Origin of the sequence: Halorussus sp. MSC15.2, from assembly GCF_010747475.1 — an archaeon.
Classification (GTDB): domain Archaea; phylum Halobacteriota; class Halobacteria; order Halobacteriales; family Haladaptataceae; genus Halorussus.
Map to the genome: position 1 here is coordinate 668,035 of NZ_VSLZ01000003.1, position 55,754 is coordinate 723,788.

Genomic DNA, 55,754 nt, shown 5'->3' on the forward strand with positions numbered 1-55,754 from the left:
TGACCTCCTCGCGTCGCGAAACTCTGATGGACTCGCTGGGACTGAGCGAACGGGGGTTGTTCGCGAAGTCAGCGAGTCCGCTGACTGGAACGAACGAAGTGAACGAAAGAAAGTGGACTCGCTGGGATTTGAACCCAGGGCCTCTTCCTTGCGAAGGAAGCGATCTACCGCTGATCTACGAGCCCTCGAACGCAGTAGTTCGTAACGCGCCCACTTATTAGAACCTTATGTTTCGGGGCGGGCGCGGCGGACCGATTTCCGCGACGAGTAACGTCCGCGCGTCACACTCGGAGAAGTCTGACCCGGCCGGCAACGAGACCGAGCGCGAAGCCGGTGAAGTGAGCGACCAGCGCCACGCCCGGCGCGGCGGTGAGCAGCGTCGCGCCCGCGGCCACCGCGAACAGGAGCGCGACGCGCGCCCGAGGACTCAGCGGAAGTCGTCCTAACACCGCGTCGGTGACGGGGTTGCCCGCGAGCAAGTAACCGAGCAGACCGAAGACCGCACCGCTCGCACCGAGAACCGGAGTCGGCCGACCGAGTAGTCCCGTGACCGCCACCTGAGAGAGACCCGCGAGCATCCCGACGCCGGCGAAGAAAACGTGGAAGCGCCACGTGGACGTCACGCGCTCGACGGCGAAGCCGACCAGCACGAGGACCACGGCGTTCGAGAGGAGATGTGTGGGATTCGCGTGAGCGTAGACGCTGGCGAGCAGAGTCCACGGCCGGACCGACACCGGCGGCGCGAGGACGAACAACCCGACCGCGAGTCGTCTGGAGACGACCCCGACGACGGTCTGGACGGCGAAGACCAGCAGGAACACCGCGAGCGTCTGGACCGTCGGGCTGGCGGCGAGTCCTCCCGACCGTTCGCGCTCGGCACCCTCGGGTTCGTCGTACCGGTAGCTCACGACGGACGCCTCCCGCGAGCGAGAGACCGGTTGGTCGTCGGTGCGAAACGTCGTCGAACCGCTCGTCTCGGCCGCTGCACGCACGCCGATTCGTCCGGCGCGGTCAAAAAGACCGGGGAGCGTTTGCGTCGCGCGTGCGCGGCTGGTCGAAGCGAAGAAATTGAGAAGGGCCGCCGGTCGAACGGCGGGTGCGAACTTCCTCGAACTGACAGCAACGAGGCGAACGCCTCGTCGCTCAGTCCTCGAGGACGATTTCGATGCTCACGTCGTTCGGAACCTGAATCCGCATGAGCTGACGGAGCGCGCGTTCGTCGGCGTCGATGTCGATGAGACGCTTGTGGACGCGCATCTCCCAGTGTTCCCACGTCGCGGTCCCCTCACCGTCGGGGGACTTGCGGGTGGGTACCTCCAGCGTCTTGGTCGGTAGCGGGATGGGACCCGACAGCGAGACACCCGTCTTGTTCGCGATTTCGCGAACGTCGTCACAGATGTCGTCGAGGTCTTCGGGACTGGTTCCCGCCAGTCGGACGCGTGCTTGCTGCATGCGTTATGGCTCGTTGACGCTGAGGACCTGACCGGCCGCGATGGTCTGGCCCATGTCGCGGATAGCGAAACTACCGAGTTCCGGAATCTCCGAGGCCGGCTCGATGCTGAGCGGCTTTTGCGGTCGGACGGTAACCTTCGCGGCGTCACCGGACTGGATGAAGTCGGGGTTCTCCTCGGCGACTTCGCCGGACGAGGGGTCAATCTTCGCGTCGATGGACTCGATGGTACACGCGACCTGCGCCGTGTGGGCGTGGAAGACCGGCGTGTAGCCGTCGGTGATGACGCTCGGGTGCTGCATCACGACAATCTGGGCCGTGAACGTCTCGGCGACCGACGGCGGGTCGTCGGCGGGACCACAGACGTCGCCACGGCGGATGTCGTCCTTCCCGATGCCGCGGACGTTGAATCCGACGTTGTCACCGGGTTCCGCGCTGGGCACCTCTTCGTGGTGCATCTCGATGGTCTTGACCTCGCCGCCCACGTCGGAAGGCTGGAACGACACGTTGTCGCCCGTGTTCAGCATGCCCGTCTCGACGCGTCCGACCGGGACCGTACCGATGCCCGAAATCGTGTAGACGTCCTGAATCGGGAGTCGGAGGTCGGCTTCCGTCGGCGGTTCGGGGGCTTCGAGGTTGTTGAGGGCCTCGAGCAGAATCTCGCCGTCGTACCAGTCGGTGTTGTCCGACCGCTCGGCGATGTTGTCGCCCTCGAACGCCGAAATCGGGATGAACTCGGCGTCGTCGGTGTTGAACTGCACCTGCTTGAGCAGGTCCTTGACTTCGGAGACGACCTCTTTGTAGGTGGACTCCTTGTAGTCGACGACGTCCATCTTGTTGACGCCGACGATGAGTTCGTTGATACCGAGGGTGCGGGCCAGGAAGACGTGTTCCTGGGTCTGGGGCGCGACACCGTCGTCGGCGGCGACGACGAGGACGGCGTTGTCGGCCTGCGACGCGCCCGTAATCATGTTCTTCACGAAGTCGCGGTGGCCCGGACAGTCGACGATAGTGAAGTAGTATTCGTCGGTGTCGAACTCTTGGTGGGCGATGTCGATGGTGACACCGCGCTCTCGCTCTTCGGCGAGGTTGTCCATGACGTAGGCGAACTCGAAGCCGCCCTTGCCCTTCTCCTCGGCCTCTTCCTTGTGCTGTTCGATGACGTGCTCGGGTACGCTCCCCGTCTCGTAGAGGAGTCGCCCGACCAGCGTACTCTTTCCGTGGTCAACGTGGCCGATGATGGCCAAGTTCTGGTGCGGTTTGTCTTCGCTCATTTGTATCTCACGCGCAGACGCGCTCTGTCGGAATCTTTTGGCAGAAGCGGTTAAAACCATTTCGATACGGTATGCTACCCACCCCGGCGCCGTACCGCGGTTATTGGTAGACCATCGCACGATTTTGGGGGAACGCCGGGAAATCAATCGTGAGTAGCGACCGAAACGAACCGGCGTCGGAGTCGCCGAACGACTCAGTCCCGAAGTCGATTCACGTCTGCGAGGACGGCGGTCGCCGTCTCCGGACCGCCCGCCCCGCGACCGCTCAGGTTGAGTCGGCCCGCGTGGTCGGTCTCCAGTTGGACGATGTTGCGCGTGCCCGAGACGGCCAAGGTTCCGTTCTCGGGCAGAGTCGCGGTCCGACCCGGACGCCCCGGGGCGTGGCCTCGCCGATGAGTCGAATCGTCCGCCCGTCTTCGGCCGCGAGTTCGAGGGCGTTGCCCGGCAGTTCCGCGATTCCCTCGACGTCGGCGTCGTCCAGCGAGTACGCGCCGCCGCGCGACGAGTCGCCCGAGCGGTCGCCGAGGACGTTCGCCAGAATCACGCACTTGAGCGCCGCGTCGGTGCCGTTCACGTCGAAGGAGGGGTCGGCCTCCGCGACGCCGAGGTCCTGAGCCTCCGCGAGGACGTGTTCGTAGCCCAGTCCCTCGGCGGCCATCCGCGTGAGGACGAAGTTCGCGGTCCCGTTGAGGACGCCGCGCGCCGCCGAGATGGTGTCCGGACCGTAGTTCTCGATTGTCGAGAGGACCGGAATCGCGCCGCCGACCGTCGCCTCGAATCGGACCTTCCCCTCGCTGTCGCGTTCGAGTTCGCGGAGGTCGGCGTACCGCTCGGCGACGGGTCCCTTGTTGGCCAACACGACGTGGCTATCGCGTTCGAGCGCCGCGCGCACGTGACCGAATCCGGGTTCGGCGTCGCCGAGGGTCGTCGGCGTCGCTTCGACCAGCACGTCGTACTCGGCGTCGAGCGCGTCCTCGGGGGCGTATCGACCGACGCTCCCGCTCTCGTCTTTCTCGGCGAGCGCCGCGGCAACGTCGATGCCGTCGTCGTCCACCGCCGCGCCGGTCGAGTCGGCGAACGCCGTGACGCGATGACCGTACTCGCCCGCGAGGTCGGCGACCGACCGGCCGACTGCACCTGCACCGAGGATTGCCAGTTTCACGCCGACCCCTCCAGTTCAGCGAGAGGTTCGACCACGCGAAGGTCCTTCCTGTCGGCCACCTCGCGCACCGCGGTGACCACCTCGCCGGTCGCGCCGGTCTCGGTCGCGAGTCGGAGGCGAGCGCTGGCCACTTCGCTCGTTCCGCCGGGCGCGGACAGCGACACGTCGGAGACCGAGGCGTCGGCTTTCGACTCGATGGACGAGAGCGTCTCGGAGAAGTCGGTCTCGATGACGTTGCCGACGAGCAGTATCGACACCTCTTCGCCGTAGCGTTCGGCGCCCGCCTGAATCACGTTGACGCCCGCCTCGCGGAGGTCGGCGACGAGGGCGTCGAACCGGTCGGGCGGACATTCGAGGTCCACCTCGACCGGGATGTGTCCTCGCGGTGTGAGCGACCCGCGCTCGTGGAACACCGAGAGCAGGTTGCCGCCGTTGGCCGCGATGGGTTCGAGCGCGCCCAACAGTTCACCGGGTTCGTCTACGAGTTCGAGGCGGACGGTGTACGCCCGCAGGTCGGTGGCGCTCGCGTCGTCACTCATCTTGGTCCTCTCTCACGCGCGGGTGAGCATAAGGCTTCAGGCGGTCGCAATACTCACCAGTGTTTCGAGGCAGGGCCGTCCTGCGCCGAACGCAATCAGAGACGCGACTCGGACCGGTCGTCGGCCGAGGCGAACGACGGAGCGACTACTCGTTGGTAGGCGTCCTCGAAACCTCGGGCGGGGAGTCGCTGCTCGCCGACACGAGTGCCCAGATGCCAGCGACGACGCCGACCCAGAGGAAGATGACGAGACCGACCCACACCAGTGTGACGACCGAGAGCATATCCGGGAACGAGACGTGCGTTACCAAATGGCTTGATTATACACCGCCTACGCGAGTTACGGCGAGCGGCGTCGTGACTCAGGGTCGGCCTGAACGCGGTGAGAAACAGACGCAGAGCGAAGAAAAGAGGCGCGAGAGACGCGGAGCGTTAGAAGTAGCCGATAGCTTCGGGCAGTTCGAGCTTCATGCCCTTGCGCTCTCGAATCTCCATGATGGTCTCGCGCTGGAGGTTGTCGGCCATGACCTCGAAGCCGGCGTTCTCGGTGTTCCACGAGGCGCGGCCCTCGGTGGCGCTCCGGATGTCCGAGGAGAAGCCAATCATCTCGTCGACCGGCGCGATGCCTTCGACGACCATCAGGTCGCCCTCTTGGTACATGTCGTCGACGCGGCCACGGCGACCCTGAATCTCGCCGGAGGCGGCGCCCATGTACTCGTTGGGCACGTCGATGCGGACGTCCTGCATCGGTTCGAGCAGTCGGACCTCGCCCTGAACGAGGGCGTTGTGGACCGCGTTACGGACCGCAGGGATGACCTGCGCCGGACCGCGGTGGATGGTGTCCTCGTGGAGCTTCGCGTCCTCCAGACGGAGCAGCGTCCCCTGTACGGGTTCGGCGGCCAGCGGACCGTCGTCGAGCGCCTCTTCGAGACCCTCGATGACGAGTTCCATCGTCTCGTTGAGGTGCTGGATACCCTTCGTGTCGTCGATGAGGATGTTGGTCCCGTGGATGTGCTCGACGTTCTGGGACATGTCCTTGCCCATGCCCGCTTCCTGAAGCGCCTCGCGGCGTTCCTGCTCGGGCATGTCCATCGACACGTCGCCGCGCTGGATCTTCTCGATAATCTCGTCGGTGAGCGGCTGGGCCTGAATGTAGAACCGGTTGTGACGGTTCGGCGAGATGCCCTCGATGACGTCGGTCGGCTCCTGAATCGCCTCGCGGAAGACGACGATGGGTTCGCCCGTGTTGACCGGGATACCTTGGTTGCGCTCGATGCGCTGGGTGATGACTTCGAGGTGAAGCTCACCCTGCCCGGAGATGAGGTGTTCGCCGGTGTCCTCGTTGATGGTGACCTGGATGGTCGGGTCCTCCTTGGAGACCTGCCGGAGCGTCTCGATGAGCTTCGGCAGGTCGTCCATGTTCTTCGCCTCGACGGACTTCGTGATGACCGGTTCCGAGATGTGTTCGATGGACTCGAACGGCGTCATCTCGACGCTGGAGACGGTGGAACCCGCGATGGCGTCCTTGAGACCGGTGACCGCCGCGATGTTCCCGGCGGGGACGCGGTCCACTTCCTCGCGCTCGCCACCCATGTAGATGCCGACGCTCTGGACGCGGTTCTTTCCGGCCGTCCCGGAGACGTAGAGGTCTTGGCCCTTCTCCAGCGTGCCGGAGAAGACGCGACCCGCGGCGATTTCGCCGGCGTGGGGGTCCACACCGATGTCGGTGACCATCAGCACGACTTCGCCTTCCTCGTCGACGAGACGCATCCCCTCGGCGAGTTCCGAGGAGTCGTCGCCGCGCCAGATGCGCGGGATACGACGGGGCTGGGCGTCGATGGGGTTCGGGAAGTGCTCACAGACCATGTCGAGCACGACGTCCGAGAGCGGGGTGCGCTCGTGGAGTTCCTGACGCTTGTCGGCGCGCTCCAGTTCCATGATATCGCCGAAGTCCATCCCGGTGCGCTGCATCGACGGCATCGAGACGCCCCACTTGTAGAGCGCGGACCCGAAGCCGACGGTGCCCTCCTCGACGGAGACCGTCCAGTCCTCGATGTCGTCCATCTCCTCGGTCATGCCGCGAATCAGCTCGTTCACGTCGTCGATGACGCTGAGCAGGCGGCGCTGCATCTCCTCGGGACCCTCTTGGAGTTCCGAGATGAGGCGGTCTACCTTGTTGATGAACAGGGTGGGCTTGACGCCCTCGCGGAGCGCCTGTCGGAGGACCGTCTCGGTCTGGGGCATCGCGCCCTCGACCGCGTCCACCACCACGAGCGCGCCGTCGACGGCGCGCATCGCTCGGGTCACGTCGCCACCGAAGTCCACGTGGCCCGGCGTGTCGATGAGGTTGATGAGGTGGTCGGTGTCCTCGTACTCGTGAGTCATGGACACGTTCGCGGCGTCGATGGTGATGCCGCGTTCCTGCTCGTCCTCCTCGGTGTCCATCATCAGTTGGGTCGCTTCACCCTGGTCGGCAATCATGCCCGCACCGGCCAGAAGGTTGTCCGTCAGCGTGGTCTTACCGTGGTCGACGTGTGCGGCGATAGCGATGTTCCGGATGTTCTCCGGTTCGTCCATCAGTCGCTCGCACTGTTCGACGATCTTCTTTCGTCTTCCCATTATGGGTCTTCTACCCGAAGGAAGTTGAAAAGCGTAGTGTTTCGCCACGAGTGAGCGTGTGAGCGATTGACGAGGTGAATCACGCGCGAAGCGAGTCTGACTCTCGTGAGTTCGCGCCACGAGCGATGTGTTCGGTGGTGGTAAGCACTCACGGCGTTTGCCGATATCGAAACCACCGTACGCTCCGCCGGAAAACCGTCAAGCACTGCCAACCGGCGCAAGAGTCATACCGACCGAAGCCTTGGGACCGTTACGCATGGAGGTTCACGTCCACGGTCCCGGTCCGGCCGCGCCGTTTCTCCGCGCCCGCGACCTCTTCGAGACCGAGCACGACCTCGACTCGCCCGTCCACGTCCACGTCCGGGAGAACCCCGACGAGCGGACGTGGACCGCCCACCCCGACGACCACGTGCTGAACATCTCCCGACAGGCCGCGACCAGCGCGATGGCCCGCGAACTCGCGCTCCACGAGTTCGCTCACATGGCCCGCCACGAGGAGGACCACCCCTCCCACACTCAGTCCACGGAGGAAGTCCTGTTCCTCGCGCTGTCGGGCAAGTCAGTCGAGCGCAGGCGCGTCACCCACTGCTACCAGATAGCCAACCACATGAAAGACATCTACGCCGACGACATCACGCTCCGGGTCGGCCCGACCGACAAACTCGTCTCCTTCCTCGAATCCGAACTCGCGGCCGCGGTCGCAGACCGACCCGCCCGGAGTCGGGACGAGGTGGCCCGCAAGCGCGACGGCCTGCGACTCACCGGCACCGCCGACCCCGAGATGACCGCGGTCAACGCCGCGTTCGCTCTCGCGCTGGTCGAGCGTCACGACCTCGTCGATTCGGACCACCGACTCTACGACCTCGCGCACGCGGCCGCGAACGACGCGCCCGAGGTCGGTCTCGCGGAGTTCAAACACCGGTTCGCGTCGCTGGGTCCCGACCCCGGCGAGAGCGAGTACCGCCGGTCGCTCGTGGACGCGACCCGCGAGTACGCGGTCGGCGGTGGCGAGAAGGCGGCGGACTGAGTCGTCGGTTACACGACTTCGGCGAGTGCGAGCAGGACGCTCGGCGCGACCAACAGGACGATACCACCGCCGACGAGCAGGGCCGGAACGAGCAGTCCGACTTCGGCGAACAGCCACAGGCCGACGCCCGCGAGGAGCACGAGCAGTCCGAGCAGTCGGAGGAGCCACGTCACGACGCCGTCGAGACCTGAGTCGGCGACGAGGTCCAGAACTTCGAGTGCTTCGTCCATGACATGTCGGTGTTCTAATCCCACTACCTTATACGATTCGGGGGCCGGAATCGTCGCCGGACCACTGTTCGAGTCTGTGTTCCACTCCGAAGAGTGCCGCCAGCATCAAACTGAACACCCCTCCGACCGTACGTCCGCCGATGTCGTACACTAAAGTCGATTCCCGCGACGTGGAACCGGTCGGCGAGGGGCTGCGCTTCCTTCGGGACCCCCTCGACTGCGAGAAACTGGGCGTGTCCATCCTCGACGCCGACCCCGGATGGACGGGCAAGCAACACGACCACGCCGAGGACGGACAGGAGGAAGTGTACGTCCTGATAGACGGGGCCGCCACCGTCACCATCGAGGGCGAGGACGTGGAACTGACCGCGGGCGAGGCCGTCCGAATTCCGGCCGAGGCGACCCGCCAGATTCACAACGGCGATACCGAGAGCACGTTCGTGCTGGTCGGAGCGTCCGGCGGGGAGTGAGCCAAATCGAGCCGTCCGAGCGAGGGGCGAAGGCGAACCGAAACCGACCGAACTCGGAGTACCCGAGCGGTTCGGCCGGAGAGCGAACAACTGCTCGGAGCGGTCGATTCTACTTCCGGGGCGTTACGCCGTCGGCGTCAACCGAACGAGCACGTCGTCCCGCTGGCGCGGGAACGTGTCGCCCTTCGGTCTGCCGTCGCGGTTCGACGTGACGGCGTAGAGGTGACCGTCGGGTCCCTGCTCGACGTGCCGGACACGACCGAGTACGTCGGTCAGCGTCCAGTGGGCGCTCGCGGCGTAGGCGTCGTCGTGCCACGCCGCGTCGAACGTCAGGCCGCGGTCGTCCGAGACCGGCGGGAGTGACGCGGCGTCGTCGGCGAAGGAGACCACGTTGACGCGCTGGCCGATGAGGGACCCGAAGACGAGTCGGTTCCGCCACTCCGGTATGGCCTCCCCGGTGTAGAACACCCCGCCGCTGGGACCCCACGACTCCGTCGTGTTCACGAGCGGTCGGTGGAACGCGGGATTCGCCTCGTACTCCGGTCCCGTCCGCGCGTCCGGCCACCCGTAGTTCGCGCCGGGGACGAGGCGGTTCACCTCGTCGTGGCCGTCGGGTCCGTGTTCGGTGATAATCGGCGTCGCGTCGGGGAGCCACGTGATGCACTGGGGGTTCCGGTGGCCGTAGGTGTAGACGCGCGGGTCCGGGTCGTCGCCCGGCAGGTCCGGGTTCCCCGGCGCGGGTTCGCCCACGGTGTCCACGCGGAGGACGCTCCCGGCGAGCGACGAGGTGTCCTGCGACAGCGGACCCTCGCCGGCCTCTCCGGTCGTAATCCAGAGGTAGTTCTCGGGACCGAACGCGATTCGGCCCCCGTTGTGGACGCCGCCCGCGGGAATGTCGTCCACGATGGTTCGACCCGTTCCGGCCGGGTCGTCTGCCTCCACGTCGTATCGGACGACGCGGTTCACCGTGTCGCCGTCGGACGTCGCCGTGAAGTAGACGAAGAGGTAGGGGGCCTCCGGATACCGCGGATGGACCGCGACGCCGAGCATCCCGCCTTCGCCGCCCTCGACGAACCACGTCTTCCAGTGGGGCTTGTCGTCGGGACCGGGTGCCATCGCCTCGGCGTCGATGACCTCGTCGGGCGTCGCGACGGGGTGGAGTTGGCCGCCGTCGAACCGGTGGACGCGGCCCGTCCGCTCGGTCACGAACAGTTCGCCCGTGGGCGCGAACGCGAGGTCCCACGGAATCTCCAGATTCTCGACCAACACCTCCGGCGATATCGACGCCGAAAGCGGCGACGACGCCGGTTTCTCCCACCCGGGGTCGTATCGAGACCACTCCTCGGCGGTGTGGTTGAGTTCGTACTCGGGGCCGCTACGTCGTTCAGCGAGTCTGCCACAGCCGGCGAGTCCGGCCGCACCGACGACTGCGAGGAACTGTCGTCGCGTCCGCCCGGTCGATGGTCCGCCCATACGGGTGCGTGATTTTAGGGCCACCTAAAAACATCGATGCGCGGTCGGGCGACGCGGTGTGCGGAGCGTCGCGACTGTTGGAGGTGCAGAAGACGAGAGAGAAGAAACCGCTTAGCGGGCCGCGGCCGCGACGCGCTCTTTCTCTTCTTTCTGGTTGATAGCGTAGGTCTGAACGTCGTAGTTGGCCGCGCCGACGAGTTGGTCGGCCAGCGCCTCGGAGGCGTCGGTCGGCGTCTTGAACGACGCGCTGTAGACGCCCTCGGCGATGAACTTCAGGGCTTGGTCGACCCGGCGCTGGGGCGCCACGTCGACGGCCTTGGGGACCGAGATACCACCGTACTTCAGGCGGACGGTCTCCTCGCGCGGGGCGGCGTTCTCGACCGCCGTGACGAGAACCTGAACCGGGTTCTCGTCGGTGCGGTCGTGAACCATCTCGAACGCCTCGCGGGTAATCTGCATCGTCTTCTGCTTCTTGCCGGTGTTCTCCTCGGTCTGCATCAGGCGGTTGATGAGACGCTCGACGATGGAGATTTCGCTCTTCTGGAACTGCTTGGACGCGTGGCGACCCATCGTGTGTGCGACCGGCGTAATCGTGATGTAGCGCTCGGTCGAGGGGTCGTCGTACTCGATGTTGGTGATGTCCCACTCGCCGAACAGACTCGCGACTGCCGTTCCCTCTTCGTCCGTGCCCGCGGGCTTGTCGGGTTCGGGTTGGTCTTCTGCTGCCATAGTTATCGCACCGGCTTCTCAGCGTTTCCACGGACTAGTTCTTCGAGGCTCACGCCGTTGACCTTCACGACCTTGTAGTTGACGCCGGAGAGGTCGCCCATCGCGCGACCCTTCGCGCCGCCGATGCCCGCGATGGTGACCTCGTCGTGTTCGTCGATGAACGAGATGGCACCGTCGCCGGGACAGAAGGCGGTGACCTGCTTGCCGTTCTTGATGAGTTGGACCCGGACGCACTTCCGAATCGCGGAGTTGGGCTGTTTGGCCTCGATGCCCACTTTCTCGAGAACGATGCCACGTCCCTGCGGAGCGCCTTCGAGGGGGTCGGACTTCTCCCCGAGACCGCGCTCGCGTCGGGCGTAATCGGAGTCGGACCACCGGTGATTCTGGCGGTCCTTCTTCAACTTTCTCGCTGCGTACTTGCCGTTCGCCATATGGCGTGTGCTATCCGTCCGAGCTACTTAAGCCTCCCTCTTTCGAGCGGCCGTAACGGCCGCAAATCGCTCAAGCGGGGCCGATTACGGAATCTGAGCGCGTCTCAGCGAGCTGTTTTACGCGCCGCTTAGGTTCGGTTCGGTCAGCAGATTCGCTCACGGCCCGAAAAATGATTCGTGACGGTTAGCCTTCCAGCGAGAACACGCCGACGGTCCGACCGTCTTTGACGGAGCGAAGGCCGCCGCCACCCGCCTGAACAGCGACGTACTGCTTGCCGACGCCCGGGTCGTACCAACTCATCGGCGAGGCGTTGACCGAGGCGTCGAACTGGTACTGCCAGAGTCGCTCGCCGGTTTCCGAATCGTAGGCGATGAACTCGCCGTCCCCGTTGCCGACGAAGGTGAGACCGGTGGTCGTACTCATCGACCCGCCGAGGGAGAAGTTCTCCCACCGGTCCTGCCAGACGACGTCCCCGCTCACGGGGTCCACCGCCGAGAAGTACGTGAGTTGCTGAGTCCACTCGTCGGGTGCCGGACCGGGGTCCTGCATCGCGGGGTAGACGGTGAAGTTCCCGCCGAGGTACGTCGAAGGGTACTCCCACTCGCCGACCTCGTCCCACTGGAACTTGCTCGGGTAGTTCATCGCCTTCACGTGGACGTTCCCCGTCTCACGGCTGTAAGACGCCGGGTTCCACTCACCGCCGCCGTCGGCCGAGGGCATGACCCACGGCGTGTCTTCGAGGTTGTCCTGCGGCAGATACCACATGTTGAGGTGCTGGCAGAACTCCCGGCTGCGCTCGTAGAGCTTTCCGTCCTCGGCCCCCAGCAGGTAGTTCCACCCGGTCTTTCCGGCGTGACTGACGACCTTCTGCGTCTCGCCGTCCACCTCGGCGTCGAACAGAATCGGCGGCTGAGAGGCGTCCCAGTCCCACCAGTCGTGCTGGACCTCTTGGAAGTACCACTGGACCTCGCCGCTGTTCGTGTCGAGCGCGACGACCGCGTCCGAGTACGGGTTCGGTCCCGGCCGAACGATACCGTTCACGTCGGGACGGGATTGCCGACGTTGGCGTACAGCGTGTCGGTGTCCGGGTCGACCGTGATGGTCATCCAGTTCGTGGCCGCCCCGTTCTTCCACGCGTCGCCGACCCACTGCTCCTTCGGGAGCATCGACGTGCGCCACTCCCGCTCGCCGGTCTCGGCGTCGATGGACTCGATGAACCCCTGCACGCCGTACTCGCCGCCCGCGCTTCCGTTGAGGATGCTCCCGTTGTAGACGACGGGTGCCCACGTCGCGGAGTACCCCTGCCCGGTCGGCGCGGAGTTGTACAGCCACTTCTGCTCGCCGGTGTAGCGATTTATCGCGACGACGTCGGCGGTCAGCGTCGTCATGTAGAGGGTGTCGCCCAGCACCGCGGCCCCGCGGTTGTTCACGCCGCAACAGGTGAGCGGCGGTTTCTCGTCGGGACCCTGTTGGTCCGGCGCGAACCGATAGACCCACAGCACCTCGCCCGACCGGGCGTTGACCGCCCGCACCACGTCGGGACCGTTGGTCTGGTACATGATGGGCGGGTCCGAGGGCACGACGATGGGCGTCCCCTCCAACTTCCCCTTCTCGTCGGTCTTGATGGTGTACTCCAGCGAGAGTTCCGAGACGTTCTCCGGAGTTATCACGTCCGCCGACGTGAACCGCTGCTGGCGGTAGCCACCGCCGTACATCAGCCAGCTCTGGGGGTCGTCGCCCGAATCCAGCAGCATCTCCTGTGTGACGTTGAGTTCCGGAATCTGCTGGTCGCTCTGTCGAATCGTCTCCGGGCCGTCCGCGAGATACCGGACGACGGTTCCGTCTTCGGTCGTGCGTACGTCGGCGTGCGGTTGGTCGATACTCATGGTCAGTCACCTCCGAACGGTGCGCGCGTCTCGTCGGTTATCCTGAACAGGTCCGCCTCGATGGCCTCCTGTCCGCGAATCGCTATCGCCGACCCGCCCGCGAGCGCGGCGGCGAGTTGGCTGTCGGTCAACTCCTCGGGACCGGCGAGGTCCCGCGCCGCGGAGACGAACATGTGGACCCCGCCCAGCATCTGTTTCACGTCCCAGATGCCGTCGTCGAGCATGGACTCGGTCAGTAACACTTCCCGCTGCCAGAGTTGCTGGTCGAGTTCGTCTATCCAGAGCAGCGCCCCGCCGAGCGCTCGCTGGTGGAGCGGTGCCACGTTCTCCGGGTCGTAGTCCTCCGGGTCGGCCGGGAGGCTGGCGGTCGAGACCCAGTGTGCGAGTCGCTCGTTCTCGTTGACGACGTCCACGACGGCCGCCGTGCGCTCGCGTTCGGTGAGACCCGCGTCGGCGAGCGCCGCGGTCAGCGGTTCGGCCCGAATCAACTCAGCGGCGGTCGCTCGAACGTGGTCGGGCGTGAACTCCGGCAGGTGGCGCTCGGCCGCCGCGAAGAAGCCGACCTCCGCGAGGTGGTCGTAGGCGTCCCACGCGGGCGCGGCCACCTCCTGATACGCGGTCCCCTGCTCGGCCGGAAAGCCCGCGGCCCGGAGTTCCGGCAGTTCGGCGATGCCCGCCTCGATACCCGCGAGCGACCCCGAGAGCCGTCCCCCGTCGAGTCCGCCCGCGAGGTCGGCCCGGATTCGCTCGCCGTACGTCGCCAGTTCGTCGGCCGACCCCTCGCCGACCGCTCCGCGAAGGTCGGACAGCGAGAGTTCCGAGGCCGCGCCGACGCCCCCGGTCACGCCGAGTATCTTGAGGAAGTTGCGCCGGTCGCGCTCGTCCACGTCCGGTACGTCGTCCGATACCGTGTCATTGAGTTCCATTCCCATCCCCACGGAACCATCACCACTATCGACAAACTGTTTTTCCCTCGGAAACACGGCTCTCGAACCTAAAATTTCGGCGTTGAGCCATCAGAGCGAGCGGCCGACGGTGGCTCTCGACCGCTGGTCGGCAGTATTTTCGGCGGTAGAGCCGCCGAATCAGCGGGGCGTCTTCGAACGTTTCTCTGATACGTTACGGGGAGAACGACCTAACTTGCGGGAGTCAGCCGCGCAGTTAGCGGATTCCACAGGCGTAGAACTGTTGCTGGGGCAACATTTTAGCGGTCGTCTCGCCGCCCGTCCTCGGTACGTGCATCGTCCGCAGAAACGGCCTCCGACGGACGAACCCCGGCGAGGAACTCGCGCACGGCGTCGGTGAAGAACGCCGGATTGTCGAGGTTGGAAGCGTGACCCGCGCCCGGAATCTCCCGGACCGTTGCGTTCGGAATCGCCGCACCCAACTTCGGCGCGTGTCGCCGGACGAACGGCGGTTCGTTCTCGCCGTACAGCACCAGCGTCGGGACGGTAATCGCCGAGAGGTCCAGCGCCGTCTCGTGGAACGCCGCGACGGCGTGGACGACCTTGGCGAACTCCTCGGTCTCCATCTTCGGACCGTCCCTCCGGAGCCGCTCTATCTTCTCGTAGTCGCCGCTGACCCCTTCGCCGTGGAATCGCCGCTGGAGCCACACCAGCGCGCGCTCGACCCGTTCGTAGCCGACGAGACGGACCGGCGGGACGGCGGCCCGCAGCGCGACGGACCGCTGGAGCCACTCGCGTCGGTCGAACAGTTCGGGGGTGAACGTATCGGCCAGAATCAGTCCGGCCAATCGGTCGGGGCGAGCGGCCGCGTACGTCTGAGCGATGCATCCGCCGGTCGAAAGTCCGCAAACGACGGGGGAGTCGAGACCTAACGCCGTGACGAGCGCGTCGAGGTCGGCGGCGAACAGGTCGATGGAGTAGGCGTCTCTGGGCGACCCGCCGGTTCGGCCGTGGCCTCGAACGTCGTAGGCGATAGTGGTGTACTCGTCGCTCAAGGCGTCCACCTGGGGGTCCCACTGAGAGTGGTCGAGGATAGCGCCGTGAACGAAGACGAGCGGCGGTCCGTCGCCGCGTCGCTCGTAGTAGGTTTCGACGTCGTTCGTCCGGACTGTAGGCATGGCGTCTGGGAGGCGCTCGACGGAGATGAACCTACCCGGAGCTGCGTGCGGAGCGACACGATACCGAACCGCCGGACGGAATCGAAACGCGAAAATCGGACTGTGAGAAATCGAGACGCGGTCGGACGAGACCCGCGTTCAGGTCAACTGGATGTCGTCGATGTCGTAGTGGCGCTTGGCGAGTCTCTCCGCGGCCGCGATGTTCCGGCCGTCCTCGCCGATGGCGACGCCGGTGTCCTCGGAGTCCACCTCGGCGTAGGCGACCGTCTCGTCGTCCTCGCTGACGGTGACGTTGTACACCGCCGCCGGGGCGAGCGCGTTGGCCACGAACGCCTCGGGCGTGTCGGCGTCTTCGACCAGCATCACCGATTTGCCCAGTTGGGATTCGACGTTCCGGACGGTCTCGCCGCCCGACCCGATGGCCTGCGCCATGTCGCCGGGCTTGACGATGAAGACCACGCGCTCGTCGCCGTCTTCCCCGTCCTCGAAGACGACGCAGTCGCGGGCGGTCGCGCCGGTCTCGTCCTCGAAGAGGGCGATGAACTGGCGGGCCGTGTCCGAGAGCGTGACGACCATTCTCAGTCGGAGGCTTCCGGCTCGGAACTCATCGAGGACCCCATCCGGAGGTCCACGTCGCCCGTGCCGAGCTTGATGGGTTTCCCGACGATGACGTTCTCGGTCACGCCGTTGAGGTCGTCCACCTCGCCGTGGATGGCGGCGTCGAGCAGGTGGTTGACGGTGACCTCGAACGCCGCGCGAGCGAGGACCGACTCCTTGCTCCCCGAGATGCCGTGGCGACCGATGGACTCGATTTCGCCCCGGTTGGTCATGATGTCGGCGACCAGCATCAGGTGGCGGATGTTCACGTCGTCGAGACCCTGCTCTTCGAGGGTGTTCATCGTCTCCTCGATGATGGCCTCGCGGGCCGCCTCGATGCCGAGGTTCTTGTGAATCTCGTGGATGTTGTTCGAGGTGGTCCGACTGGCGTCCACGCCCTCTATCTCCATCACGTCGCCGAAGGCCGACCCCTCGGTGTAGAGGATGAACTCCTCGCCGTCGTCGAGTTGCTCCTTCCGGATGACGACTCGGGAGATGTCCTCGATGCCCTTGAACACGATGTCCCGTAGCTGTTCGACCAACTGGAGCAGGTCGCGGTAACTCGGCTCGTCGGGGCCGAACTCGATGACCGCCCCTTGCTGGGTGGTCTCGACGCCGAGTTCGTCCTCGATGATGCCCGCGATTTCGTCGGGCGTTATCATCCGTTCTTCAAGGGTGTCCTCGTTGAGGTCGATGGACACCACCATGTCGGCCACGTTGGTCGAGATGTCGCCCAGCGCCAGAATCCGAGTCGCCTCTATCTGCCAGACGACCTCGTGGGCCTTCTCGCGGTCGGTGGCGTACTCGTCTTCGAGGTGGACGGTCATCATCGGCGTGTCCGGGGTCTTCCGAGCGTCCACCAACTCGATGAGTCGGGGGAGACCCTGCGTCACGTCAATCTCCGCGACCCCCGCGTAGTGGAACGTGTTCATCGTCATCTGGGTCCCGGGTTCCCCGATACTCTGTGCGGAGACGGTCCCCACGGGGTCGAGCGGGTCGACGCGCGTGTCGAGATGCCGGTTCTCGACGGCGCGAGCGATTTGGTCGGCGTGCTCGGCGGTGACGCCGTCGCGGGCTTCCACGGTGCTGTACACCTCGTCTTTCAGCCGTCGGGGGAGGTCGGTGTCCTCGACGACGGCCTCGATGTCTTCGGATACGTCGTAGTCGGTCATGGTTTCGGTGAGTTGGTTGGAAGCTGTGGCGTCAGTCGTCGCTCTGGGCCTGTCGAGCGTCGACGTGTTCCGAGAGGTTCGTCGGCGGGAGTTTCTCGCCGAGGAACTCCTGTCTGCGCTCGTCGCTGCCGAACTCCTCGTCGAGGATTCGGTCGGCAATCTGCTCGACGTCGATGTCGCTCTCGTCGTTCGAGGAGACCTTCACGGGACTGGTCCCGTCCTCGCCGAACTCGAACTGGACGATGGTGTCGGAGGTGTCCCGAACCGTGCCGTCGTACTGGGTTTCGAGTTCCGAGAGCGCGTTGATGAGTCGGCGCTGGAGGTAGCCGGACTTGGAGGTCCGGACCGCGGTGTCCACCAGTCCCTCGCGTCCGCCCATCGCGTGGAAGAAGAACTCCCGGGGGTCGAGTCCGCCGGTGTAGGAGTGCTCCACGAAGCCGTGGGCCTCCGCCGAGAGGTCGTTTGGCTTGTAGTGGCTGAGGGTGCGGTCCTCGTACCCGCGATTGATTCGCTCGCCGCGGACCGCCTGCTGGCCGACCGCCCCGGCCATCTGGGTCAGGTTGAGCATCGACCCACGCGCGCCGGACTCGGCCATGACCACGGCGGGGTTGTCGTCGGCGAAGTGCTCCTCGGCGATGTCACCCGCGGAGTCGCGGGCCTTGCCGAGCGTCTGCATAATCTTCATCTCCAGCGTCTCGTCCACGGTCCGGCCGGGCAGGGATTCGAGGTCGCCGTTCTGGTAGGTCTCGATGAGTTCCTCGACCCGGTCGTATGCGTTGTCGATGGCCTCGTCGATGCGGTTCTGGGCCTCCTCCGGGACCGACTCGTCGTCGATTCCGATGGAGAACCCGAAGTGCATGATGGAGCGCATCGCGAGCGCGGCCACCTCGTTGATGAAGATGCGCGAGCGGGTGTTGCCGTAGACTTTCGTGATGGTGTCCACAATCTTCCCGCCGAACTCGCCCACCTCGTCCTCGGCGATGGTGCCCTGAACGAGCTGGCCGTCCTCGATTATCACGTCGTCGCCCACCGTGCCGGTGAACTCGAGGTTGAGGTCGCTCGGGAGCAGTTCCGAGAAGATGTCCCGGCCGGTCCAGTAGGGTTCGCCGTCCTCGTGTCCGGAGGGGTCGGGGAGTTCGTCGATGCGAGTCGCCCGCAGGAGGTCCAGCGCCTGCGTCTCGTTGAACTGCGGGTTCTCGTTCGTGAGCAGGTACATCCCGGAGATGTGGTCCTGAATCGCCCCGATGATGTTCTCGCCGAAGCGCGGCGACAGAATCTGTTCCTGCACGCGCATGAGGACGCGCGCCTCCGCGCGGGCCTCCTCGTTCTGGAGCGCGTGCATGTTCATCTCGTCGCCGTCGAAGTCGGCGTTGTACGGCGGACAGACGACGGTGTTGAGGCGGAACGTCTTGTACGGCATCACGACCACTTCGTGGGCCATGATGGACATCCGGTGGAGCGAGGGCTGGCGGTTGAAGATGACGATGTCGCCGTCCACCATGTGACGGTTGACCTCCCAACCGGCCTCGACCTTGGTCGAGAGTTCCTCGCAGTTCTTCTCGGTCACCTTCAGGCGGCGGCCGTCGGGCCGCTTGACGTAGTTCGCGCCGGGGTGGCCCTCCGGACCGTTGGCGACGTAGCGGCGGGCCTCTTCCTTGTTGCGCTCGGTGACGTTCATCGTCTGGGTCATCTCGCGGGCCACGCGCTCGGGGACGCCGACCTCGTTCAGCGAGAGGGTCGGGTCGGGCGAGATGACGGTCCGCGCCGAGAAGTTGACACGCTTGCCGGACAGCGAACCGCGGAAGCGACCTTCCTTGCCCTTCAGCCGCTGACTGAGGGTCTTGAGGGGTCGTCCGGAGCGGTGGCGGGCGGGCGGCGTGCCCGAGATTTCGTTGTCCATGAACGTGGTGACGTGGTACTGGAGCAGTTCCCAGAGGTCCTCGATGATGAGTTGGGGCGCACCCGCCTCGCGGTTCTCCATGAACCGCTGGTTGATGCGAATGATGTCCACCAGCTTGTGAGTCAGGTCGTCTTCCGAGCGCTGCCCGTTGTCGAGCGTGATGGACGGTCGGGCGGTGACCGGCGGTACCGGCAGCACCGTCAGAATCATCCACTCGGGTCGCGAGCGGTCGGAGTTGATGCCGAGCGTCTCGACGTCCTCGTCCGGGATGTCCTCGAACCAGTCCCGGATGTCGCTGGGCATCAGTTTGTTCATGTCCTCCTCGGTCAGGTCGATGTCGAGGGCCTTCTCGATGGCCTTCCGGTCGGACTCGCGCGGGCGGAATTCGCCCGACATGATGTCGTTGATGCGCGAGAGGTCGATGTCGGTCAGGTCCGACAGTTCCTGTGGAGCCATCGGTTCGCGGTCCTCCTCCTCGTCGCCCTGCATCGCGGACGCGATGATTTCGGAGTACTCGCTGGTGAGGACCTGCTGGACCTCATAGTAGGTCGTCGGCTTCTCGTGGTTGATGTCGTACTGGACCTCCCCGCAGTAGGGACAGCGGTCCTTCTTGCGGGCCTCCCGGATGGCGGACTTGGTCACGTCGGTGAGGTCGTTGCCCAGTTCGCGGGTCCGGGTGAGTTTGGACTCGTACTTCTCCTTCTCCTCGTCGGTGAGCAGGAGGCGCGAGCAGTTTCGGCAGGTGCCCCGAAGCAGTCGTCGGATGAGCTTCGTGAACCCGACGTGGATGACGGGCGCGGCGAGTTCGATGTGGCCGAAGTGGCCGTTACACGACCCGGAGTGCTTCCCGCAGGTCTTGCATTCGAGTCCGGGGTCGATGACCCCCAGTCGGGGGTCCATCAGCCCCATGTCGATGGGGAAGCCGTCGTCGTCGTACGTGTCGGCGGTGATAATCTTGGTCGCCGACATCTCTCGGTACTCCTCCGGGTCCATCAGCCCGAAGCTGATTTCGCCGATTTCCTTGGGTGTTTGTCCTGTTGACATGGTTTAGACAGCGTCTTCGAGTTCGAGTCGCGGTGCGATGCCGAGCGCCTTCATCTCGTCCAGCAGGAGTTTGAACGCGTAGGACATCTCGATTTCGTGGATGTCGGTCTCCTCGTCGCAGTTCGGACAGTAGACGCGGTTCTGTTCGACGTTCTCGACCGCGCTCATGCCGCAGTTCGCACAGACGTAAATCCACTCGCGGTCGGATTCGTCGAGGAGTCGTTCCTTCAGGGTCAGGGCCGCGCCGTGACCGATGAGAACGTCGCGCTCCATCTCCCCGACGCGGAGTCCGCCCTCGCGGGCGCGCCCTTCCGTGGGCTGGCGCGTGAGGACCTGTACCGGCCCGCGGGAGCGGGCGTGGAGCTTGTTCGAGACCATGTGGTAGAGCTTCTGGTAGAAGATAGTGCCGATGAAAATCTCGGCCTCAATCTTCTCGCCGGTGACGCCGGAGTACATAATCTCCTTACCGGAGGACTTGAAGCCCTGTTCTTCGAGTCCGCCGCGGAGTTCCTCCTCGTCCTCGCCCGTGAACGGCGTCCCGTCCACGCGGCGACCTTCGAGGGCACCGACCTTGCCGCCAATCATCTCCAGCACGTGGCCGACCGTCATCCGGGACGGCAGGGCGTGGGGGTTGATGATGAGGTCGGGAACGACGCCCTGCTCGGTGAAGGGCATGTCCTCCTGCGGGGCGATGTGACCGACGACGCCCTTCTGGCCGTGTCGGGACGCGAACTTGTCGCCGAGTTCGGGGATGCGCTCGTCGCGCACAGACACCTTCGAGAGCTTGGAACCGTCCTCGCCCTCCATCAGCGTGACCGTGTCCACGACACCGGACTCGCCCGAGCGCATGGTAACCGAGGTCTCCCGACGCTTCTGCGGGGAGAGACCGCCCATGTCGTCGGGTTCTTCGAGGAACCGGGGCGGACTGGTCTTGCCGAGCAGAACCGAGTTCTCGTCCACCCGGGTCTCGGGGTTGACCAGACCGTCGTCGTCGAGGTGGGTGTACGCGTCTTCACCGCGTGCGCCGCGCACGTCGTCGCTCGGAATCTCGAAGCGGTCCTCCTGTCCGCCGGGGTAGCGCCGTTCCTCGCCCTCGTAGGTCCGGAAGAAGTGCGACCGGGCGAGCGCGCGGTCGACCGACCCGCCGTTGAGCACGAGCGCGTCCTCGATGTTGAACCCCTCGTAGGACATGACCGCGACCGTGAAGTTCTGTGCCGCGGGTCGCTCGTCGTACCCGATTTGCTCGGTAGTCTGGGTCTTGACCATCGAGAGCTGGGGGTAGTGCAGGAGGTGTTGACGCGTGTCGGGCCGAATGCGGTAGTTGGCCGCGGGAAGCCCGAGCGACTGCTTAATCATCCCCGACCCCATCGTAATCCGGGGCGAGGCGTTGTGTTCGGGGTACGGGACCATGCCCGCACCGATACCGAAGATGAGTTGCGGGTCCACTTCGAGGTGAGTGTGGTCCTCGGTGAGGTGTTCCTCGTCCACCGCGACGTAGATGTCCTCCTCCTCCTCGGCGTCGATGAACTCGACCTTGCCGCGTTCGACGAGGTCCTCGAATTCGAGGTCGCCGTTCTTGAGCGCCTCGACCTCTTCCTCGGTCGCGAGGGGTTCGCCGTCCTCGACGACGAGGAGGGGTCGGCGGGCGCGCCCAGCGTCGGCGTTGATGATTACCTCGCGGGTCCGCTCCTTGATGGAGACGTTGACCATCTCGCTCACGTCGCCGCGGCGGCGGGCGTGGCGGACTTGTTCGGCGAGCTGTTCCGGGTCGGGGTGGGTACCGACCAGACTACCGTTCACGTATACTTTCGCTTCTCGTCCCTGACTCATGTTAGTCGTCCGCGCTCGCAGTTGGTTCGACGCCTTCGATACCGGGGATGCCTTCGACACCCATCGACGCCAGTTCTCGTTTCAGGCCCTGTTCGTCGTCTATGTTCTGGGAGAGCTCCATCGCCTGCGCGAAGTTCTTCACCAGCCCACAGTTCGGTCCCTCGGGGGTCTCCGAGGGACAGATGCGACCCCACTGGGTCGCGTGCAGGTCGCGCGCCTCGAAGTGGGGCTGGCTCCGCGAGAGCGGCGAGCGGAGACGCCGCAGGTGCGACAGCACGCCCATGAAGTCGGTGCGGTCCACCAGTTGGGAGACGCCCGAGCGGCCACCGACCCAGTTCCCCGTAGCGATGGGGTGTTCGAGTCGTTCGGTCAGCACGTCGGACCGGACCACGGTGTTGACCGAGAGCTGACGGTTACGCATGTTCGCCCGCTCCAACTGGTACTTCACGTCCCGGGCCAGCTTGTTGAGCGCGGTCCGGAACAGGTCTTTCATCAGGTCGCCCGAGACCTTCAGGCGCTTGTTGGCGTAGTGGTCCTTGTCGTCGGGTTCGCGCCGGTCGAGCGCGAGTTCGAAGCAGGCCTCGGCCATCCGGCAGAGGTAGTACGCCTTGTTGATGCGCACGTCCTCCTCCTCGACGCCCTCCTCGTGGAGGTGCGGCAGGAGGTAACGGTCGATTACGTAGTTGGCCCGTTTGAGCTGGTAGTTCTTGCCCTGTCCGGAGGCGACGCGCTTGCCGAGTTTCTCGATGGCTTCCTCCTCGGTCTGGACGTCGGCCTCCTCCAGATTCTCGAGCATGAACTTCACGATTTCGGGGTCGTCCGAGACGCGGTGGACGATTTCCTCGTCGGATTCGAGACCGAGCGCCCGGACGAGGGTGACGAAGTTGACGCTCCCCGAGACCGAGGGGAACGACACTTCGAGCAGACCGTCGCGGGTCCGCTCCGCCAACACCAGCGCGCGGTAGCCCCGGCGCTGGCTGAACGTCTTGGCGACCTGAATCTCGTCGCCGTACTTGGTGTCGTACTCCGCGAGAATCTTGTTCGGCGCGAGGTCCTCGCTCGTCATCAGCACGCGCTCGGAGCCGTTGACGATGAAGTAGCCGCCGGGGTCGGCGGGGTCCTCGCCGATTTCGATGAGTTCCTCGTCGGAGAAGCCCGCGATGTTACACTTCTCCGAGCCGACCATGATGGGCATGCGGCCCACCTTGGTCTCCGTCGAGTCGACGACGCGCTCGTCCTCGCCCTCGCCTTTCACGATGGACATCTCCATGAACACGGGCGCGGCGTAGGTGATGTTCCGGAGGCGGGCTTCCTGCGGGTACAGGAGTTCCTCGCTCCCGTCGGCCTCCCGCACGCGCGGGGTCACGATGCGAACGTCGCTGAGTTCGACGTGGACGGGTTCTTCGTCTTCCTTGTCACCGATGTCGGTGTCTATCGTTCCCTTCTCGTCGACGACCTCCTGCATGCCGCGATTCAGGAAGCTGTTGAACGAGCGGTAGTGGTGTTCTGCGAGTCGTTCCTTCGAGAAGTACTCTCGGGAAATCTCGCGTCGGTCTTCTCTGTTCATTATTATTCTACGACGAGTCGGTATATGGTCGCGGTGTCTGTCGTTCGGGAATCGCGCACGATTTTGATGACGTCACCGACCTCCGCGTCGTCCGGCAGTGCGGCGTCGGTGCGTTGTATCTTGGGTAAGTCGGTCGGTTTGATGTCGTACTCCTCCAGCACGTCGTCTAACTCCTCGTCGTCGACGATGCTGTGGTCCGGAACCATGTCGTGTTGGCTTACGTCTACCATGTGTGGTGGGTTGTCTGGCGAAAGGGAGAAATGGCTATCACGAGATACTACAGGGCAATACACAGGGAACTCATTTAAGGCTTGCTAAGTGTCCCGCGCACGGCTAGCTGTCCGACCCACCCCGTCGGAACGCGGTTCCGGGCGAGTGCCCACAAACGTCATCGACTTCGCGAAGGGTTAAATCGTTTGGGGCGGGGGCACGTGTCTCAGTGACCGGCGGACGGCACACCGTGACGTGACCGGTTCGTTTGAGAAGCCTTAAGTCCAACCGGGGACAACGAAGGAATGCGTACGAAGGCCCGGGTGGTGTAGTGGCCCATCATACGACCCTGTCACGGTCGTGACGCGGGTTCAAATCCCGCCTCGGGCGTCCTTCTACTCGAACTCACGTTCGACAGCAGTCAGCGTACTGTAACTGACACCTAAATCTTCTAGAGACGTCCACGTACATTAGTAGAGCGAGGTTAGGGAACGGCTACCTATAGAGTGACCGTTCGAAGGTGCGTTCTCCGGAACACGGACACACCAAGACTCGCTACGACGCAGGACGGACCGGTTACGGTTATCGTTTAAATACGAAGACGGCACACCCTCGCCACACGATGAATACGTCACGGAAGGGTGACGAAACGGAGGTGACGATTCTCGCCAGACTGATGCGGGTCGGTGCCTCGGTTTCGGTCCCGTTCGGAGACAACGACCGATACGACCTCGTGGCCGACGACGGAGACCGACTCCACCGAGTACAATGTAAAACCGGAAACTGGACCAACGGCACCGTCCGGTTCAATCTCTACACGTCGGTCGTGAACTCGGAGGGCCGCGTCGACTCGGACTACACGTCGGAGGAAATCGACGCGTACGCAGTGTACTCCGCCGATACCGATTCGGTGTATTGGGTCCCCATAGAGGAGACGGGCGACGGTGAGATGCGGTTACGAGTCGAAGACCCCCATCCGAAGGCTCCGGAGTCGAGAATAAATTGGGCCAACGAGTACGCTCTGTCGGAACAGTTCGGATAACTCTCGTTAGGAACCGGACTATTCGTGGCGTGTCAGTACCTGACAATGGCCGACGGAACCGACACCCATTAATAACAACGGCCGGAAGAAGGAGATGCGTACGAAGGCCCGGGTGGTGTAGTGGCCCATCATACGACCCTGTCACGGTCGTGACGCGGGTTCAAATCCCGCCTCGGGCGTTTTCTGCTGACGCCGGTTCACGAGCGAGGAGCATCGGCGACGAGCGAGTCCGGCGTCAGCGAACCGACTGCGGGAGTTGAATCCTGCGAGACGCACGCCTGCGAAACGGAGTGAGCAGGACCGGCTCGCTCCGGTTCAAGTCCGGCCTCGGGCGTCCTTCTACTCGAACTCACACTCACAAGCAATCGGCTTACTGTGTCGTGTGTCTCCGAGTTCGAGAGACACCTATCGTGGCTCGTGAATCTGAGTAGTTCGGCCGATGCCCGTTGCGACCAGACAGTCACCCGCAAGCGATAACTCCGAGACGGCCGTCTCTCCCGTGTGGCCACGGACGAACCGAACTCCGACGAGAGCGACGAGTTCCTGCACGAGGAGTTGGTTCCGGCGCTGCTCCTCGTCGGCGTACTACTGTTTCTCGTCCCCGAGCCAGTTACCTCGACGCTCGGCGTCGTCCTCGCCGGTTTCGGCGTCGGTCTGTGGGCGTGGGACCTCCTGCGTTAGTTCGACGGCGTGGTTTAGTTGAACACCGTCGCCACCCAACCGCCGAGGACGACCGCGACCAGCGCGCCGACCAAGTTCACCGCCGCGTTCTCGACTGCCTCGCGTTTCGCGCCGCCCTCGTAGAGTTCCACCGTCTCCACGGCGAAACTGGAGAACGTCGTGAACGCGCCACAGAAACCGATTCCGAATACGCTGAGCAGTGCCGTCCCGTCCGCGAGTCCGACAGTGAGCGCGCCGAGCGCGAAACTCCCGAGGACGTTCACCGCAAGCGTACTCCGAGTCCGGGGCGAGAGCACCGACCCGACTGCGAACCGCGAGAGCGCACCGAGGACGCCGCCTACACCGACCAGCAGGGCGGTGTTCACACGGTCACCCCCTGAGTCATCCCGTCACCTCCCCGACCGCGGCGCGTCCCGACACCACGGCCGCGAATCCGAGCGCGTAGTTCGCACCGACGTTGACGACCGCCCAACTCGGCGAGAGCGTCGTCGTCTGGAGCGCGAAGGTGCTGTACGTCGTGAACGACGAGAGAAACCCGGTGGCGAGGACCAGACGAGTCTCAGAACTAATTCGGCCCGCCAACGGCGACTCGGAGAGCAGAACGCCGAGCGCGAAACTTCCCGTGACGTTGACCGCGAGCGTGCCCCACGGAAAGCCACTCGGGAGCGCCGCAGCCACGGCGTGCCGGAGGACGGCCCCAGCGAACCCGCCGACTGCGACAAGTACGAGGGGTTGAAGCCGTTTCAGTGCTGGAACGTGAACCGGCGTCCCGGACTGCTCGGCTTCGACGTCCTCAGTTCCAACGTGCTCCGTTTCCGCGCTCTCGGCCGTCGAATCATCGTTCGCCGGATTAGCGTCCGCTGTCCGCGATGCTGTCTCGCTCTCGCTCGCCGAACCTGCGTCCGTCTCCGACATTCGGTACTCGTCGGAGACCACCGCACCGACGAGCAAACGGTTTTCGGAGTGGGGTTCAGCGGTCGGTGGCGCTCGGACTCCCGCCGCCGTGTGACGTTTGGCGCTCCCTAATTCGGACCGCGTGGACGCTCTCGGTCGCGTCGTCGACGAACAGGACCTCGCCCGGAGCGCCGGGCAGACGGTCCTCGAACGAGGAGGCGAGATAGGACGGCCGGGCCGCGGCGAGTGCGTCGAGGTCCGCCCGGGAGGTGAGTCGGTGGGCCAGCAGGAGGTCGGCCTGCGAAATCGCGACCGGCGGGAGCGCACTGGGTCGCTGTGTCGCCGCGACGAGGCTGAGACCGGGTTGGCGGCCGCGCGTGATGACTGTCCGGAGCGCCGGGGCCGCCACTCCTTCGAAGAAGGCGTGGGCCTCGTCTATCAGTAACCACGGCAGTCGAGTCGGATTCTCGGTGACGCAGTGGTCGTAGAGGTCGTTAGCGACCGCTCGCACGACCGCGTTCGCCGGTTCGGAGTCGAGACCGGAGAGGTCCAGCACGGTTCCGGCACTCGTCCCGGCGTCCACTAGCGACGCGAGCAACTCGCTAGCGGTCAGACCGTCCGCGGCGAACACGCCCCACGACTCGGCGAGTGCGAGGTGATTGTCGGCCGCCCGGCGCGTCGCGCGGTCGGCCTTGGTGTCGGCGTCGGCGACGAACTCGCGCATCCCGGCGAGGGTCGAGCGGGCAGCGGCGGCCTGCCAGACTAACGCGCCCGCCGGAGCGTCGGCCGCGAGTCCGAGCAGGTCGCACCACGCCCGCGGCGCGAGCGCGTCGGCGGTCACGCGGGGGGCCGGGACCACCTCCGCTCCGAGGTCGGCCAGCGACCCGAAGATGCCCATCGGGTCTACGACGACCGGGGCGACCCCCTCGGCACGGGCGAGTTCCTCGGCGAGAACGCCGAGCGTGTAGGACTTGCCGTAGCCGCGCTTGCCGACGACGAGTCCTGCGTGGGGACCGTCGAGGTCGATGCGGACTCGCGCGCCGGAACTTCCGTCGCGGGCGCGGTACGCGCCGAGGTGGCCCGAGGCGGCGTCCGGGCGGTCTTCGCCCGAGTCACGGCGGCCGAGGACGTGAGGCATAGTCCGGGTTCGGCCCCCTCTCGTACTTGAACCTTCGCGAGGTCGGTCCCGTACCGCGAGGTGCGTCCATCGCTCCGGAGGACGCCCGAGGGTTTAAATCCGAGAGGGGGACGAACCCGGACCATGCCCACCAGACTCGGCTACCTCGGCCGCGCCGACTGTCCGCGTTCCGACCTCCTCGACCGATTCGGCGACGACGAGCGCGCCATCGAGGGCCTGCCCATCCGACTCGTCATCGCGCTCGTGGTCGGGGTCGCCAGTCTCGGCGTGATGATGAACATGCTCTCGGGACTGAGCGGTCTGACAGTCACGGAACTCGACGCCAAACCCTCCCCGGACGTGGTCGGTCCCGGAGAGCAAGAGATAGATGTCGCGGTGGTAGACCCCGACGGCAAGCCCGTCAGTAACGCGACAGTCGTCGTCACGGGCGGAACTGCGACCCTCGACGGCGTGGTGACTGGGACCACCGGCGAGGACGGGGAGGTCAGTCTCACGCTCGACCCCGGACTCGCGCCGAATCAGCAGGAGGGCACGCTGGAGGTGAGTATCAAACCGCCCGCCGGGAGCGAGTACGCCGACGAACGCGAGAATACGGCGATACTGGTCATCGAGGGCTGACGGTGATTATCGAGAGTGACGGGCCGCGATGCGGCGCACCGCTCAGTCCGACAGACTCCCGTCGCCGTCCCAATCTATCCAGTCCTGCTCCCACCCGGTCCGGCGCTCGCGGGCGCGCTCGGCGCGCTCGCGGTCTTCGCGGACGGTCCGATTGCGCTCGATGGACCCGGCCTCTTCGCCCTCCACGAGGAGCGGCGTGAACGCGACGGTGCCGAGCGGGCGGCCCTCCCGGTCGCCCACCTCGCCTCCCTCTATCACGGTCAACGACTGGTTGCCCACGCCGACGGGAATGACCAGTCGCCCGTCCGAGGCGAGTTGTTGTACGAGGGGGCGCGGCGGGTCGGCCGCCGCCGCCTCCACGAGGATACGGTCGAACTGGGCGTACTCCGGCAGGCCGTCCGCTCCGTCGCGGCAGTCCACGAAGACGCCCTCGTAACCTGCTGACGCGAGGTTGCTCCGGGCGTCCAACACAAGTTTCCGGGTTATGTCCACCGCGTGGACGTTGCATTCGCCCACGATTTCCGCGAGGACCGCGGCGGTGTACCCCACGCCAGCACCGACGACGAGGACCGAGTCGCCGGATTCGGCGTCGAGGGCTTCTAACAGGCGGGCCGCGGTACTCGGTGCGAGAACGCGCGTCCCCAGATGTTCGAAGGAACGGTCGGCGTAGGCCAGTCGGTCGTCCGCGACGAACTCGTGGCGGGGAACTGCTCGCATCGCGGCGCTGACGCTCTCGCTGGAGACGACCCCTTTCGAGGGGTGTTCGAGGCTATCGACCATGTCGTCGCGCAACACCGCGAGTTCCATACGCCCCCGTGGCGTCGAAACGACTTCAATTGCCCGGCCGCCGTCCGGCGATAACCTGTAATCGGGTGCCCGGTAGGTCCCGGACTTCGGGGTCGGCGAACCCGGCCTCGCGCAACCACTCGGTGAACTGGGTCTCGGTGTAGGTGTCGCCCCCGTCGGTCTGGGCGAGCATGTGTGCGCCGAACAGCGCCGCGTCTTCGGCCCGACCCCGAACCGTGTCCGTCAGCACGACCGCACCGCCGGGTTCGAGCGCGTCGAAGGCGTTCGCGAGGAACTGGCGGTTCTCGTCGGGACTCAGACCGTGGGCCACGCGCGAACAGAAGACGAGGTCGAAGGGACCGTCGGGAAGTCGGTCGGTGATGTCGCCTTCGACCAATTCGATTGGTTCGTGTTCGAGGAACCGGCGGTCGATATCGACGACTTCGGGGCGGTCCGTCAGCGTCACGTCGAAGCCGCGTCGAACGAACTCCTTGGCGAAGACGCCCGGTCCGCCCCCGGCGTCCAGTACGCGCTCTGCGTCGGGATTCCGGTGGACCGCGGCCGTGACGCTCGCCCGGACCGTCGCGTCGTCCACGCTGGCCATCGCGCCAGCGAAGTTCGCGGTCCAGTCCTCGGACACCGACTCGGCGTCCGGCGGGTCGCCGGTCCGCATCGTCTCCGGAAGCCGAATCCATCGGTCCACGCAGTCGAGCGTGTGGGGGACCGAACCGATGGAGCGCACGTCCGCTTTTGCGACGAACCCGAGCGCCCGGTTCGTAATCTCGTACTGGCCCTCGCCGTGCTCGTCTCCCTCGGCGCTCGCCGTCCCTTCGACGACATCCAGATACCCCAGTTCGACCATCGCATCGAGGACGATGCGGGCCGCGCGCTCGGTGACGCCGGTCTCGGCCGCGACTTCGGCGGGCGTCCCGGCGTCGGTCGTGACCGCGTCGAGGACGCCCGTCTCGCGGGCGCTCCACAGGAGCAAGGCTTCGCGGTAGTCCATACCGGAGAGAGGTGCGGCCGGGGCTTAGTCCTCCTGCATCGGGACGAACCGCACCCGGCCGTGGGTCTCGCGAGCGAGCGACCCGTCCGGACGCCTGCGGGCGAAGACGAGTCGCTGACTCGTCGTCCCGAGCGGCGCGAGCAGTCGGCCTTCCGGCCGGACCTGCTCGACCACCGCCTCCGGGAAGTCCGACGGCGCGGCGGTCAGATACGCGGCGTCGTAGGGCGCGTGGTCGGGCCACCCCTCGTGGCCGTCGCCCGCGCGGACGGAGACGTCGCCGTAGCCGAGTCGGTCGAGTCGCTGTCGCGCATCGCGGGCCAACGACTCGTGATACTCGACGCTGTAGACGTTCTCCGGACCGACCGCCTCGGCCGTGACCGCGGCGTGGTAGCCGCACCCGGTGCCGATTTCGAGGACCCTCTCGCCCGAATCGAGGTCGAGCAGGTCGAGCATCACCGCCACCATGTGCGGCGCGCTGATGGTCTGGTCGTTTCCGATAGGAAGCGGTCGGTCCTCGTAGGCGCGGTCCCGGCGCGCCGGCGGGACGAACTCGTGGCGCGGGACCGCACGCAGCGCGGCGAGCGTCGATTCGTCGAGGTCCTCCCGACCGGCGAGTCGTTCGACCATCCGCTCGCGGGCGCGTTCGTAGTCGCTGGCGTCTCGTTCGCGGTCGTCTTCCCCTCCCCCGAACATGCTATCTCACCGGTCTGATTTCACCACGCCGACCACGCCGACGACGTTCGGTCGTCGCCGTAGAGTCGCTTGATGTCCTTTGCGATGGCGACGTCGCCCTCCTCGCCGAGGGGGTTGAAGTGGTAGCCCGTGGCGTCGTCTCGCAGCGCGATGGACTTGACCTCGAACTCCTCGTCGGCGAACTCCTCGACTTCGCCGACCTCGAACTCGCGGTCACCCGGCACGTCCATCTTGACGCTCCGGGACTCGTCGCGTCGGCCGTCGTTCGGATTGATGGTGACGTTGACCCGGACGTTGTCCACGGCGCGGGTCCAGAACGTCTCGACGTCCTCCACTTTGGCCTCGTCCGTGCGCTTCTCGTCTTCCAACTGGAGGTCGGTGATTCGCACGACCATGATGGCCTCGGGCGTTTCGAGGACGAACTCCTCGCCGACCGCGACCGTCTCCTCGGGCGGGGCCTCGGCCGTGGCGGTGAACGACTCGCCGTCTTGGGACACCACGACGTCGCGCTCGACGTCCTCCTCGGTCTCTATCGTCGTCTTGTGGACGTGACTACACTCCGTACAGCGCACGGTGGACTGTCCGTTTCCTTCCTTCAGCACTTCGTGGACCGTCTCCACGTCGGGCGAACACGAGGGACAGGTCACCGCGACGCGCTCCGCAGTTTCACTCATATACCGTCGCCTACGTCGTCCGCGCGTAAAAGCGCGTGGAGTTTCCTGTTCGCGGTTCCGATGGAGGAATCCACGTCCGGAGACGGAAGGCTAGTACGGGACCCAGAGAGAAGAAATACGGCGACCGAAACGCTAAGACCGAACCCCTGAAGCGCGTCTCCCGGAAGCGAGCGTTACTGAACGTCGATGTCCGCGGAGTCCTCGGACTTGTCGAACGTGACTTCGAGGACGCCGTTGTTGTACGTGGCCGTGGCGGAGTGTTCGTCCACCTGCGCCGGCAGTCGGACTCGTTCGTCGTACTCGCGGTGGTCGCTGGCCGCGCTGATGGTCAGTGTCTCGCCGTCGCACTTCAGGTCGATGTCGGCCTTCTCGACGCCCGGGAGGTCGGCGATAACTCGCACGACCTCGTCGGATTCGTGGATATCGACGTGCGTCTCGGTACCGAACCCGGTCTGTCCGCCGCCGTTCTCGCCGCGCTCGACGCGCATGTCGAAGTCGTCGCCCATCATCTCGTTCATCATGCGCTCAATCTCCCGAAAGAGGTCGTCGAAGGGGTCGTCGCGGTCGTCTCTTCGCATGCACGACGATAGGATGCAAGCGGGCAAAAGCCTTTGGCACCCGGGTCTCGTTGCCGGACCTCGAATCCTCTATCTAACCGGCGCAAAAATATAAATGGTAATAGGTTAAATTACATAATGGATATGAGTCCGATAACCTACTAAACGGAGTCCATCCGGCGAATCGTCCCCGCTAACTAACTTGCATTATTTCGAACGCCGTACGAGACGACGGCCTCAGATGCCCATTCCGAGCGCTTCGTTCGTCGTCTCGATGCTCTCTTCGGCGTCCGCGGCGTTCGTGACCGCGCGAATCGCGTCCACGTTCTCGGGCACCACGTCGCTCTCCTGATGGATGGCCTGAAAGAGGTAGAGGTCGTCGCCTTCCATCGTAATCGACTCACCCCAGACGCAGTTCTCCCAGATGTCGCCCCGCGGGCGACCTACGTCCTGCGCGTACTCCTTCAGTTTGCCCGCACCGTCGATGTCGAAGTGTTCGGGGATGACGAACAGGCGCGACTCGCCTTCGAGTAGGTCGCGCACCTCGTCGGCGTCGGGGTCCGATTCGAGGGTGACGTTGACGCTGTGCATGTGCATCAGCGTCGCGGGCACCTTCAGGCCGAGGGTGTCGATGTCGAGGTCCGGAAAGATGGTCTGGACGTCCGGCCCGTGGTGGGACGGGAGCGTGACCGGATTCGGCACGATGTCGTTGATGGGACCGCGGCCGGTCTGGGCCGGGTCGCCGCCGCGCCGGACCAGCGTCGTGCGGACCTTCTCGACGCCGTACTCCTCGCGGAGCGGTGCGACGAGTCGCGAGAGGCCCGTCGTGTTACACGAGACGACGCGCACGTGGTCGGCACCGTTGGCGTCCGAGAAGTTCGACCGGGCGTTGAAACTGGTGTCCACGAAGTCGGCGGACTCGCCGCCCTGATACAGCGCGGGCGTGTCGTACTCGTCGTACATCTCGCTGTTCTGCTCGCCGATGCCCGAGGGACAGGCGTCCACCACCACGTCGCTGGCCTCGACCAGTTCCTCGACCATCCCGGCGAGTTCGACCCCCGCCTCGTCGAACTGGTCCACCCGGTCCTCGACGGCCGCGTAGAGCGGGAAGCCCTTCTCGACGGCCTGTTCGGCCTCGAAGTTGGGTCGCGTCTTGGCGACGCCGACGACTTCCATGTCCGGTTGCGCGCGGACCGCGTCCGCGACTCGCTTGCCGATGGTCCCGTATCCGTTGACTCCGACCCGTAGCATGTACGTGGGTTTCCGACGCCGACGCGCATAATGGTTTCGAGCCTCCTGCGCGGGAATTAACTCCATTCCGAGTAATCCTCTGTCGGCGGCCGCCCCGGTGCCGGAAGGACGGGGATACAAACAATCTCGGCGACAATCTACGACCATGACCGCTGTAATCGAAACCGAGCGCCTCACGAGAGAGGTCGGCGGCGACCGAATCGTCGATTCGGTCTCGCTGTCGGTGGACGGGGGTGACGTCCTCGGCGTACTCGGTCCCTCGGGGGCCGGGAAGTCGTCGTTCCTCCGACTGCTCAACCGACTGGACGAACCGACCGCGGGCACGGTCTACCTCGACGGGACGGATTATCGGGACGTTCCGCCGCAGGAACTTCGTCACCGCGTCGGCTACGTCCCTCAGCGGCCCGCGCTCCGTAGCGGGACCGTCCGCGAGAACGTCACCGTCGGTCCGCGATTACGGGGGGAGTCCGTGGACGACGGACAAGTCGATACCCTCCTCGACCAAGTAGACCTCTCGGGGTACGGACCGCGGAAGGTGGACGACCTCTCGGGCGGCGAAGCGCAGCGGGTCGCCATCGCTCGGAGCGTCCTGAACCGGCCGGAGGTGCTGTTGCTCGACGAACCCACGTCGAGTCTGGACGCGGCCTCCGAGACGCGAGTCGAGGAGTTGCTCGCCGACCTCCGGGACGAGTTCGGGTTGACGTACGTGCTGGTGACCCACGACCGCGAGCAGGCGAGGCGACTCGCCGACCGGGTCGCCGTCTTCGAGGACGGGCGCGTGACCGCGGCGGGGCCGGTCCGGGAGGTCGTCGCGTGAACCTCCTCGAACAGCTCCGCGACCCGGTCGTCCTGCGGGGACTCGCGCAGGTTGGGGTCGCGTCCGCACTCGCCGCGCTCGTACTCGGCATCTCGTACCTCCGGAACCTCGACCTCGAATCCGAACTGGGCCGGGCGTTCGTCAGGGGGTTCGTGCAGGTGGTCGCGATGGGCGCGTTCATCGGCGTCCTGTTCACCGTGCCGTTCGTCTGGAGCGGCGGCGTCGTCCTCGCCATGATAGTGATAGCGGCGTGGATATCGAAGGACCGGGGTGAGGGCGTTCCGGGAGTGTTCCGAGTCTCGCTCGTCAGTATCCTCTTCGGCGCGGGCGTCGTCATCACGACGATGCTCGCGGCGGGCGCGATAGAAGCGACGGTACGGAACCTCATCCCGGTCGGCGGGATGATAATCGCCAACGCGATGAAGACCAACTCGCTGGCTCTGGACCGGTTCAAGGGCGAAATCCAGTCGAACCGCGAGGAAATCGAGGCGGTCCTCTCGCTCGGCGTCCCGCCGGGGAAGGTCGTCTCCGACTACGCGACGACGAGCGTCCGGGCCTCGCTCATCCCCATGGTTGACTCGCTGAAGAGCCTCGGACTCGTCTACATCCCGGGGATGATGTCCGGGATGATTCTCGCGGGCGCGAACCCCATCTACGCCGCAGAGTACCAGTTCGTGATAATGGCGATGCTGTTCGCGGCGGGCGGACTGACGAGCATGACGAGTACGTTGCTCGTCAGCGAGTACGCCTTCACCGAGGCCGAACAGTTGAAGCCGTTCGAGGCGCCGGACGCCGGCGAGGACGAGGCGGGGGCGTCCGGCGGGTGAGTCGTGCCCGACCGTGGGAGGCGAGTTGCGGCGAGCCTTCGTTCGCTCCGCTCACGAAGACACCGACGAACAAACCGCATCCGTCGAGCCTTTCCTCACTTCGTTCGCGAAGACACCGAAAAATAAACTGCATCTTTCGAGCCTTCGTTCGCTCCGCTCACGAAGACACCGACGAACAAACCGCGTCCGTCGAGCCTTCCCTCACTTCGTTCGCGAAGACACCGAAAAATAAACCGCATCTTTCGAGCCTTCGTTCGCTCCGCTCACGAAGACAAGACCTAACCTCTCGCCGACCAATCTCCCGACCATGAGCCTCCGAGACGCGGCCGAGACCGCCATCACGCAGTGTCTCGCCCTCGAAGAGACCGAGTCGTGTTGCATCGTCACCGACGACAAGCGCGAACCCATCGGCGAGGCGCTCTACGACGTGGCCAGCGAGGTCACCGACGACGCGACCATCGTCCGGTTCCCGCCGGGCGCGTCCCACGGCGCGGAACCGCCCGCGCCGGTCTCGGCCGCGATGGCCGCCAGCGACGTGTTCCTCGCGCCGACGACCAAGAGCCTGAGCCACACCCGCGCTCGCGGAAAGGCCAACGAGGCGGGCGCTCGCGGCGCGACCCTGCCCGGCATCACCGAGGAGGTGTTCACCACCGGACTGCAGGCCGACTACGAGACCATCGCGCGACACTGCGAGGACGTGCTCGAACAGGTCGCCGACGCCGACGAGATTCGAGTCACGTCGCCCCAAGGGACCGACATCACCTTCGAACCGGGCGACCGGGAGTGGCTGGACGACACCGGCATCGTCCACGAGGCGGGCGGGTTCTCGAACCTCCCGGCGGGCGAGGTGTTCGTCAGCCCCGAGACGGCCGACGGCACCTACGTCGTGGACGGGACGATGATGCCCCACGGTCTGCTGGAGGAGGGCCAGACCCTCGAGTTCGACGTGGAGGACGGGCAGGTCACGCGCATCTCCGACGACGAAATCCGACAGAGCGTCGAGGACGCCGCGGAGGAAGTCGGCGACGCGGCCTACAACCTCGCGGAACTGGGCATCGGGACGAACGTCGCCGTCACGGAACTGGTCGGGTCCGTCCTGCTGGACGAGAAGGCGGGCGGCACGGTCCACATCGCCATCGGCGACGACGCGGGCATCGGCGGCGACACCGAGGCCCCCATCCACTTCGACGGGATTCTCCGCGAACCGACGGTTTACGCCGACGGTGAGGAAATCGACCTGCCGCAACCCTGACCGGTGGACGACGGAGCCATGGAACGCGAAATCCACGGCCGGACGGCGCGCGGCGTCGAAGTCGGTCCGGAGACGCGGTGCGCCCACTACGATACCGACCGCGACGTGGTGGCCCTGCGGTTCGCCTGCTGTGACGAGTACTACCCCTGCTTCCGGTGTCACGACGCCGCGGCGGACCACGACGCCGAGCGAGTTTCGGTAGAGAGTTCGGCGTCGGCGGTGCTGTGCGGCGTCTGCGGTGCGGAGTTGACCCCCCGCGAGTTCGTGGACGGGACCCACGAGTGCCCGGAGTGCGGGGTCGAGTTCAACCCGGGATGTGCCGACCACTACGAGCTATATTTCGATTTCGGGGAGTAGTTACGGAGCGTTCTTTCGAGGCACGTCACGAGGTGCGTCGATAGAAACGAGGCAGGTCGAGTCACGTCGTCACTCCTCGGCCGTCCGCCGAATCAGGTCGGCGAGTCGGTCGTAGAACCCGGCGTCGTACTTCGTCTCGGCGTCGATGGTCGGCCGGGCGTTGGTCTCGTTGACCACCGCGCGGTCGTCAGAGACCAGAATATCGACGCGAGGTAGTCGATGTCGAGTGCCTCGGCCGTGCGCTCGGCGAGAGTGCGGAGATTCGCCGGCAGGTCCACGCCGGTCGCCACCGCGCCGCGGTGGACGTTGTGCTTCCAGCGGTTGGGGCGCGTCTCGTCGGTCACCCCGTCGTCGGTCGAGTCCGGGAGGCGGCGCTCGACGCCGCCGACGCACTCGCCGTCCACGACCATCGCGCGGTAGTCCGTGGCCTCGGGGACGTACTCCTGAACGAGGAACGACTTATCGCCGGTGGCGCGGTAGTCGTGGACCAAATCGAGGTAGTCGGTCACGCCGAGGTAGGAGTCGGCGTCGCCGACCTTCGCCACGCCGACGCCCCGCGTCGTGGAGTTGGGCTTGACCACGACCGGCGGGTCGAACCGGTCGAAGGCCGCGAGCAGGTCGGACTCGTCGGCGGGGTTCGAGACGAGGACGGTCTCCGGAACGGGAATCCCCGCACGTTCGAGCGCCGCGATTACACCGGCCTTGTTCCGCGACGTGAGGACCGCCTCGCGGTCGTTGACCCACGGCACGTCGAGGAGCGCGTCCGCGACGCCGCCCTCCATCGCCCGCGAGGGGTAGACGAACCCCGCGTCGAACTCGTCGCTACGCCACGGCGGGTCCGACAGCGATATCGCCCGGTTCTCCGTGGGGACGTGGTGGACCGCGACGTCGCGTTCGGCCAAGGGGTCGCGCATGCGCTCGAACGTCTCCTCTCGGTAGGCGACCGCGAGGTCCAGCATACGCTACCGGAGGGAGCGCGCGGGTAAAAAGGTGGATGGACCGAGCGAATCCGAACTCGACCGGCCGGCGCTGGAGAGAGACTCGACCGACGGGACCGGCGAGCCAGCGGCTCACGGGCGAAGAACGCAGGAAAAGGCGACGAAAGACCGCTTACGCGACGAGAAGCTTCTCGCCCTTCTCGACCTTGATGCGGCACGGCGGCGAAATCTTGTTGTAGGCGCGGCGGAGCGCGTCCTTCACGACGGGCGCGTCCTCTGGCTGGCACCACGCGGTGAAGATGCGGTCGTTGCGCGGGATGCGGGCGGCCGTCCCGACGACCTTCCCGAACGCCTGACGCATCCCGTCGGAGACACGGTCCGCACCCGCGCGGTCGCCTGCTTGTTCTCCCGGATGACGTGGTGGGGGAACTTGCGGAGAATCATCTTGTAGTTCTCCGGGCCGAGTTCCTTGATGAGGTGGCGGTTGGCCGAGAGGCGCGAGGCCTCCAGCGAACCGTGACGGAGCTGACACTCCTCCTCGGTGATGAGGCTAATCTGGACGGGGTAGTCGTCCTGGTTGCTCTCGAGGTTGCCCATCTCGTGCTGTGCGATTTTGGAACCGGGGATGCCGGTGATGTACTCGCGTCGGGTGTACGGCTGCTTGCTAATCTCCCGGTACATCGAGGCGGGTTTGTCCGACATGGTTATTACTGGATTCTGAGGGTCACGCGGCGGATAAACCCTTCGATGCGAGGTAGTGCGATTCGGCGTCGTGCGGGTCCGAGACCCTCGGGAACACCTCGCACGGAGTCACTCGACCGGGACGTACGCGGCGAGTCCGGGCGGAAGTCGGTCGGCGAGCGATTCGCCGACGTCGACCAGTCGTTTCCGGAAGACGGCGTAGACGGTCGAGACCCCGAGAAACGCGAGGACGACCAGTTGCAGTCGTCCGACGTAGAGCAGGCCGGGCACCGCGAACACCGCGGCCAGCAACAGGTCCTCGGGCGCACCGTCGTAGCGAATCCATCGCCGCGGCGCGACCCACCGACCGCGGCGGTGGTCGTACACCGCCCGGTCGGAGGTGGCGAGCCACGGCCGGAGTTCCAGACCGCCGCCGAGGGCGTCGCTGGCGGAGTGAACCGCCGCGGACGCGAGGAAGACCGCCGCGGCGACGGTGGCGGCTGTCGGAGCCACGGCCGCGAGTCCGAGCGCCGGAAGCGCCAGCAGCGAGTAGTACACCGGGAAGTGGAGGTCCTTCCGGTGGTCGCCCGCGAGGTCGAGGTCCGGGAAGAGACCGCCGACCGCACCCGACGATATCGCGGCGGTAGCGAACTCGGGCGCGACGAACAGCGCCACCGCTCCGAGCGCCATCCCGAACAGGGCGTGCGTAGTCGCCATCATGGTGAGTACGGGTAGGAAGCGCGTCTATTCAAACTTGTTGTTGTCCGAAGGTCGGAATACGACGAGGGTGAGCGCCGCCAGCAGGCCGCCCTCGACGAACCCTGCACCGTGGGCGAAGACGTTAGTGAACGTCCCGTCGGCCACCGGGTCCGCCGGGAAGAGACCGAAGACCAACCAGACCAACAGCGCGAGCACGAGACCGACGTACAACAGGTCTATCCCGACCTGTCGGTAGTGGTCGTCGCCGTACGTCCGGCCGCGAGTTCGGGAAGCGATACCCGAGACGGCCAGAGCGAGACCGGCCGTGACCGCCGTCCCTTCGAGGACGGTGACGCGTCCGGCGTAAATCCAGAGCAGTTCCCCGAGCAGGAGCAGGACCGCGAACTGACCGACGAAGAAGACGGTCTCGCGCGAGTAGGTCCGCCGGAGGTGGACCGCGACCGCGACCAGCAGAAAGCCGCCGAACCCGGCCACTACGCCCGAAAACCCGCGGGAGACGGGCGAGGCGACGGGGAACCGCGTTTCGAGGAGGGCGTAGCTCGTGAGGTTGACCGCGACGGGGAGGACCACGAGGAACACCGGGAAGGTCCGGCGGAACCACGCCCGGCGGTCGGCGTGGAGACAGACGAGGTACGTGACCATCGACAGCGAGACGTAGCCGCCGACGTTGCTCAACAGGTGGCCGGTTCCGGCGTGGACGTAGGCCGCGGTGAACAGGGTGACGGGGTCGAACGCGGCGTGGTCGAACGCGAGGCGGTCGTGGACCGCGACCGGGAGCAACAACTGGACCGCGACGAGCGCGACACCGACGACTGCGATGGCCGCGAGGTCGGCCGCGATGGACGACGAGAGTAGCCGAAGGCCTCGGAGTCGGCCGACAGGTCGAACCTCGCGGAGGCGTCGCTCATTCGAAGTCGAGTTCGTGCGCGACCACCAAAAGCGTCGCCCCGGTCGCTACCCGCAAGACCGAGGGCTACCAGAACGACTAATGAAATCACGGCCGCACGGACGGTATGGTCGAGGTCAGCGAGAACCAGAGCGACACGTTCGACATCGGCGGCGAACTGACGGTCCACAGACTCGCGTACGGCGCGATGCGGTTGACCGGCGAGGACATCATCGGCAGGCCCGACGACGAGGACGAGGCCCGCGAGGTCCTCCGGCGCGCCGTCGAGATGAACGTGGACTTCGTGGACACCGCCGACTCCTACGGTCCCGGGGTCAGCGAGCGCATCATCCGCGAGGCCATCGAACCCGACGACGCGGTTGTGGGGACCAAGGCCGGACTCCTCCGGAACCGGTCGGGCGACTGGATTCCCCACGGCGGTCCCGACTACTTCCGAAATCAGGTTCTCACCAGCATCGACCGACTCGGCGTCGATAGCATCGACCTCTACCAGTTGCACACCCCCGACGTGGACGCCTCCTTCGAGGAGGCGTCCAGACGTTCGCGGAACTGAAGGACGACGGACTGGTCGACCACGTCGGCCTGAGCAACGTCAGCGTCGAGCAGTTGGACGAGGCCCGCGACGTGGTGGACGTGGCGACGGTCCAGAACGAGTACAACGTCGGCAACCGCGACCACGAGGACGTGCTGGAGGCCTGCGAGGACGCCGGAATCGGCTTTATCTCGTACTTCCCCATCGGCGGCGGCGACTTGGGCGAGAAGCGGTCGGTGCTGGAGGACGTGGCCGAGAACCACGACGCCACGCCGCGACAGGTCGCGCTGGCGTGGTTGCTCCACCACTCGCCCGTCACCATCCCGATTCCGGGCACCTCCAGCGTGGACCACCTCGAGCAGAACGTCGCCGCGTCGGCTATCGACCTCTCCGACGAGGAGATGAAGCGACTCGACGAGTAGGCGGCCTCGCTCCGGGTTTTCTCGGCATAGCACTCGCCGACGGTCGTCTACGCGCTCGCCAACGGTCGTCTGCGAGACGTTCGGGGACCGGTTCAGATGTCTCTCGAAACGTCACGTCGTCGGATGTTCGTGGATACCCGGTATCAGTCGTAACTAGTTCAGTATCGGTCGTGACGCGGCCAGTGTCAGTCGTCACGACGGCTAACGCCGTCGCTCGGCGCGAAAATAAACGAAGTAAGTTAGTTTATCTGAAAGTCCGAATCAGAGTCGCTGGACGTTGGTCGCTCGCGGACCCTTGTCAGCCTGCTCGATGTCGAACTCGATTTCCTGTCCCTCTTCGAGGTCCGGACCGCCAACGTCCTCCATGTGGAAGAAAACGTCCTCGTCCGCGTCCTCAGTTTCGATAAAGCCGTAACCGCCTGTGTCGTTGAAGAAGTCGACCGTTCCTTTCGCCATTGCGATTTGAGAGAGTACCGGCTTACGGATAAGACTTCCGAGATAGCTGGTGTCACGGACCCCTCCGGAATCGCGTCCGCCTCGCGGACGAACGCGACTTGGCGGTGGACGTCAAACTCGACCGACCGGTCGGCGACCGTCTCCGTGCCGGGGGTGAGTAATCGAGGTCGGACCGCTCGGTGCAGCAGGGACCGACGCCGATGGGGCTTTCACCGTGGCCGCAATTGGTGTTCGCGTACCTGAATCTCCCGCAGGCGCGCGGAGAGTGACACGACCAACATCAAAAGGTAAAGTGCCTCTGTTCCGGATACACTGGTATGACTGACGAGGAAATCGACGACGTCGACGAAGCAATCCTGTATGCACTTCAAGAAGACGCTCGTAACATGTCGTCCGGAGATATCGCGGAGCGGACCGACACCTCGGACAGTACCGTCCGCAAGCGCATCCAGCAGCTCGAATCCGACGACATAATCAAAGGATACAGCGCCAGCGTCGATTATCAGAAAGCGGGCTATCCGCTCCGAATGTTGCTGTACTGCACTGCTTCGATACCCGAGCGTGGTGACCGCATCACCGATATCCTCGAAATAGACGGCGTCGTATCGGTACAGGAGTTGGTCACCGGTGAACAGAACCTCCTCGTCACCGTCGTCGGCGAGTCCGACAGCGACATCACACCGGTCGCACAGAAACTCCTCGATATGGGACTCACCGTGGCCGACGAAGTCCTCGTTCGGAGCCACGAGACGACGCCCTTCGGCAGGTTCGATTCCGAAACCCACGCACAGAACGATTCCTAGTCGAGGACGCGTTTCCCGCTCGGTCGCGCGACGCATACCTGTACCGAGTCGGTCTCGTTCTCCGACGGGTCGTCCTCGACGGTGCGACAGGCCCGGCCACGGTCCGGCCTCGTCGCCCCGGAGACACGTCGGTACGGGTCGAAGTCTCCCGACCCGACTCCGCTACCGGACACCCAGAGAAACATAATGTTCTATCATTTCCGAATTGCGAACAGAGTGTGAATATAGACAGACTTAACAGACAGTCTGTTCAAAAGGTGAGGTAGAAACGACCAGAAGCGTACCCTGTGAGACCGGCCCGGGTGCCACAACGAGTCGTAGGATGGGCAGAACGATGTCAGGACACAGTTCGAAACCGACGGTCGGAGCGCTCCCGGACACGACGGTCGAATCACCGTTCGTGCCCGTTGCACTAACGTGGCTCGTGTGGTCGCTGTTCGCCGCGAGTATCGCCGTCCTAATCGCCAGATTCCGGTTCGGTGGTGCGTGGGAAATCCCCGGCCTGCTCGCCGTCGACGGCCTGACCGTTCTCATGTGGGTGGTGGTCACGTTCTTTAGCGGTGTCGTTCACAGCTACTCGCGCCGCTACATGGCCGGGAGCACCCACGAAACGAGATTCTTCGTCGCCACGTTCGGTTTCACGGCGACCGTGATGGCACTCGTCGCGGCCGACCACGTCGCACTGTTCGGGGTCCTGTGGGTGACGATGGGACTGCTGATGGCGGAACTCATCGGTACTGTCAGCGGATGGGAGCAGGCGCAGGCGGCTGCTGGGGTCGCCCGCAAGTACTTCCTCTGTAGCAGTGCCATCCTCGGTGTCGCGCTGACGGCGTTGTGGTGGACGACCGGCGCGACGACGATTTCCGGAATCGGCGCGACCGCCGACACGCTTGGTGGACCGGTCTGGCTAATCGCCGCCAGCGCGCTCGTGCTCGCGGCGATGATTCAGTCCGCGTTAATCCCCTTCCATACTTGGCTCCTCTCCTCGATGACCGCACCCACCCCGGCGTCGGCACTGATGCACGCCGGGTTCGTGAACGCAGGCGGTATCCTGCTGACCCGCTTCGGCCCGGTCATCACGGTCGACCCCGCGGTCATGCTCGCGGTGGTCGCCGTCGGCGGGGCCAGTGCCATCGGGGGGGAAGCTCCTGAAGTCGGTCCAGACCGACGTCAAGGGAAAGCTCGCCTGTTCGACGGTCGGTCAGATGGGGTTCATGATTATGCAAGTCGGTCTCGGTTTCTTCGGGGCCGCGGTCACTCACCTCGTCCTGCACGGCTTCTACAAGGCCTACCAGTTCCTCAGTTCGGGCGAACAGGTCGAACACACCGGGCCGAGCGAGACCACTAAACACACGGTAGGCCGCGTGACGAGCGCCGTCGGTGTCGTCGTGGCACTACTAACCGGACTCGGTGGCGGAGTGGTGTTCGCGGTGCTGACGGGGAAGGGGGCGAAGGTCGACAGCGGTCTCCTGTTGAACTTCTTCGTGGTCGTCACCACGCTCCACGCGGCCCGGAGCGCGATTCAGCACACCTCACTTCCGACGCTGGCCCGCTACGGGACCGTTCCGTTGGTGTTCTTCCCGGCCATCGTCGTCTACGCAGTGGTCTACGAAGCCGTCTCGGGACTGCTGACGGTCAGCACGGCAACGACCGAGCTAACGCTGCTCCACGCCATCATCGCCGTCGGCTTCGTCGCCATCTACGTCGGCATCGAGACCGGAATCCACGAACGCAGCCAGCGCCTCTACGTGGCACTGCTGAACGCCACCCAACCGTCGTCGAACACCCTATTGACTTCCACGGAGGACTACAATGAGCGTTGAATCCGCCATCCGCGACAGCATCGACGAGGCCGCGACCACTGTCGGACCCCTCTGGCCCATCCACTCGTTCGTGACGGCCAACCCCCTCTCGGGGTTCGAAGACCAGCCGTTCGGGGAGGCTGTCGAGCAGGCGGCTACTCTGTTGGGCGGCCGTGGCTACCCCAGTGCAGAGACGTTCGGTAAGGCGTTGGAACGCGGCCAGATAGACCCGGAGATTCTCGAAAGAGAACTCGCCGAGGCAGGCTACGAAGAAGACCCCGAGACGCTACTCGACCGCATAGCCGACACGGCCGACACCGAGGACGGTGACACGGACACCGCCACAGACCACGTCGACCAAGTGCTGACGAAGTGGCTGTCGGCCTTCCTCGACGAGGAGAGCGCCCACTGGTCGATGCCGAACCGCGAGGAGGGGTTCTACTCCGCCTTCCGGGGAGTGGCGGAACACGACGGTCAAATCCCCGACGAAGGACTCGTCTCCGACCTACCTGAAGCACCAATCGACACCATCGAGGCGGTCCTGGAGTCGTACCCGGAGAGCCAGTGGGTGTCCATCTTCGAGGAGCAACTGGCCGCGCTCCCGGGCTGGACCGGGTTCATCAAGCGACGCGTCGAGGACGAGGGCGTGTGGCAGTCGACGTATCCGATTTCGCTGGAAGGGTATCTCGCGGTGCGTCTGGCACTGCTAGATGCTGTCGGCGCTGACGTCGAGCCTTCGAACGATATCAACGCGAACCCGACCGACGAACTCGCTGAAGCGTTCCTTCGCGCGTGGGAAGCGACCTACCGCGACGACCTCGTCGAGGCCGTCGCAACTGAGAGTCAGTCGATGGACGACGGCGATACGTCGGGCCGCCCGGACGCCCAGTTGGTCTTCTGTATCGACACCCGCTCGGAAATCATCCGTCGTCATATCGAAGCGACGGGCGACTACGAGACCCACGGGTACGCTGGCTTCTTCGGCATCCCGATGGAGTATCAGGGATACGACGCCGACGTTGCGGTCGACGCCTGCCCCCCGATTCTCGACCCACAGCATCACATCACCGACGTTCCGACTGACGACGAGACGCGGGCGCGCCACGACCGCTTGTCCGGCATTCGCGCGGCCGCCGACGAAGTCGTCGAGACGCTGGAGGCCAACGCCGCCACCGCCTACGCCTACGTCGAGACCGCCGGAAGTGGCTACGGTCTCTCGCTCGCGGCTCGCACGCTCGTCCCCGGACGCGTCCGCGACCTGTTCGACGCCGCCACCGAGCTAGTTCCCGACCATCACGAGTTCTGTGAGCCGTCGGTCACCCACCGAGACACCTACTCCGGCGACCTGCCGGTGGGGCTGACCCACGACGAGAAGGTCGAGTACGCCGCGACCGCCTTCGAGTTGATGGGCTGGGACGAGTTCGGTCGCTTGGTCGTCTTCACGGGCCACGCTAGCGAGACGGCAAACAACCCGTACGATTCGAGTTTGGACTGTGGTGCCTGTGCCGGCAACCCCGGTGGCCCGAGTGCCCGCGTACTTGCGACGATTTGTAACGACGAGGCTGTCAAGACTGAACTCCGCGACCGCGGGTTCGACATCCCCGAGGATACGGTTTTCCTCGGTGGCCAGCACAACACCACGACCGACGAAGTAGAACTGTTCGCGGACGACGTGCCCGAGAGCCACGCGGACGACCTCGACCGATTGCGCAGGGACCTCGCGAAGGCTCGAGAGAACGCGACTGCCGAGCGCGCCGAGTCGATGGGGACCGACGGCTCGATAGGCGTCGGCGAGACGGAACGCCGCGCCGCCGACTGGGCCGAAACGCGTCCCGAGTGGGGGCTGGCAGGTAACGCCGGCTTCGTCGTCGGTCCACGCGAACTGACGAGCGATTTCGACCTCGACGGTCGCGTGTTCCTCCACTCCTACGACTGGTCGACTGACCCCGACGGTGACGCACTCGAAGCGATTCTCACCGGTCCGATGGTCGTCACCCAGTGGATTAACAACCAGTACTACTTTTCGGCGGTCGACAACGCCGTCTACGGGAGCGGGTCGAAGGTGACCCAGAACCCAGTCGGTAACGTCGGCGTCTATCAGGGCAACGGCGGTGATTTGATGACGGGGCTTCCGCTCCAGTCGCTGATGGCCGCAGACGACGAACCCTACCACCAGCCGCTCCGCCTCTCGACGGTCGTCCACGCGCCGGTCGAACGCGTCGCCGGCGTCCTGACCGACCACGAAGAGTTGACCGAACTGCTGGACAACGACTGGCTATCACTGACAGTCGTCGATCCCACGCAGGACCACCGCGCCTTCCACTACGAGGAGGACTTGGAGTGGACGCCAGTGTCCGAACAGGCCGAGGCATACTCGGAGATGCCGACCGCTCTCGCTGTCACAGACGATTAGCCGACTGCGACGCGGACTCGGCGCGCGACGGGAGCGGCGGCACCTGCGGGACCGCGGTGCCGTGAACGAGACGCGCCGAACCGAGAGGTTCGGCGACCTCGACCCGGCGAAGTGCCAGACGCTCTGCTGTCTGGAGTGGGGCAGTCGCCTGAAGACGGTGTTCGTCGGCGACGAGTGAAACCGAGTTCGGACGAGCGAGAGCGACCTACTCCGCGTGGGGGACGACCTCGTCGAGGAGGTACTGGAGGAAGTCGGCGGTGTCGAACTCGCTCGGCCGGTACACCTCGACGTACCCGCTCTCGGCCGCGGTCATCTTGAGCGACCGGTCGCCGTAGGAGCAGTCGAGACCGAGTTGGTTGAACTCGGCGCCGTCGAGCAGTCCGGCGGTCCGGTCGTCGGCGAGCAGGTCGGTCCCGTGGAGGACCCCGTTCTCGCAGTTCCCGTCGGTGTCGTAGAACCCGGCCCGCCACGGTTCGGCGTCGGTCTGGCCGTCGAGGAACGCCGACAGGTCGAGGGTCGCCCGCTCGATGTCGGCCTTCGTGTCGTGGCTCACGAGGTCGAACGCGAAGGTGCCCTCACCGCTTCCGGCGACGACGAACTCGCCCGGGACGCCGACCAGTTCCGTCGTGCGGACTTCGGTTCCGGGGGTCTCCTCGATTCGGACCTCGCCGAAGCCGAGTTCGGCCGTGGTCCTGTCCACCTCGCGCTCGACCGCCGCGCGACCCTCGAACGCGACCTCACCCGACGGGAGCGAGAAGACCCGCCGAACGTCAAGCACGCGCTCCAGTTCCCTGTCGCCGCTCTCGACCGTGTCTGAGAACGAGTCCACGACCTCGAAATCGTCGTGGACGATACCGAGTACGCCTGCTTTCATGTGCGAGCGGTTCACAGAGGCGGTAGTTAGTTCGTTCGGCTTCGGAGGAGTAGGGAACAATGAGAGATTCAGCGAGAGGAGTCGGACCGAGGGAGGCTACCCTTCCATCCCGCTGAACGAGAGACCGCCCTCGATGTAGCGCTGGGCGAACAGGTAGACCAGCATGATGGGCGAGGCGAACGTCAGCGCGAACGCCGAGAAGCGCGCCCACGGCACCGAGTACTCCGAGACCAGCGAGAACAGGCCGACCGGAAGGGTGTAGTTCTCGGTCCCGAGCAGGGTCTGGGCCACGACGAACTCGGTCCATCCCGTGAGGAAGGTGAAGATGAACACGGTCGCCAGTCCCGCCTTCGACAGCGGGAGGATGACCTCGACGACCACTCGCCACGCGGGCGCGCCGTCAACGACCGCGGCCTCCTCGTAGGAGACGGGGATGCCGTCCATGTAGGTCTTCAGCAGCCACGTGTTGAACGGGACGGCCGTCGCCGCGTAGTAGACCGACAGCGCGAGTTTGCTGTCGTTGAGGCCGACCTGCACGAACACGGTGTAGAGACCGATGAGCAACGCGATGCCCAGTCCGCCGCCGACCTGCGTGAGCAGGACGTAGCCGAACAGAATCTTCCGACGACCGACGAACTTCCGACGCGAGAGCGCGTACGCGCCGGGCACGACCAGACACATCGAGAGGATGACCGTCGGAATAGCCACCGTGAGGCTGTTCCAGAAGAACTTCTTGAAGTCCGAGGGGTTGTCCACGCCGTACGCCGACGCGTCGAGGAACGTGAGTTGGGGCGTGTCGAACACCAGCGCCGACTCGGTGAACGGGATGGCCAGTCCGATGCGATAGCTCGGCACGATGAGGTCGCCCAGCACCCAGACGAACGGTTGTATCGAGGGTTGCTCGGGGAACAACCGCAGGCCGTCCACGGAGTGTATCGACCCGCCGGACCCCGACAGCGCCGAGATGAGTATCCAGTAGATGGGGAACAGGAGCGCGAGGACGACGACCAGCGCGCCCGCCGTGAGGCCGAGGGTCTTCAGCGGTCGAACGGGCGAGATGTCGCCCGCCAGCACGCCCTCGGCGGTGTAGCGCGCCTCGCGGTAGGTGTCGACCGGCGCTGTCGCCAGTCCGACCGCGTCGTCCTTGACGTTCCGGACGACGGAGCGAAGCAGACTCACGCGTCGCTCACCCCGTCGGCGAGTTTGCCGCGCTTGACGTTCAGCCACATGAACACGCCGATGAACGCGATGGCGACGAGGCTAATCGCGGCACCCTGTCCGTACTGGAAGTAGGTGAACGCCTCGCGGTAGCCGTAGACGACCATGAGTTCGTTCGCGCGCGCCGGGCCGCCCTGATTGAACACGTACGGGATGAGGAACTGCTGGAACGAGGCGGCGGCCGTGAGGATGGACGCGAACAGCACCGGGCGCTTGATGGACGGCAGCGTGACGTGGAGGAACCGCGCGAAGTAGCCCGCGCCGTCCACCTTCGCGGCCTCGTGGAGTTCCTCCGAGACGTCCTGCAGCGCGCTCACGGTGATGATGACCATGAACGGGTACGCCAGCCACGCCTCCGTGACGTTGTACGCGAGGAACGCCATCCAGCGGTCGCTCAGCCACGACACCGACGAGAAGCCCAGCGCGCCGAGGACCTGATTCGCCAGTCCGAACTCGGCCGAACTGAAGATGCCCCGCCACACCGTGATGGTGAAGATGGCGGGCAGGCCCATCGGGATGATGATGAGCGAGCGCATCAGTCGCTTTCCCCGGACCCGGTCGCCGGTGACGATGAGCGCGACGCCGATGCTCAGGGTTATCTTCAGCGTGACGCTCGTGGCGACGAACAGCCACGTGACGCCGAACGAGTTCCAGAAGTTCGGGTCGGTCAGCACCGTGACGTAGTTCCGGACGCCGACGAACGCCGCCTCCCCGAAGGTCAGCACCGACAGCGCGCCCTCGCCCGCGAACAGGTTCGACGGTTCGGCGTTCGTGAACGAGATGCCCAGCAGGTAGAGGATGGGGAACAGCATGAACGCCGAGAAGACGAACAGTCCCGGGAGGACGAGCAACAGCGACGCGTCTTCTCGTTCGAGAAACGGCACGTCCTCGACGCGCCGGGCGACGCGAGAGGCAGTACTCATAGGTTCGGTCTACTCCCAGTTTTCTCGGGCGGTTTTCTCGGCCTGTTTCATCGACTCCTCGACGCCCGCGTCCCCGTTGAACACCTTCGTGAGCGCGTCTCTGAGCGGTTGCCACACCTTCCCCATCTTCGGGTGGGTCGGCATCGGGACGCCCTGCGAGACGGTCTGGGAGAACGCCTGCACGTCGTCGGGCAGGACGTCGCTCCCGCTGAGGCTCTCCAAGACCGGGATGCTTCCCTGATTCTTCGCGGCCTTCTGGAGCAGGTCTTCGTTGGTGGTGTACCACTCGACGAACGACTGCGCCGCAGCGGTGTCGGCGTTGTCCTCGCCCATGGCCTTCGCGAAGTACCACATCTGGATACCCGTGAGCGGCCGGACCTCGCCGCCCTCCGGCGAGGGGAGCTTCGCGACGCCGAAGTCGACGCCCTTCTCCTTCAGCGTGGTGAGGTACCACGGTCCGTTGATGGCGAACGCCGCGTTACCCTCCGAGAACGGGGCGGCCTGCGCCTCGTAGCTGGGGTCGTTCGGCATGAACGGCTTGAAGTTGTCGAGCGCGAACTGGATGCCCTTCACGGTCTCGGATTGGGTCAGACCGAGCATCGGGTCCTTCTCGGGGTCGAAGTAGTAGCCGCCGAACGACTGCGCCCACGCGCTGACGAAGTAGGGGTTGAACGGGTAGCTCAGGCCGTAGGTGTTGTTCTCGGGGTCGTGGTGTTCGTCCATCACCGACTTCATGTCGGCGACGGTCTCGGGCGCTTCGTCCACTAACTCCTTGTTGTAGACGAGCGACACCGTCTCAGCGGCGTACGGGAGTCCGACCACGTTCCCCTCGAACTGGACGGCCTCGGCCGCGGCGTCGGTGAAGGTTCCGAGGTCCACGTTCAGTTGGTCGCTCCGGTCGGTGACGAACCCGCGCTGGTAGTAGTCGCCCACCCAGTCGTGCGCCCAGTCGAACAACTGCGGTCCCTGTCCGGCCGGAATCGCGCTCGTGGTCTTCTTCTTCAGGTCCGAGACGTCCGACCCTTCGATGGTGTGCTTGGAGTCGTCGTTGAACTGTTTCAACGCGTCCTTGCGGGCCTGTAGCTCCGTGTCCTGCAGGCGGTACCACGCTTTCGCGGTCCCCGCGGGACCGGACTCGGTGGTCGTCTCGGAGTCGCCCCCGGCAGTGGTCTCGTCGCCGCCGTCGCCGGACGTCGTCGTCTCGTTCTGTTCCTGAACGCTCGCGCAGCCCGCGAGACCACCGATAATGCCCGTCACACCGATGCTCTTGAGGGCTTTTCTGCGATTCATTGTCATGGGGTGAATAAGTGTTGAATTAGTTGTTCATAACTTAAAGCCTTGGGTTTCCACATGGTCTTTCACGCGAGACGTCCGCTTCGTGAGACCGCCACCGACCGCCGATAACCGTCGTTTCGTACTCTCCGTCGCGTCGTACACGGTAAAACCGTCGGTCTTACTCGGGCGGCGACTCGAACGACCGGACGGCCCGTGCCGAAACAACGACGAAATATTGCGTCACACATTCATCGAAGAGGACAAGAACTAAACCGTGGGGAACGTACGCACGGAGAAGGATGGCGACAGTAACGCTGGACGACCTCAGAAAGGAGTACACTAACGGGCAGATAGTGGCCGTGGAGGACATCGACTTGGACGTGGACGACGGGGAGTTCGTCACCGTGGTCGGCCCGTCGGGGTGCGGGAAATCTACTACCCTGCGGATGATTGCGGGACTCGAACGCCCGACCTCGGGCCGCATCTCGATAGGCGGAGAGGACGTGACCGACGTCCACGCCCGCAAGCGCGACGTGGCGATGGTGTTCCAGAACTACGCGCTCTACCCCCACAAGACGGTCGAACAGAACATGGCGTTCGGTCTCCGGATGAGCACCGACCTCTCGAAGGACGAGCGCCGCGAGACGGTGCGCGAGACGGCCGAGATGATGGGCATCGAGGACCTGCTGGACAAGAAACCCGACGAACTCTCGGGCGGCCAGAAACAGCGCGTCGCGCTGGGCCGGGCCATCGTGCGCGACCCGGACGTGTTCCTGTTCGACGAACCGCTGTCGAACCTCGACGCCAAACTCCGGACGACGATGCGCACCGAGATTCAGCGACTCCAGAACGAACTCGGGACGACGTCGGTCTACGTGACCCACGACCAAGAGGAGGCGATGACGATGGGCGACCGCATCGTCATCCTGAACGGCGGCGAACTCCAGCAGACCGGGGTTCCCAAGGAGGTGTACGACGACCCGGCCAACGAGTTCGTCGGCGGGTTCATCGGGTCGCCGAGCATGAACTTCCTGACGGTGCGCGTCGAGGACGACGGCGCGACGACCCGACTCCTCGGCGAGGACGGGTTCGACTACGAACTCACCGACGAGCACCTGCGGGACGCGGTCGGGGGTCGCGACCGCGTCCGACTCGGCATCCGGCCCGAGGACGTGTCAGTCGCCGGACCGGGCCGCAACGCCGTCGAGACCACGGTCGAGGTCATCGAACCCGTCGGGTCGGACAACTACCTCCACCTCGGCGTCGGCGAGGACTTCATCGCGCGAGTCGCCTCCGACGTGGAACCGGAGCAGGGCGAGTCGATTCACGTCGCGTTCGACGCGTCGGACCTCCACTTCTTCGACGCCGACGACGGCGAGTCGCTGCTGTACGAGACCGAGCAGTCGGCGGCCCCGACGGTCTGAGCGACGCGGTGACGCGGAGAAACTGAACGCGAACTATCTCTTCTTCTGCAATCGCCGTCTCTCGGAGAGGACCTACTCTTCGGGGACCGCGGCCGGTTCCTCCACCGACGCGTCGCGCTGGTCCAACAGTGCGAGCGTCGTCGTCCGAAGCGCGTGGGGCCACCCCAGCGGCGTAGCGCTGTCGGGCGTCCCGTCGTCGAACACCTGCTCGGGGAGCAGCGCCCCGTCCGGACAGAGAACACCACCGGGGAGGACGAGTCCGAGCAAATCGCGGGCCGTGGCCGCGAACTCCTCGGCGCGGGGGTCGCCGCGGTCGTCCAGCAGCGCCGCGAGGTTCGCGCAGGCGAACGCGCCCCACGCGGTCGAGACGGTCCATATCTTCTCGTCGTCCTGCGAGCGCGCCCGCCAGTCGTCGCCCTCGTAGCGCGCGAGACCGCGCACCGAACTCTCCGCCGGGTCGCGGTGGAGTTCGTCCACGACCGTGCGGACGTGCGAGACCAACCGGTCGAGGCGGCGGTCGTCCACCTCGCTCACGCGGGCGTACGCGAGGTGCGCGCTCGCCAGCGCGAGCGACCCCGAGTCACACCGCGGGTCCACGTCGCCCGGTTCGAGTCGGTCGGGCGAGTCGTCGCCGTCGGTCTCGGCGACGAGTCGGTAACCGTAGATGTCGCGCTCGGGGACCCAGAGGTCGTCGAGCGCCTCGTAGACGCGGTCGGCCTGCTCGGCGGCGCGGTCGGGCAGGTCGGCCGCGCTCTCGGGGAGGTCACCGTCGGCGGCGGCGACCGCGGCGTACGCTTCGAGGAACGTCGCGGCGGTGTGGGCGAACCGGCCCGTGGCGTCCTCCCACGCGTTCTGGCAGGCCACCGGCAGGCCGTCGGACTCGACGGTCCGGTCGAGTCCGTCGAGCGCGTCCGCGAGCGTCCCGGTCGTCCTGTCGGCGAGGTCGTCGTCGAGTTCGGGGAGCGCGTCCGCGAGGAACGCGACGACGCTGGCGGTCTGGTCGGCCTGATACTCGCTGAAGTCGGTGTCGCCGCCGACCGCGAGGTGGCTGTTGGCCCACCCCGGCGCGAGGGTGCGGTTCCGGGGCCAGACGCGGTGGGGCCACGTCCCGTCGGCGAGTTGGGTCTCGCAGTAGCTCTCGGCGCTCCGGGCGTGCCAGTCGTCGAGTCCGAGGTCGAACTGGCGGTCGGCGCGCAGGAGGAATCGCGATATCTCGGCGTCGTCGCGGAACCACGTGTAGCCGTACCCGCCCGAGTGAGCGTAGTAGGGGTCGAACTCCGGTCCGGCGATGCGGAGACCGGTCGGGGCCGACAGCATGCCGACCACCCGGAGGTCGGCCGCCACCGCGTCGCGCCGGGGCAGGTCGTCCGGGGTCCGGGGCGCGCGCTCGCGGGCGGCCCGCTTCAGGGCCTCCGCGCCGTCGTACTCGGCGACTACGTCGTCGAGTCGGTCGAGCGCCGCCTCGCGGTCGGTCCGGGTCGCGTCGGTCAGGAGCGTCACGAGCGTCGCCGTGCCGTCCTCGAAGGGGAGTTCGCAGAGCAGGTCGCCGCTCAGACTCGCCTCCTCCCGGCGACCGGCCTCCTCGGCCAGCGGTCGCTCGACGGGGTCGGCGTCGAGCAGTCGCGCGAAGTCGGCGGGGACGCACCCCCGCGCGGCGTCGAACCCGGTCGCGCTGGCCACGTAGTCGTGTTCGGCGTCGTGGTAGAGTTCGACGGCGTCGGCGTGGCGGAGTTGCGCGACGCCGGTATCGCGGCCGTCGGGTCCGAAACCGAGGAACCCGACCAGCGTTTCAGCGTCTGCATCCTCGTGTTCTTCTGGGTTCTCCCGTTCGTCTGCATCCTCGTGTTCTTCTGGGTTCTCCCGTTCGACGTGAGTCACGTGCGCGCGCCCGAGCGTGAGGTCGTACTGAGTGAGGGTCTCGCCCCCGGCGTCGTCGGGTAGTCGGTGTTCGGTGACGACGAGCGTCGTGTCGCCCGCGTACGACTGGGAGACCGTCTCGCAGTCGTCGAACCACAGTAGGTCGCCGTCGCGACGGACACCGAGTCGGGACGTGTCCAGTCCGTTGCGCCCCGTGAGCGGCGAACCGAAGTCGCGGGGGCCGCCGTCGCGGTCCACGTGGACCAATCGGCCGTCCCCGTCTGCGGGGGTGAACCCGGAGAACCGTCCGGTCGTCGTCCGACGCTCGCCGGGGAAGTGCGTGTCGTGGCCCTCGTGACGTTTGAAATCGTCGAGAGCGTCGCGGAGTTGCATTGGCGGAACGAACGTGGCGGCTTCGTTAATAACCTTTGGTGTAATTGTTGTTCACAGATACACACGTAACGGAACAGTGAAGTGCGTCGGCCCGGCCGGTTGGCGTATGCACGAACCCGGCCCACCCAGATTCGCTCACGTCGGGGAGTCCGTCGAACTCGCTCCCCGCCGCCCGGACGCCGACGGTCGATTCTCGTGGCGCGTCCGTGACCGACCCGACGACAGCGATGCCGGCGTCGGCGACGGCGCGGTCGTCCACCTCGAACCGGACGTTCCCGGCGTCTACGCGCTCGAACTGGACGCCCCCGACGGGACCCACCGCCAGACCGTCCGGGCGTTCCCCGACCCCCGGCAGGCAGTCGAGTTCCGCGCGCCGATAGCCGACCTCCCGCTCCCGGCAGAGGACATCGAGACCGTTTCGCTCACCGGTCCATTCAACGAGTACACGCTCGGCCGCGACAGGATGGTCCGCGACGGCGACAGTTACGTCGCGGAATTCGAACTCCCGCCGGGCGACCACGAGGGCATCTGCGTCGTCAACGACGACTTCGAGCACTCTCACACCGTCGAGGTCTCGGTCCCCGGTCCCGGGCGTCCCCGCGTCCACCTCGACGCGAACGTCGAGGGCGAGATGCTCGTCGTGACCGCGAACGCCGAGGCCGCCCCGGACGGGAGCGACCCGGAGGTGGAGTTCTGGTTGGACGACCGCGACGACCTCGCCGAGTCGGCCGCGACACGGGACGGGAGCGAACTCCGCGTGCCGGTCGCGGACCTGCCCGAACGCGCCCGCGTCCACGCCGTCGCGGTCGCCGAGCGCCACAGCGTCGCCGACACGGTGGTCGTCGAACGACCGGACGGGGCGGAAGCCGCGGGCGAGACGGAAGACCCGGCCGACGCGGCAGAGACGGGCGACTCGGCGCATCCGACCGACGTGACCGTCTCGCGGCCCAACGACCCGCCGGAGTGGGCGCGCCACGCCACGGTCTACCAGATATTCGTCCGGCGGTTCACGGGCGAGACCGTCGAGACGACGTTCGAGGAGATAGAGCGCCGGGTGGCGTACCTCGAATCGCTCGACGTGGACTGCCTCTGGCTCACCCCCGTCGTGGAGAGTCCCACCGACCACGGCTACCACGTCACCGACTACTTCGACACCGCCACCGACCTCGGCACCCGCGAGGAGTTCGAGTCGCTGGTCGAACGCCTCCGAGAGGCCGGAATCCGAGTCGTATTCGACCTCGTAGTCAACCACACCTCGCGGGACCACCCCGCGTTCCAGATGCACTCGGCGGGCGTGCCCGAGTACGCCGACCACTACGAGCGCGTCCCCGCCGACCCCGCCGAGACCGACCGCGACGCCACCGACACCCTCGACGTGGACTGGGCGGGCGAGGGCGCGCCAGCCTACTACTTCAACTGGACCCGCATCCCCAACCTCAACTACGACTCGCTGGCGGTCCGGTCGTGGATGCTCGACGTGGTGGACGAGTGGGCACCGCTGGTGGACGGGTTCCGCGCCGACGTGGCGTGGGGCGTCTCGCACGGCTTCTGGAAGGAGGTTCGCGACCGGGTGAAGTCCGAAGACTCGGAGTTCTTCCTGCTGGACGAGACCATCCCGCGGGACCCCCAGTTCCACGAGAACGAGTTCGACGCTCACTACGACACCGCGCTCTACGGCGCGCTCCGCGACATCGGCGGGGGCGAGGCCTCCGCCGACGCGCTGTTCGACGCGCTCGAAGCGAACCGCCGCGAGGGGTTCCCCGAGTCGTCGCTGTTGCTCCGCTACGTCGAGAACCACGACGAGACGCGCTACCTCGACGAGTGCGGCCG

The 55,754-nt window shown here is 65.7% G+C and carries 50 protein-coding genes, 3 tRNA genes and 6 pseudogenes (1 of these 59 running past the window's edge); 17 read left to right on the top strand and 42 right to left on the bottom strand.

What is annotated here, in order from left to right; genetic code table 11:
- Window positions 1–113: 113 nt before the first annotated feature.
- The 9 genes and pseudogenes from FXF75_RS14655 to FXF75_RS14690 all read right to left on the bottom strand — a co-directional run bounded on the left by FXF75_RS14655 (window position 114) and on the right by FXF75_RS14690 (window position 7,043).
- Window positions 114–185, bottom strand: a tRNA-Ala gene (locus tag FXF75_RS14655).
- 96 nt (window positions 186–281) lie between these two features.
- On the bottom strand, window positions 282–908 hold the full coding sequence (locus tag FXF75_RS14660; protein ID WP_163522667.1) for a rhomboid family intramembrane serine protease: 627 nt from the start codon (window positions 906–908) through the stop codon (window positions 282–284).
- Window positions 909–1,143: 235 nt separating this feature from the next.
- Window positions 1,144–1,452 (bottom strand): 30S ribosomal protein S10, encoded by a 309-nt coding sequence (gene rpsJ / locus FXF75_RS14665; protein ID WP_115864703.1) that lies wholly within the window; start codon window positions 1,450–1,452, stop codon window positions 1,144–1,146.
- Between the two features lie 3 nt (window positions 1,453–1,455).
- On the bottom strand, window positions 1,456–2,724 hold the full coding sequence (gene tuf, locus FXF75_RS14670) for a translation elongation factor EF-1 subunit alpha (protein WP_163522587.1): 1,269 nt from the start codon (window positions 2,722–2,724) through the stop codon (window positions 1,456–1,458).
- Window positions 2,725–2,918: 194 nt separating this feature from the next.
- A pseudogene (locus FXF75_RS14675) lies at window positions 2,919–3,583 on the bottom strand (hypothetical protein).
- A pseudogene (locus tag FXF75_RS23510) lies at window positions 3,557–3,886 on the bottom strand (homoserine dehydrogenase); the annotation flags it as partial. The pseudogenes FXF75_RS14675 and FXF75_RS23510, both read right to left, overlap by 27 nt.
- A complete protein-coding gene (locus tag FXF75_RS14680; protein ID WP_163522588.1) occupies window positions 3,883–4,425 on the bottom strand; it encodes an amino acid-binding protein in 543 nt (180 codons plus the stop codon). The pseudogene FXF75_RS23510 and the gene FXF75_RS14680, both read right to left, overlap by 4 nt.
- 145 nt (window positions 4,426–4,570) lie before the next feature.
- A complete protein-coding gene (locus tag FXF75_RS14685) occupies window positions 4,571–4,708 on the bottom strand; it encodes a hypothetical protein (RefSeq protein ID WP_163522589.1) in 138 nt (45 codons plus the stop codon).
- Window positions 4,709–4,856: 148 nt separating this feature from the next.
- Window positions 4,857–7,043, bottom strand: coding sequence for an elongation factor EF-2 (locus FXF75_RS14690; protein WP_163522590.1), 2,187 nt, complete (start codon window positions 7,041–7,043; stop codon window positions 4,857–4,859).
- 256 nt (window positions 7,044–7,299) lie between these two features.
- Between FXF75_RS14690 and FXF75_RS14695 the strand changes: the two genes are divergently transcribed.
- Window positions 7,300–8,070, top strand: coding sequence for a DUF5781 family protein (locus FXF75_RS14695; protein WP_163522591.1), 771 nt, complete (start codon window positions 7,300–7,302; stop codon window positions 8,068–8,070).
- A gap of 8 nt (window positions 8,071–8,078) precedes the next feature.
- Here FXF75_RS14695 and FXF75_RS14700 read toward each other — a convergent pair whose 3' ends face one another.
- Window positions 8,079–8,300 (bottom strand): hypothetical protein, encoded by a 222-nt coding sequence (locus FXF75_RS14700; RefSeq protein WP_163522592.1) that lies wholly within the window; start codon window positions 8,298–8,300, stop codon window positions 8,079–8,081.
- Between the two features lie 140 nt (window positions 8,301–8,440).
- Here FXF75_RS14700 and FXF75_RS14705 point away from each other — a divergent pair, with 140 nt between their 5' ends.
- Window positions 8,441–8,770, top strand: coding sequence for a cupin domain-containing protein (locus FXF75_RS14705; RefSeq protein WP_163522593.1), 330 nt, complete (start codon window positions 8,441–8,443; stop codon window positions 8,768–8,770).
- Between the two features lie 123 nt (window positions 8,771–8,893).
- On the opposite strand, the gene FXF75_RS14710 is transcribed toward FXF75_RS14705, so the two are convergent.
- From FXF75_RS14710 to FXF75_RS14770, 13 genes are all read right to left on the bottom strand, one after another.
- Complete coding sequence (locus tag FXF75_RS14710) at window positions 8,894–10,243, bottom strand: sorbosone dehydrogenase family protein (protein WP_163522594.1); 1,350 nt, start codon at window positions 10,241–10,243, stop codon at window positions 8,894–8,896.
- Between the two features lie 111 nt (window positions 10,244–10,354).
- Window positions 10,355–10,972, bottom strand: coding sequence for a 30S ribosomal protein S7 (locus tag FXF75_RS14715; RefSeq protein WP_163522595.1), 618 nt, complete (start codon window positions 10,970–10,972; stop codon window positions 10,355–10,357).
- A 2-nt stretch (window positions 10,973–10,974) separates the two neighbouring features.
- Entirely contained in the window at window positions 10,975–11,403 is a 429-nt protein-coding gene (locus tag FXF75_RS14720; protein WP_163522596.1) for a 30S ribosomal protein S12, read from the bottom strand.
- Between the two features lie 184 nt (window positions 11,404–11,587).
- A complete protein-coding gene (locus FXF75_RS23350; RefSeq protein WP_163522597.1) occupies window positions 11,588–12,445 on the bottom strand; it encodes a PQQ-binding-like beta-propeller repeat protein in 858 nt (285 codons plus the stop codon).
- Window positions 12,442–13,290, bottom strand: a complete 849-nt coding sequence (locus tag FXF75_RS14730) for a PQQ-binding-like beta-propeller repeat protein (RefSeq protein ID WP_163522598.1) — start codon at window positions 13,288–13,290, stop codon at window positions 12,442–12,444. Before FXF75_RS14730 ends, FXF75_RS23350 begins: the two co-directional genes overlap by 4 nt.
- A gap of 2 nt (window positions 13,291–13,292) precedes the next feature.
- Window positions 13,293–14,216 (bottom strand): hypothetical protein, encoded by a 924-nt coding sequence (locus FXF75_RS14735; protein ID WP_205427581.1) that lies wholly within the window; start codon window positions 14,214–14,216, stop codon window positions 13,293–13,295.
- A 278-nt stretch (window positions 14,217–14,494) separates the two neighbouring features.
- Complete coding sequence (locus FXF75_RS14740) at window positions 14,495–15,373, bottom strand: alpha/beta fold hydrolase (protein WP_163522599.1); 879 nt, start codon at window positions 15,371–15,373, stop codon at window positions 14,495–14,497.
- Between the two features lie 138 nt (window positions 15,374–15,511).
- Window positions 15,512–15,949 (bottom strand): NusA-like transcription termination signal-binding factor, encoded by a 438-nt coding sequence (locus FXF75_RS14745; RefSeq protein WP_163522600.1) that lies wholly within the window; start codon window positions 15,947–15,949, stop codon window positions 15,512–15,514.
- Window positions 15,950–15,951: 2 nt separating this feature from the next.
- Window positions 15,952–17,142 carry a DNA-directed RNA polymerase subunit A'' gene (gene rpoA2, locus FXF75_RS14750; protein ID WP_163522601.1) on the bottom strand — a complete coding sequence of 397 codons (1,191 nt, stop codon included), beginning with the start codon at window positions 17,140–17,142 and terminating at the stop codon, window positions 15,952–15,954.
- A gap of 31 nt (window positions 17,143–17,173) precedes the next feature.
- Window positions 17,174–20,086, bottom strand: a complete 2,913-nt coding sequence (locus FXF75_RS14755; protein WP_163522602.1) for a DNA-directed RNA polymerase subunit A' — start codon at window positions 20,084–20,086, stop codon at window positions 17,174–17,176.
- Window positions 20,087–20,089: 3 nt separating this feature from the next.
- On the bottom strand, window positions 20,090–21,916 hold the full coding sequence (rpoB, locus tag FXF75_RS14760) for a DNA-directed RNA polymerase subunit B (RefSeq protein ID WP_163522603.1): 1,827 nt from the start codon (window positions 21,914–21,916) through the stop codon (window positions 20,090–20,092).
- Window position 21,917: 1 nt separating this feature from the next.
- Window positions 21,918–23,483: a DNA-directed RNA polymerase subunit B'' gene (locus tag FXF75_RS14765; protein ID WP_163522604.1), complete on the bottom strand. Its 1,566-nt coding sequence runs from the start codon at window positions 23,481–23,483 to the stop codon at window positions 21,918–21,920.
- Between the two features lie 2 nt (window positions 23,484–23,485).
- Window positions 23,486–23,713 carry a DNA-directed RNA polymerase subunit H gene (locus tag FXF75_RS14770; protein WP_163522605.1) on the bottom strand — a complete coding sequence of 76 codons (228 nt, stop codon included), beginning with the start codon at window positions 23,711–23,713 and terminating at the stop codon, window positions 23,486–23,488.
- A 297-nt stretch (window positions 23,714–24,010) separates the two neighbouring features.
- Between FXF75_RS14770 and FXF75_RS14775 the strand changes: the two genes are divergently transcribed.
- The 4 genes from FXF75_RS14775 to FXF75_RS14790 all read left to right on the top strand — a co-directional run bounded on the left by FXF75_RS14775 (window position 24,011) and on the right by FXF75_RS14790 (window position 25,416).
- Window positions 24,011–24,083, top strand: a tRNA-Asp gene (locus tag FXF75_RS14775).
- Window positions 24,084–24,315: 232 nt separating this feature from the next.
- Window positions 24,316–24,735: a group I intron-associated PD-(D/E)XK endonuclease gene (locus tag FXF75_RS14780; protein WP_163522606.1), complete on the top strand. Its 420-nt coding sequence runs from the start codon at window positions 24,316–24,318 to the stop codon at window positions 24,733–24,735.
- 106 nt (window positions 24,736–24,841) lie between these two features.
- Window positions 24,842–24,914: transfer RNA gene (locus FXF75_RS14785), tRNA-Asp, on the top strand.
- A 322-nt stretch (window positions 24,915–25,236) separates the two neighbouring features.
- Window positions 25,237–25,416 carry a hypothetical protein gene (locus FXF75_RS14790; RefSeq protein ID WP_163521996.1) on the top strand — a complete coding sequence of 60 codons (180 nt, stop codon included), beginning with the start codon at window positions 25,237–25,239 and terminating at the stop codon, window positions 25,414–25,416.
- Between the two features lie 14 nt (window positions 25,417–25,430).
- Here the strand turns inward: FXF75_RS14790 and FXF75_RS14795 are convergent, their stop codons facing one another.
- The 3 genes from FXF75_RS14795 to FXF75_RS14805 are packed head-to-tail and all read right to left on the bottom strand — an operon-like array spanning window position 25,431 to window position 27,448.
- A complete protein-coding gene (locus tag FXF75_RS14795) occupies window positions 25,431–25,781 on the bottom strand; it encodes a CrcB family protein (RefSeq protein WP_163522607.1) in 351 nt (116 codons plus the stop codon).
- Between the two features lie 16 nt (window positions 25,782–25,797).
- On the bottom strand, window positions 25,798–26,331 hold the full coding sequence (locus FXF75_RS14800) for a CrcB family protein (protein WP_163522608.1): 534 nt from the start codon (window positions 26,329–26,331) through the stop codon (window positions 25,798–25,800).
- 55 nt (window positions 26,332–26,386) lie between these two features.
- Window positions 26,387–27,448: an ATP-binding protein gene (locus tag FXF75_RS14805; RefSeq protein ID WP_163522609.1), complete on the bottom strand. Its 1,062-nt coding sequence runs from the start codon at window positions 27,446–27,448 to the stop codon at window positions 26,387–26,389.
- A gap of 123 nt (window positions 27,449–27,571) precedes the next feature.
- On the opposite strand from FXF75_RS14805, the gene FXF75_RS14810 reads away from it, so the two are divergent.
- Window positions 27,572–28,066, top strand: a complete 495-nt coding sequence (locus FXF75_RS14810) for a carboxypeptidase regulatory-like domain-containing protein (RefSeq protein WP_240334658.1) — start codon at window positions 27,572–27,574, stop codon at window positions 28,064–28,066.
- 42 nt (window positions 28,067–28,108) lie between these two features.
- On the opposite strand, the gene FXF75_RS14815 is transcribed toward FXF75_RS14810, so the two are convergent.
- The 6 genes from FXF75_RS14815 to FXF75_RS14840 form a co-directional block, all read right to left on the bottom strand.
- Complete coding sequence (locus tag FXF75_RS14815; RefSeq protein ID WP_163522610.1) at window positions 28,109–28,873, bottom strand: protein-L-isoaspartate O-methyltransferase; 765 nt, start codon at window positions 28,871–28,873, stop codon at window positions 28,109–28,111.
- 25 nt (window positions 28,874–28,898) lie between these two features.
- Window positions 28,899–29,858 carry a bifunctional 2-polyprenyl-6-hydroxyphenol methylase/3-demethylubiquinol 3-O-methyltransferase UbiG gene (locus FXF75_RS14820; RefSeq protein ID WP_163522611.1) on the bottom strand — a complete coding sequence of 320 codons (960 nt, stop codon included), beginning with the start codon at window positions 29,856–29,858 and terminating at the stop codon, window positions 28,899–28,901.
- Between the two features lie 24 nt (window positions 29,859–29,882).
- Window positions 29,883–30,551, bottom strand: coding sequence for a protein-L-isoaspartate(D-aspartate) O-methyltransferase (locus FXF75_RS14825; RefSeq protein ID WP_163522612.1), 669 nt, complete (start codon window positions 30,549–30,551; stop codon window positions 29,883–29,885).
- A gap of 20 nt (window positions 30,552–30,571) precedes the next feature.
- A complete protein-coding gene (locus FXF75_RS14830; protein WP_163522613.1) occupies window positions 30,572–31,225 on the bottom strand; it encodes an HVO_0476 family zinc finger protein in 654 nt (217 codons plus the stop codon).
- Window positions 31,226–31,398: 173 nt separating this feature from the next.
- On the bottom strand, window positions 31,399–31,803 hold the full coding sequence (locus FXF75_RS14835; RefSeq protein ID WP_163522614.1) for an Hsp20/alpha crystallin family protein: 405 nt from the start codon (window positions 31,801–31,803) through the stop codon (window positions 31,399–31,401).
- A 216-nt stretch (window positions 31,804–32,019) separates the two neighbouring features.
- The gene (locus tag FXF75_RS14840) at window positions 32,020–33,033 is read right to left on the bottom strand and encodes a type II glyceraldehyde-3-phosphate dehydrogenase (RefSeq protein ID WP_163522615.1); all 1,014 of its coding nucleotides are present in this window, start codon (window positions 33,031–33,033) and stop codon (window positions 32,020–32,022) included.
- A 145-nt stretch (window positions 33,034–33,178) separates the two neighbouring features.
- Here FXF75_RS14840 and FXF75_RS14845 point away from each other — a divergent pair, with 145 nt between their 5' ends.
- The 4 genes from FXF75_RS14845 (at window position 33,179) to FXF75_RS14860 (ending at window position 36,286) form a co-directional block, all read left to right on the top strand.
- Complete coding sequence (locus FXF75_RS14845; RefSeq protein ID WP_163522616.1) at window positions 33,179–33,850, top strand: ATP-binding cassette domain-containing protein; 672 nt, start codon at window positions 33,179–33,181, stop codon at window positions 33,848–33,850.
- Window positions 33,847–34,677 (top strand): ABC transporter permease, encoded by an 831-nt coding sequence (locus FXF75_RS14850; RefSeq protein WP_163522617.1) that lies wholly within the window; start codon window positions 33,847–33,849, stop codon window positions 34,675–34,677. The genes FXF75_RS14845 and FXF75_RS14850 overlap by 4 nt, the downstream gene beginning before the upstream one ends.
- 307 nt (window positions 34,678–34,984) lie before the next feature.
- Window positions 34,985–35,929 carry an aminopeptidase gene (locus tag FXF75_RS14855; RefSeq protein ID WP_163522618.1) on the top strand — a complete coding sequence of 315 codons (945 nt, stop codon included), beginning with the start codon at window positions 34,985–34,987 and terminating at the stop codon, window positions 35,927–35,929.
- A gap of 18 nt (window positions 35,930–35,947) precedes the next feature.
- Window positions 35,948–36,286: a CHY zinc finger protein gene (locus FXF75_RS14860; protein ID WP_163522619.1), complete on the top strand. Its 339-nt coding sequence runs from the start codon at window positions 35,948–35,950 to the stop codon at window positions 36,284–36,286.
- 69 nt (window positions 36,287–36,355) lie between these two features.
- Here the strand turns inward: FXF75_RS14860 and FXF75_RS14865 are convergent.
- The 4 genes and pseudogenes from FXF75_RS14865 to FXF75_RS14880 all read right to left on the bottom strand — a co-directional run bounded on the left by FXF75_RS14865 (window position 36,356) and on the right by FXF75_RS14880 (window position 39,408).
- Window positions 36,356–37,245, bottom strand: a pseudogene (locus tag FXF75_RS14865) (RimK family alpha-L-glutamate ligase).
- Between the two features lie 151 nt (window positions 37,246–37,396).
- Window positions 37,397–37,926, bottom strand: a pseudogene (locus FXF75_RS14870) (50S ribosomal protein L16).
- Window positions 37,927–38,034: 108 nt separating this feature from the next.
- On the bottom strand, window positions 38,035–38,625 hold the full coding sequence (locus FXF75_RS14875) for a metal-dependent hydrolase (protein ID WP_163522620.1): 591 nt from the start codon (window positions 38,623–38,625) through the stop codon (window positions 38,035–38,037).
- Window positions 38,626–38,649: 24 nt separating this feature from the next.
- On the bottom strand, window positions 38,650–39,408 hold the full coding sequence (locus tag FXF75_RS14880) for a hypothetical protein (protein WP_163522621.1): 759 nt from the start codon (window positions 39,406–39,408) through the stop codon (window positions 38,650–38,652).
- 230 nt (window positions 39,409–39,638) lie between these two features.
- Here FXF75_RS14880 and FXF75_RS14885 point away from each other — a divergent pair.
- Window positions 39,639–40,486: pseudogene (locus FXF75_RS14885) on the top strand (aldo/keto reductase).
- Window positions 40,487–40,747: 261 nt separating this feature from the next.
- Here the strand turns inward: FXF75_RS14885 and FXF75_RS14890 are convergent.
- Complete coding sequence (locus FXF75_RS14890; protein WP_115798789.1) at window positions 40,748–40,942, bottom strand: cold-shock protein; 195 nt, start codon at window positions 40,940–40,942, stop codon at window positions 40,748–40,750.
- A 317-nt stretch (window positions 40,943–41,259) separates the two neighbouring features.
- On the opposite strand from FXF75_RS14890, the gene FXF75_RS14895 reads away from it, so the two are divergent.
- The 3 genes and pseudogenes from FXF75_RS14895 to FXF75_RS14905 all read left to right on the top strand — a co-directional run bounded on the left by FXF75_RS14895 (window position 41,260) and on the right by FXF75_RS14905 (window position 45,960).
- Window positions 41,260–41,745, top strand: coding sequence for an Lrp/AsnC family transcriptional regulator (locus FXF75_RS14895; RefSeq protein ID WP_163522622.1), 486 nt, complete (start codon window positions 41,260–41,262; stop codon window positions 41,743–41,745).
- A 334-nt stretch (window positions 41,746–42,079) separates the two neighbouring features.
- Window positions 42,080–43,568 (top strand): annotated as a pseudogene (locus FXF75_RS14900) (proton-conducting transporter membrane subunit).
- Window positions 43,558–45,960 (top strand): DUF2309 domain-containing protein, encoded by a 2,403-nt coding sequence (locus tag FXF75_RS14905; RefSeq protein WP_163522623.1) that lies wholly within the window; start codon window positions 43,558–43,560, stop codon window positions 45,958–45,960. Before FXF75_RS14900 ends, FXF75_RS14905 begins: the two are co-directional and overlap by 11 nt.
- 205 nt (window positions 45,961–46,165) lie before the next feature.
- Here FXF75_RS14905 and FXF75_RS14910 read toward each other — a convergent pair whose 3' ends face one another.
- The 4 genes from FXF75_RS14910 to FXF75_RS14925 all read right to left on the bottom strand — a co-directional run bounded on the left by FXF75_RS14910 (window position 46,166) and on the right by FXF75_RS14925 (window position 50,271).
- A complete protein-coding gene (locus tag FXF75_RS14910) occupies window positions 46,166–46,834 on the bottom strand; it encodes a hypothetical protein (protein ID WP_163522624.1) in 669 nt (222 codons plus the stop codon).
- A gap of 96 nt (window positions 46,835–46,930) precedes the next feature.
- The gene (locus FXF75_RS14915) at window positions 46,931–48,013 is read right to left on the bottom strand and encodes a sugar ABC transporter permease (RefSeq protein WP_163522625.1); all 1,083 of its coding nucleotides are present in this window, start codon (window positions 48,011–48,013) and stop codon (window positions 46,931–46,933) included.
- Window positions 48,010–48,975, bottom strand: a complete 966-nt coding sequence (locus tag FXF75_RS14920) for a carbohydrate ABC transporter permease (RefSeq protein ID WP_163522626.1) — start codon at window positions 48,973–48,975, stop codon at window positions 48,010–48,012. The genes FXF75_RS14915 and FXF75_RS14920 overlap by 4 nt, the downstream gene beginning before the upstream one ends.
- Before the next feature lie 9 nt (window positions 48,976–48,984).
- Window positions 48,985–50,271, bottom strand: coding sequence for an extracellular solute-binding protein (locus FXF75_RS14925; protein WP_163522627.1), 1,287 nt, complete (start codon window positions 50,269–50,271; stop codon window positions 48,985–48,987).
- A 278-nt stretch (window positions 50,272–50,549) separates the two neighbouring features.
- Here FXF75_RS14925 and FXF75_RS14930 point away from each other — a divergent pair, with 278 nt between their 5' ends.
- Entirely contained in the window at window positions 50,550–51,674 is a 1,125-nt protein-coding gene (locus FXF75_RS14930) for an ABC transporter ATP-binding protein (RefSeq protein WP_163522628.1), read from the top strand.
- Between the two features lie 72 nt (window positions 51,675–51,746).
- On the opposite strand, the gene FXF75_RS14935 is transcribed toward FXF75_RS14930, so the two are convergent.
- Window positions 51,747–53,924 (bottom strand): glycoside hydrolase family 15 protein, encoded by a 2,178-nt coding sequence (locus tag FXF75_RS14935; protein WP_163522629.1) that lies wholly within the window; start codon window positions 53,922–53,924, stop codon window positions 51,747–51,749.
- 106 nt (window positions 53,925–54,030) lie between these two features.
- Here FXF75_RS14935 and FXF75_RS14940 point away from each other — a divergent pair, with 106 nt between their 5' ends.
- Window positions 54,031–55,754 carry the 5' portion of an alpha-amylase family glycosyl hydrolase gene (locus tag FXF75_RS14940; RefSeq protein WP_163522630.1) on the top strand. The gene runs 448 nt beyond the window's last position, so the window shows 1,724 of its 2,172 coding nt (coding positions 1–1,724); its start codon is at window positions 54,031–54,033; its stop codon lies beyond the right edge, outside the window.

What these genes read in the sequence shown, in the direction of transcription:
- FXF75_RS14810 (WP_240334658.1), top strand. Translation starts at nt 27,572, where the DNA reads ATGCCCACCAGACTCGGCTACCTCGGCCGCGCCGACTGTCCGCGTTCC.
- FXF75_RS14860 (WP_163522619.1), top strand. Translation starts at nt 35,948, where the DNA reads ATGGAACGCGAAATCCACGGCCGGACGGCGCGCGGCGTCGAAGTCGGT.
- FXF75_RS14710 (WP_163522594.1), bottom strand. Translation starts at nt 10,243, where the DNA reads ATGGGCGGACCATCGACCGGGCGGACGCGACGACAGTTCCTCGCAGTC.
- FXF75_RS14715 (WP_163522595.1), bottom strand. Translation starts at nt 10,972, where the DNA reads ATGGCAGCAGAAGACCAACCCGAACCCGACAAGCCCGCGGGCACGGAC.
- FXF75_RS14895 (WP_163522622.1), top strand. Translation starts at nt 41,260, where the DNA reads ATGACTGACGAGGAAATCGACGACGTCGACGAAGCAATCCTGTATGCA.
- FXF75_RS14755 (WP_163522602.1), bottom strand. Translation starts at nt 20,086, where the DNA reads ATGTCAACAGGACAAACACCCAAGGAAATCGGCGAAATCAGCTTCGGG.
- FXF75_RS14910 (WP_163522624.1), bottom strand. Translation starts at nt 46,834, where the DNA reads ATGAAAGCAGGCGTACTCGGTATCGTCCACGACGATTTCGAGGTCGTG.
- FXF75_RS14705 (WP_163522593.1), top strand. Translation starts at nt 8,441, where the DNA reads ATGTCGTACACTAAAGTCGATTCCCGCGACGTGGAACCGGTCGGCGAG.
- rpoB (WP_163522603.1), bottom strand. Translation starts at nt 21,916, where the DNA reads ATGAGTCAGGGACGAGAAGCGAAAGTATACGTGAACGGTAGTCTGGTC.
- FXF75_RS14735 (WP_205427581.1), bottom strand. Translation starts at nt 14,216, where the DNA reads ATGGAACTCAATGACACGGTATCGGACGACGTACCGGACGTGGACGAG.
- FXF75_RS14720 (WP_163522596.1), bottom strand. Translation starts at nt 11,403, where the DNA reads ATGGCGAACGGCAAGTACGCAGCGAGAAAGTTGAAGAAGGACCGCCAG.
- FXF75_RS14815 (WP_163522610.1), bottom strand. Translation starts at nt 28,873, where the DNA reads ATGGAACTCGCGGTGTTGCGCGACGACATGGTCGATAGCCTCGAACAC.
- FXF75_RS14855 (WP_163522618.1), top strand. Translation starts at nt 34,985, where the DNA reads ATGAGCCTCCGAGACGCGGCCGAGACCGCCATCACGCAGTGTCTCGCC.
- FXF75_RS14920 (WP_163522626.1), bottom strand. Translation starts at nt 48,975, where the DNA reads ATGAGTACTGCCTCTCGCGTCGCCCGGCGCGTCGAGGACGTGCCGTTT.
- FXF75_RS14935 (WP_163522629.1), bottom strand. Translation starts at nt 53,924, where the DNA reads ATGCAACTCCGCGACGCTCTCGACGATTTCAAACGTCACGAGGGCCAC.
- FXF75_RS14745 (WP_163522600.1), bottom strand. Translation starts at nt 15,949, where the DNA reads ATGGTCGTCACGCTCTCGGACACGGCCCGCCAGTTCATCGCCCTCTTC.
- FXF75_RS14820 (WP_163522611.1), bottom strand. Translation starts at nt 29,858, where the DNA reads ATGGACTACCGCGAAGCCTTGCTCCTGTGGAGCGCCCGCGAGACGGGC.
- FXF75_RS14685 (WP_163522589.1), bottom strand. Translation starts at nt 4,708, where the DNA reads ATGCTCTCGGTCGTCACACTGGTGTGGGTCGGTCTCGTCATCTTCCTC.
- FXF75_RS14845 (WP_163522616.1), top strand. Translation starts at nt 33,179, where the DNA reads ATGACCGCTGTAATCGAAACCGAGCGCCTCACGAGAGAGGTCGGCGGC.
- FXF75_RS14690 (WP_163522590.1), bottom strand. Translation starts at nt 7,043, where the DNA reads ATGGGAAGACGAAAGAAGATCGTCGAACAGTGCGAGCGACTGATGGAC.
- FXF75_RS14875 (WP_163522620.1), bottom strand. Translation starts at nt 38,625, where the DNA reads ATGATGGCGACTACGCACGCCCTGTTCGGGATGGCGCTCGGAGCGGTG.
- FXF75_RS14930 (WP_163522628.1), top strand. Translation starts at nt 50,550, where the DNA reads ATGGCGACAGTAACGCTGGACGACCTCAGAAAGGAGTACACTAACGGG.
- FXF75_RS14890 (WP_115798789.1), bottom strand. Translation starts at nt 40,942, where the DNA reads ATGGCGAAAGGAACGGTCGACTTCTTCAACGACACAGGCGGTTACGGC.
- tuf (WP_163522587.1), bottom strand. Translation starts at nt 2,724, where the DNA reads ATGAGCGAAGACAAACCGCACCAGAACTTGGCCATCATCGGCCACGTT.
- FXF75_RS14800 (WP_163522608.1), bottom strand. Translation starts at nt 26,331, where the DNA reads ATGTCGGAGACGGACGCAGGTTCGGCGAGCGAGAGCGAGACAGCATCG.
- FXF75_RS14730 (WP_163522598.1), bottom strand. Translation starts at nt 13,290, where the DNA reads ATGAGTATCGACCAACCGCACGCCGACGTACGCACGACCGAAGACGGA.
- FXF75_RS14835 (WP_163522614.1), bottom strand. Translation starts at nt 31,803, where the DNA reads ATGCGAAGAGACGACCGCGACGACCCCTTCGACGACCTCTTTCGGGAG.
- FXF75_RS14770 (WP_163522605.1), bottom strand. Translation starts at nt 23,713, where the DNA reads ATGGTAGACGTAAGCCAACACGACATGGTTCCGGACCACAGCATCGTC.
- FXF75_RS14740 (WP_163522599.1), bottom strand. Translation starts at nt 15,373, where the DNA reads ATGCCTACAGTCCGGACGAACGACGTCGAAACCTACTACGAGCGACGC.
- FXF75_RS14700 (WP_163522592.1), bottom strand. Translation starts at nt 8,300, where the DNA reads ATGGACGAAGCACTCGAAGTTCTGGACCTCGTCGCCGACTCAGGTCTC.
- FXF75_RS14680 (WP_163522588.1), bottom strand. Translation starts at nt 4,425, where the DNA reads ATGAGTGACGACGCGAGCGCCACCGACCTGCGGGCGTACACCGTCCGC.
- FXF75_RS14765 (WP_163522604.1), bottom strand. Translation starts at nt 23,483, where the DNA reads ATGAACAGAGAAGACCGACGCGAGATTTCCCGAGAGTACTTCTCGAAG.
- rpoA2 (WP_163522601.1), bottom strand. Translation starts at nt 17,142, where the DNA reads ATGACCGACTACGACGTATCCGAAGACATCGAGGCCGTCGTCGAGGAC.
- rpsJ (WP_115864703.1), bottom strand. Translation starts at nt 1,452, where the DNA reads ATGCAGCAAGCACGCGTCCGACTGGCGGGAACCAGTCCCGAAGACCTC.
- FXF75_RS14840 (WP_163522615.1), bottom strand. Translation starts at nt 33,033, where the DNA reads ATGCTACGGGTCGGAGTCAACGGATACGGGACCATCGGCAAGCGAGTC.
- FXF75_RS14825 (WP_163522612.1), bottom strand. Translation starts at nt 30,551, where the DNA reads ATGTTCGGGGGAGGGGAAGACGACCGCGAACGAGACGCCAGCGACTAC.
- FXF75_RS14905 (WP_163522623.1), top strand. Translation starts at nt 43,558, where the DNA reads ATGAGCGTTGAATCCGCCATCCGCGACAGCATCGACGAGGCCGCGACC.
- FXF75_RS14695 (WP_163522591.1), top strand. Translation starts at nt 7,300, where the DNA reads ATGGAGGTTCACGTCCACGGTCCCGGTCCGGCCGCGCCGTTTCTCCGC.
- FXF75_RS14805 (WP_163522609.1), bottom strand. Translation starts at nt 27,448, where the DNA reads ATGCCTCACGTCCTCGGCCGCCGTGACTCGGGCGAAGACCGCCCGGAC.
- FXF75_RS14830 (WP_163522613.1), bottom strand. Translation starts at nt 31,225, where the DNA reads ATGAGTGAAACTGCGGAGCGCGTCGCGGTGACCTGTCCCTCGTGTTCG.
- FXF75_RS14780 (WP_163522606.1), top strand. Translation starts at nt 24,316, where the DNA reads ATGAATACGTCACGGAAGGGTGACGAAACGGAGGTGACGATTCTCGCC.
- FXF75_RS14925 (WP_163522627.1), bottom strand. Translation starts at nt 50,271, where the DNA reads ATGACAATGAATCGCAGAAAAGCCCTCAAGAGCATCGGTGTGACGGGC.